Source organism: Curtobacterium sp. PhB128 (assembly GCF_004340725.1).
Classification (GTDB): domain Bacteria; phylum Actinomycetota; class Actinomycetes; order Actinomycetales; family Microbacteriaceae; genus Curtobacterium.
On the sequence record NZ_SLUR01000009.1, the window covers coordinates 113,109 to 160,799 of the forward strand.

Here is a 47,691-nt window from a genome sequence, read left to right on the forward strand (position 1 = left end):
GCCGGCGCCGTTCTCGCCGCAGATCGCGTGGATCTCGCCGGCACGGACGTTGAGGGAGACCTCGGACAGCGCCTTGACACCAGGGAACTCCTTGGTGATCGAGCGCATCTCGAGGATGGTCTCGGGTGCGGTGATCGACCGGGTCTCGAGGCCGGTGTCGATCGGGGTTGACGCCACAGTGCATCTCCTTCTGCCGCTGCGATGCGGCAGTTGTTCGGGTGGTTCTGCTGCGGCAGCGAAAGGGCGCAGGTGGCCTGCGTGGACTTCGTTGTCGCGTCCGGTGCCCCGCTGGTGTGACGCTCATGTGAACGGTCACATCGGCTGGACGGAGGTAATTTACGCACAGCCCCGGTGCGGCTGTCAATTCGGATTGGTCGCGTTTTCGTAACGGCCTGCGTGATCCCGCATGAACGTCCCCCGGACGGGAGGCACGGTGCCGGCCCGCCCCGCGTCCTGCGGATCGACGGTGGGCGCGTCACCGACCGCGCGGGGCCCCCGTGGACGCGCGCACGACGAGCTGCGGGACGATGTCGATCGGCCGCAGGAGCTCGTCGTCGCCGGGCAGGAGCAGGTCGACGCAGCGGCGGCCGAGCTCGGCGAAGTCGACCTGCACCGTGGTGAGGGGCGGCCAGAAGTGCTTCGCCTCGGGGATGTCGTCGTAGCCGACCACCGACAGGTCGCCCGGCACGTCCAGCCCGTAGGAGCGCGCTGCGTGCATGACGCCCAGGGCCATCTGGTCGTTCGAGCAGAACACCGCAGTGCAGTCCCGCCACCGCAGGAGTTCGCGGCCGGCGTGGTAACCGAAGTCCGCCGTCCAGTCGCCCAGGATCGGCGGGACGACGGACATGTCGCGGTCCGACATGGCGCGCAGGAAGCCCTGCATGCGGGCGTCCGCTTCGATCCAGTCCTGCGGGCCGGCGATGTGCCGGATGTACTCGTGGCCCAGGTCGAGCAGGTGCTCGGTCGCGAGTCTCGCCCCCTCCATCTGGTCGACCCACAGGGCCGTCGGGTCCTCGCCGACGCTGGCCCGCATCGTCACGTACGGCGTGCGGATGCCGAGTTCCTCGATCAGGTCGAACACCCGTTGCTGGGGCGCGATGACGACGATGCCCTCGACGTCCAGGTCGAGCAGGTGCCCGAGCCCCTCGCGCACGGCGGTGTCGGTCGCCTCGGCGATGTTCGCCGTCGTCACCGAGTACCCGCGCAGCATCGCCGCGTCCTCGATCGCCTGCAGTGCGACCGCCGGGCCGTAGTGGGCGCGCCGGGCTGTCAGGACACCGATCGTGTGGGTCCGGCTCGTGACGAGGGCCCGCGCCGCACGGTTCGGCCGGTACTGCAGCTGCTCCATCGCCGCCAGCACCTTGTCGCGCGTGGCGTCGCGGATGGCGTCGGAGTTGTTCAGCACCCGCGAGACGGTCTGGTGGGAGACGCCCGCGATCCGTGCGACGTCACGGATGCTGGGCGAACGCGGTTGCTGTGCCCGCGATGACGCCATTGCTGCTCGTTTCCGCCCGGGGCCGTGGCACGTCGATGTGCACGTTCACATTCCGGGCCAGATCATTATGCACGTCCGGCGGATCGACGCCACCTGAACGTCCTCGAGGCTGTGGCCCGGCGGCGTGCCGGGCCGCAGCCTCGCTGCGCCCTCGCGGCGCGTCAGAGCCAGTTGCGCTTGCGGAAGATCGCCCAGAGCACGCCCATCAGGGCGAGCATGCCGAGGATCGCGACCGGGTAGCCGTACCGCCAGTGCAGCTCGGGCATGTGGTCGAAGTTCATCCCGTAGACACCGGCGATCAGCCCGGGGGCGAACAGGATCGCCGCCCACGACGAGATCTTCTTGACCTCCTCGCCCTGTCGGTGCGCGGCGCGGGCGAGCTGCCGGCTCTCCTCGCCCTGCGCCAGGCTCGCGCTGGTCATCCGCCGCATCGCCTCGTTCTGCTCCTGCGACACCAGGGTCGCGTGCAGTGTCAGGGCGTTCTCGAGCAGGGACCGGAACGAGTCCACCCGCTCCGTCACGCGCAGGGCGTGGTCGAGCACGTTGCGCAGTCGGTGCTGCACCTCGTCGTCGACGCCGTACTTGTCGGCCCCGCGGAGCAGGCCCTTCACCATCGCGGGCACCGGCTTCGTGGCGCGCTGGAAGGACAGCACCTCGCTGAGCAGCTGGTAGATGCGCTTCGAGACACCGGGGTCGACCTGCCCGGCGAAGAGCTGGTCCTCGATGGCGTCGATGCCGTCCTGCAGCACCTCGACCACCGGGGCGTAGCCGTCCACGACCTCGTCCAGCACCGCGGCGGTCACGGCCTCCGAACCCAGCGCCAGGAACTCGGGGTCGGCCTCGACCTGGGCGCGGAGTGCCGCGAGGTCGGGGCGCTCGGCGTGCCGGACGCTCACCACGAACCGGTCGCCGACGAACAGGTGCACCTCGCCGAACTCGACCGTGCCCTCGGCGCGGTCGAACCAGGCCGGACGGAGCACCAGGAAGAGCGTGTCGCCGTACCGCTCGAGCTTCGCGCGCTGGTGCCCCTTGCGGGCGTCCTCCACCGCGTTCTCGTGCAGGTCGAACTCGGTCGCGACGGCGTCGAGCTCGTGCGGGTCCGGACGGAGCAGCCCGATCCACGCCAGGTCGCACCGTGCGACCTCGTGGCGTGCCCCGAGCGACAGGGTCGACGGAGACTCGATGCGACGTCCTTCGACGTAGATCGCGTTGTCGATCATTGCCATGCGCGTGCTCCTCGTGGTCGGGAGCAGGCAGGCGCGATGCCGCGGCGGACCGCAGCGGGCGGAGGAGATCTAGGACACGGGCGCGGCGGCGAGGGGGAGGGGCTGCCGGCCCGCGCGAGGATGGTCACCCGACATCGCGCCTCACCTGCCCTTCTCCTGGTCGTGCGGCCGCGGTGCGCAACCTCGTGGCCACAACCGTGGCCGACGTCCGACCCTACTCCGGACGCACGAGGGAGCCAAGCGCTCGTCCGAGACTCGGCCTGGGCGACGGTTCTCGTGCTCGCCGGCACGAGGAGTGTCGCGGAGCGCGAGTCTCGGCCCAGGCGGCCGCCAGGGTCAGCGGGTGATGTGCAGGCCCGCGGCCTCGAGCTCGGTCAGCTGCCAGCCCAGCCAGGGGCTCCAGCCGAACGGCGCACCGGCGACGGCGGCCCGCAGCGAGTCCTCGGAGACCCAGGCGTACTCGGCGACCTCGTCGTCCGCGGGGGCGGGCAGGTCGTCGGTGACGGCGCGGAACACCGGGCAGACCTCGTTCTCGACGATCCCCGAGGCGTCGACCGCGCGGTACCGGAAGTCCGGCAGCACGAGCTCGACGTCGCGCACGGTGATGCCGAGTTCGCGCGATGCCCGGCGGGCGATGGCGTCCTCGAACGACTCGTCGGGGCCGGGGTGCCCGCAGAACGTGTTCGTCCAGACACCGGGCCACGTCTTCTTCGACAGGGCGCGACGGGTCACCAGGACGTCCCCGTCGGTGTTGCGGACGTGGCACGAGAAGGCCAGGTGGAGGGGCGTGTGGTCTGTGTGCACCGTGAACTTGTCCGCTGTGCCGATCGGGGTACGGTCGTCGGCCAGCAGGACCACGGTTTCCGGGAAAGCGCTCATCTGCACCGATAGGTTAGGCCAATGAGCGAGGAAGCGGCCACCGTGGCGCACATCGACCTCGCGCTCGTCGACGACTGTCTCGAGCGCTTCTTCGTCGTGTCCTCGGCTCGTGCCGCGCGTTACGGCCGTCCGTCCGAGGAACTCTGGCGGGTGCTCCGCAAGGCGAGCCTGGGCGGCAAGCGCTTCCGACCGCGCATGGTGCTGACCGCGTACCTCGGCCTCGGCGGGGACGACGTGCACGCTGCCGCGCACGTCGCCGCGGCCTACGAACTCCTGCACACCGCGCTGGTGGTGCACGACGACGTCATCGACCGTGACTGGGCGCGCCGCGGCCAGCCGAACGTCGCGGGCTCCTACCGCGACGCCGGCACCACCGGTGGGCTGCCGCTGCCGACCGCCGAGCACCGCGGGATGAGCGCCGCCGTGATCGCAGGCGACCTCGCACTTTCCGGCGCCCCTCGGTTCATCGAGTCCTCCGGTGTGACGGGCGAGCGTCGTGGGCGTCTGCTCGAACTGCTCGACGAAGCCGTGTTCGCCAGCGCCGCCGGTGAGATGACCGACGTCGACCTGGCCCTGGGCGTGATGCCGACGGTGGACGAGGTCCTGGCGATGGAACGGGCGAAGACGAGCGTGTACTCGTTCGAGGCGCCGCTGCAGTCCGGTGCCGTGCTCGCCGGCGCGCCCGAGACCGTCGTCACCGCGCTCGGCGCCTTCGGCCGCGAGATCGGCATCGCGTACCAGATCGTCGACGACCTGCTCGGGGTGTTCGGCGACGAGACGACCACCGGCAAGAGCGTGCTGGGGGACCTGCGCGAGGGCAAGCGGACCATGCTCATCGCCTACGCGGCCACGACGGACTGCTGGCCGGACATCGCTCCCTACCTGGGTGACCCGGGCCTGACCGAGGAACGCGCGGCCGAACTCCGTGCGACCCTGGTCACCTGCGGCGCCCGTGCCGCAGCCGAGTCCCGGATCGCCGACCACGTCGCACTCGCCCGTGCCGAGCTCTCCGGACTGCCGTACGACCTCGCCGACCGCCTGGAGGGCCTCGTGACCGAACTCGTGGAGCGCGCCCGGTGACGACCGACACCACCCGGGCCGGCAGTGCGCCGTCCGGTCGGCTCCCCCTGTACGACGCCACGGCCGAGGCGGCGTCGAGCGTCGTCATCGACCGCTACTCGACGTCGTTCGGCCTGGCGAGCCGGCTCCTCGCCAAGGACACCCGCGAGCACATCCGCAACGTCTACGCGCTGGTGCGCGTCGCCGACGAGGTCGTCGACGGTCCCGCGACCGAGGCGGGGCTCGACCCCGACCTGGCACGGACGGTCCTCGACGAGCTCGAGGCCGACACCGAGCGCGCGATCGCCCTCGGCTTCTCGGTGAACCCCGTCGTGCACGCGTTCGCCCGGAGTGCACGGGTCACGGGCTTCGGCGCGGAGCTCACCAAGCCGTTCTTCGCGTCGATGCGGATGGACCTGGAGCGCACCGAGCACGACGACGCCTCGTTCGACGCGTACGTGTACGGCTCCGCCGAGGTCGTCGGCCTGATGTGCCTCCGCGCGTTCGTGTACCGCGCGGGCAAGCCGACGTTCGACCAGGCCGAGCTCGTCGCCGGGGCGCGTGCGCTCGGCGCCGCCTTCCAGAAGGTGAACTTCCTGCGCGACCTGCACGCCGACTTCGAGGTGCTCGGCCGCTCGTACTTCCCGGGGGTCGACATCCGCTCGTTCGACGAGGCCACGAAGCAGCGCCTGGTCGCCGACGTGCAGTCCGACCTCGACCACGCGGCCCGGACGATCCGGCTGCTGCCGGCCGACGCCCGGAACGCCGTCGGACTCGCGCACGCCCTGTTCCAGGAACTCAACGACCGCATCGCCCGCACACCGGCGACGCGCCTGGTGACGACGCGCGTGCGCGTCCCGAACCCGGTGAAGGCACGCCTGGCCGCACAGGTGCTCGCCGGACGCGCCCCCGTGCGGTCGAAGGTGGCCACCCGTCGGCCAGGAGGCACGCCATGACCCCGCCCCGCGCCTCCCGTCCGACGGCCGTCGCCGCCACCACCCGGCGCAAGGTGCCCGCCCGACGCGCCGTCGTGATCGGCGGCGGCATCAGCGGACTGGCGTCCGCGGCGCTGCTCGCGCGGGACGGCTTCGCCGTGACCGTGCTCGAGCAGCGGTCGCAGCTCGGCGGCCGTGCCGGTTCGTGGGAGCGCGACGGCTTCCGGTTCGACACCGGGCCGTCGTGGTACCTCATGCCCGAGGTGTTCGACCACTTCTTCCAGCTGCTCGGCACCTCGGCCGACGCCGAACTCGACCTCGTCAAGCTCGACCCCGGGTACCGCGTCTACAGCGAGGGCAACGACGAGCCGATCGACCTGCGCGCCGACGCCGAGGCGAACATCGCGCTGTTCGAGTCCGTCGAGCCCGGAGCCGGCAAGCGGATCCGGAAGTACCTCGCCTCGGCCGAGGACACCTACGCGATGGCGATCCGCCGGTTCCTGTACACGACGTTCCAGGACCTCACGAAGCTCGCCGCCCCCGACGTGCTCCGTCGCCTGCCGAAGCTCGCCCGGCTCCTGCTGCAGCCACTGTCGTCCCGCGCTGCCTCGGCGGTCAAGGACCGGCGGCTCTGGCAGATCCTGGGCTACCCCGCGGTCTTCCTGGGCACGAGCCCGTACGCCGCACCGAGCATGTACCACCTGATGAGCCACCTCGACCTCGCCGACGGAGTGCTCTACCCGAAGGGCGGCATCACCGAGGTGATCGCCGCGGTCGAGCGGGTTGCCCGTGCCGAGGGCGCGAAGATCATCGCCGGTGCGAAGGTCGAACGGATCGTCGTCGAGGACGGCGTCGCCACCGGGGTCGTGCACCGCGACCGCGACGGCGTGCAGCACACCGCCCCGGCCGACCTGGTCGTGAGCGCCGCCGACCTGCAGCACACCGAGATGCAGCTGCTCGACCGCGAGCACCGCACCCACGGTGCTGATCACTGGAAGACCCGCGACCCCGGACCGAGCGCCGTGCTCGTCTACCTCGGCATCGACGGGCCGACGCCCGGCCTGCTGCACCACACCCTGGTGTTCACCGAGGACTGGAAGGCGAACTTCGGCGCGATCTTCGGCAAGGACCGGCACGTCCCCGACCCCGCGTCGATCTACGTCTGCGCGCCGTCGGAGACCGACCCGTCCGTCGCGCCCCGCGGCTCGAGCAACCTCTTCATCCTGGTGCCCCTGCCCGCCGACCTGTCCATCGGCAAGGGCGGGATCGACGGTGCCGGCGACTGGGAGGTCGAGCAGATCGCCGACCGCGCCATCGACGTCGTCGCCGAGCGTTCGGGCGTCCCCGACCTGCGGGACCGCATCCGGGTCCGCCGGACGATCGGCCCGCGCGACTTCGCCGACGACCTCAACGCGTGGAACGGGTCGATGCTCGGTCCCGCGCACACGCTCAAGCAGAGTGCGTTCTTCCGCGAGAAGAACGCGTCGGCCAAGGTCGAGGGCCTGTACTACGCCGGGGCGTCCACGATCCCGGGCATCGGTCTGCCGATGTGCCTGATCAGCGCCGAGGTCCTGCTCAAGCGGATCCACGGCGACACGAGCACCGAACCGCTGCCGACGCCGCTCGGCACCCCGCGGAACCAGGCCGGCACCGTCTGATGCCGGGGCTGTACCTCGCCGGCCTGGTCGTGTCGCTGATCGGCATGACCGTGCTCGACGCCCGCTTCCGGCTGTTCTTCTGGCGAGCACCGTGGCGTGCGGCTGCGGTGATGGTCGTCGGTGTCGCGTTCTTCATGGTGTGGGACGTCGCCGGGGTCGGGTACGGCATCTTCTTCATCGGCCCGCAGCACCTGCTGACCGGGGTGCTCCTCGCCCCCGAGGTCCCGCTCGAGGAGCTCTTCTTCCTGCTGCTGCTCTGCTACTCAACGATGGACCTGGTCGGCTTCGTCCGGCCCGTCGTGCAGCGGTCGCTCGGACGGCGGCGTCCGTGACCGGCTCCGGCGCGTACGCCCTCCTGGCCCTGCCGTTCTTCGCCGTCGTGGCGGTGGTGGCGGTCGTCGCCGGCATCGTGGCCGCGCGCCGTGCACGAGCGGCGGGACGCGCACCGGGGCCCGGGCGTCGGGTCGCACTGGTCACGTCGCTCGTCGCCGGGATCGCGCTGCTCGTGATGACGATCGTGTTCGACAACGTCATCGTGACCCTGCGCATCGTCGCCTACGACCCCTCGCTCATCAGCGGCGCGAAGATCGGGGCGATCCCGGTCGAGGACCTCGCGTACGCGATGGCGGCGATCGTCCTGCTGCCCAGCCTGTGGGTCCTGTTCGACCGGACGGGCCCGCGCGACCCGGCCGCCGCGCGCCCCGCGCCCGACCCGACCACCGCACCACCGGAGGACACCCCGTGAACGCCAGCACCGCCTCCAGGCCGTCGACCCTGCGAGCACTGTTCGTCTCGTCGCGCCCGATCAGCTGGGTGAACACCGCTTACCCGTTCGGTGCCGCGTACCTGCTCGGCAGCGGGGTCGGCGTCAGCGTTGACGACAGCGGCGGCGGCGGCGGGTTCTCGCTCGTCGCGTTCCTGGTCGGCGTCGTGTACTTCCTGGTGCCCTACAACCTGGCGATGTACGGCATCAACGACGTCTTCGACTACGAATCCGACCTGCGCAACCCGCGCAAGGGCGGCGTCGAGGGGGCGCTGCTCGACAAGAGCGTCCACCGCACCACGCTCTGGGCCGTCGTCGCCACGAACGTGCCGTTCCTGGTCGCGCTCGTCGTGCTCGGGGCGGTGAGCGGGAACGGGCCCTGGTCGTGGCTCGTCCTCGCGATCAGCGTCTTCGCCGTCATCGCGTACTCGGCGCCGGGGCTGCGGTTCAAGGAGAAGCCCTTCCTCGACTCCCTGACCTCGTCGACCCACTTCGTCTCGCCCGCGATCTACGGCCTGGCGCTCGCCGGACCGCACTGGACCGGCCAGCTCGTCGCCGTCTGCATCGCGTTCTTCCTGTGGGGGGTCGCCTCGCACGCCTTCGGCGCCGTGCAGGACGTCCTGGCCGACCGGGCCGGCGGCATCGGGTCCGTCGCGACCGTCATCGGTGCGCGGGCGACCGTGCGACTCGCGTTCGTCGCGTACCTGGTCGCCGGCGTCGCGCTGCTCTTCTCGGCGTTCCCCGGGCCGATCGCCGCCGTCGTCGTGATCCCGTACGCGCTCAACGTGTTGCCCTGGTGGAACATCACGGACCAGGGGGCCGAGGCCGCGAACGCGGGGTGGAAGCGGTTCCTCTGGATCAACTACCTGGCGGGGTTCATCGTGACGATGGCGCTCATCGCCTACGCCTTCACGCACTGAGCGCCCGGGTCGCGCTGGTCGCGGTCGGGCTCCGTCGGCGTCCCGTCGAGGTTCCGAAATCTCGGCATCTCGACGTCGCCCGGCGCGATCCGTGGAACCTCGGCGCCGCGCACGCGGCATGTCGTGGAACCTCGGCGCCCGAACCTCGGCGCCCGCCGCGCGCAGCACTGACAGACTGGACGGACGCGTCACGGGAGTCGTGACGCCGCAGCCACGAAGGAGTGCACGCATGACGGTCCGGATCATCCACGTCGGTCTCGGAGGGTGGGGCGGCAACTGGGCCCGCACCGCCATCCCAGAGGTCTCCGAAGTGGAGGTGGTCGGGATCGTCGACCCGGTGCCGGCGACGCTGACCGCCGTGCAGCAGGACCTCGGGCTGCCCGCGTCCGCCGCGTTCGCGTCCCTCACCGAGGCGCTCGCCGGGGTCGAGGCCGACGCCGTCGTCATCACCGCCCCCGCCGTCACCCACGTGCCGCTCGCCCTCGAGGCCCTGGACGCCGGCAAGCACGTCCTGGTCGAGAAGCCGTTCGCCAACACCACGGACGAGGCCGTCACCGCCGTGCGCCGTGCCGAGGAGCTCGGCCTCGTGCTGCAGGTCAGCCAGAACTACCGCTGGTACCCGGCACCGCGCGCCGTGCAGGACCTGCTCGCGGCGAACACCGTGGGCGAGCTCTCCGCGATCAACGTCGACTTCCGGCAGTGGGACAACGACCTGGCGTTCGAGGAACACCCGCACTACAAGTTCCCGCACGCCATGATCAACGACATGGCCATCCACCACTTCGACCTGCTCCGGATGGTCACCGGGCAGGAGGCCGTCCGGGTCTTCGCCAAGGCGACCTTCCCGTCGTACAGCAAGTACCAGGACGAAGCCATCGCCTCGATGCTCATCGAGCTGGACGGTGGGCTGGTCGTCAGCTACCGCGGCAGCTGGCTGAGCCGCGGCCCCCGCACGGCGTGGGCCGGCGAGTGGAGCATCCAGGGCGAGGACGGCGAACTCTGGTTCACCAGCCGCGACGGAGCACCGAACGCGGTCGACGGCGACGTGGTCACCCTCCGCCGCACCCAGGACGACGAGGCCGAGCCCGTCGAGCTGCCCGTGCTCGAGCACACCGACCGCCAGGGCGGGCTGCAGGCCTTCGCCCGCTCGGTCGAGGGCGGTCCGGCACCGGCGACGAGCGGCCGCGACAACCTGCGCAGCCTCGCGCTCATGGAGGCAGCTGGTCGTTCGGCTGCCAGCGGCCAGCCCGAGGACGTCGTCGTCCCGTCCTGAACGCTGTGACCGGCGGACGGGAGGCCCGTGGCGGGCCTGCCACGGGCCTCCCGTCCGCCCTTGGGTCGCGTCCACTGCCGCAGGAGCGACACGGACCGGGCGGCCGCGCCGCGGCCATCTGGGCGCGCCCCCGGCCCCACCGTGTAGAAACTGGGGAATGGCCAAGGACAGTCTCCCCGAGCTCGAACTCGCGAACGTCCGCACGCGTGAGCGCATGACCGACACCGTCATCGAGCTCAAGCGCCGTGCGAACCTCCCGGCGCGGGCACGGCTCGCAGCCGCGAAGACCCGACAGCGCTGGCACCGTGACCCGACCCCGCTCGTGGCGATGGGCATCACCGGACTCACCGGGATCGCGGCGATCATCACCGGCATCGCGATCCGCAACCGTCCCGCCGGCCACCTGGCGACGCCTCCGGCGAGTTCGGCCTTCACCGCGTTGCTGCCGTTCGGCGCGCGCGGCGACGGCCCCTCGGCCAAGGAGCAGGCGCAGTCCGGCCGCAAGGGTCGGAAGGCCCGGGCCAAGGCCGCCGAGCAGGCGCTGGACCGTGACCCGGCCCACAAGGCCCGCGTGAAGCAGCAGACCGGCATCGCCGCGGTGCAGCGACGAGCGAACAAGAACCGCAAGGCCGCCGTGAAGCGGTCGAAGCAAGCCCTGAAGGCGCGGGGGTAGTCCGATGGCGCAGGAGCAGCAGAAGCCGGACCCGGACGACTCCCGGAAGCCGGACAGCCCCACCGACCTCACCAAGCCCACGCTCGTCTACACGCTGAAGAAGACGCTGCGCGAGTTCACCGGCGACCAGTGCACCGACCTCGCGGCGAGCCTGACGTACTACACGGTGCTCGCGCTCTTCCCCGGACTGCTGGCGATCGTCTCGATCCTGGGCCTCGTGTCCGACCCGCAGAAGACCATCGACTCCCTGCTGACGATCATCGGCAACGTCGGGTCGCAGAGCGTCGTCGACCTGCTGAGGGACCCGATCGAGGGTCTCGTCCGGTCGCCCGCCGCCGGCATCACGTTCGTGGTCGGCATCGTCGGCGCGATCTGGTCGGCTTCCGGGTACGTCGGCGCCTTCGGCCGGGCGATGAACCGGATCTACAACGTCCGCGAGGGCCGGCCGATCTGGAAGCTCCGCCCGACCATGCTCGGCGTGACGGTGTTCACCGTCGTCATGCTCGTCGTCGGCCTGCTCGTGCTCGTCTCGGGCCCGCTCGCGCGGAGCTTCGGCGACGTGATCGGACTCGGCGACGCCGCCGCGACGGTCCTGCTGATCGTGCAGTGGCCGATCCTGCTCGTCGTCGCGATCATCGTCGTCGCGGTGCTCTACTACTGGGCGCCGAACGTCAAGCAGCCGAAGTTCCGGTGGGTGAGCGGTGGGTCGATCCTGGCGATCCTCATCCTGATCATCGCGAGCGTCGGCTTCGGGTTCTACGTCGCCAACTTCTCGAACTACAACGCCACGTACGGCTCCCTCGGTGGGGTCATCGTGTTCCTGCTGTGGCTCTGGATCACGAACAACGCGCTGCTCTTCGGTGCCGAGTTCGACGCCGAGCTCGAGCGCGGCCGGCAGCTGCAGGCAGGCATCCGGGCGGAGGAGGACATCCAGCTCCCCGAGCGCGACACCCGCCAGATCGAGAAGCAGGACGAGAAGCGGGCGCAGGACGTGCTCGAGGGGATCAGGATCCGGCAGGGCGCCGACGGCGACTGACCGAATCCGGTAAACTGGTGCAGCGGACCCGCCCCACTCTCGTGGATCAGGCGGGTCTAGCTGTTTCTCCGGGCACGTGCAACGGCGCACCGTTTCGGTCCAGGGGTCGCAGGTGCTGGTCGTACCAATCCCATCCGAACGCGTTGCGTGGGTGCCGGTTGAGGTGGATGTTCACCGTGTACGCCACGAGGTCGGCGATCTGCGCCCACTGCGAACGACGGCTGTCATGTGCCACCGGGTCCTCGAGCACTCGGCGCGTCGCCAGCGGAAGGGCACGATGCGCGGATCGGTAGTTCTCGTCGTCACCGTCCATCGTGATGATCCCGAAGGCGTCCTCGGCGGCCAGCTCGCGATCGATCATCGCCACGAGATCGGCGTACGTCTCGTACTTCGCGGCACCCCAGGCCTTCCCGCCCTCAGGTACCCACCGGAAGACCGATCCCACACGGACACCGGGAAGGAAAGTGAGGGTCCGCAGGCATCGCTCGGCGACTTCGCGCCCGAGGTCCTTCCACAGGACGATTGTCGTTCCGTCTGCGCTCTGCGCAACGTGTCGCGCCGGCGGGTGGTCTGCCACCTTGCCGCGACCCTGGGTGTAGTGCGTGCAGTGCAGTTCCCGCGAGACCGGTATCCCGAAGTCCCGTGCCAGTTCCTTCCGGAGATCGAGCCAGGTGCGGAGGGCGGGCGCCCACGACGTCGGCGACACCTCGACCCAGGCGTACACGATCAGCCCGCCGTGCTCGGCGCTCCCCGAGTCATCGACGTAGAAGAGCCGCATGCGCTCGGTGGCGGCTGTGTGACGTTCCATGTACCAGATACTGACGTACTCCAGGCGTCCGCGGGGGTCGGCGCGCTACGGTGCGACCGTGCCCGCCTTCCTCGACGGGCTGCCGTTCTGGCAGCTCGTCCTCGCGCTCTTCGTGATCGTGTTCTGCCGCGCGCAGGCCACGTACTGGGTCGCGCGTCTCGCGGTGACGGGTGTCTCGCGCTCCCGCTGGGGTCGTTGGTTGCACTCGCCGGCGGTCCGCCGCGGCTCAGTGCTCCTCGAACGATGGGGCCTGCCGGTGGTGACGGTGAGCTTCGTGGTGGTCGGGCTGCAGACGGTGATGAACGCGGCCGCGGGGCTCGCCCGCGTGGCGTGGTGGCGGTACACGATCGCGATGGTGCCGGGGTGCGTTGCGTGGGCCTTCCTCTACGCCACCGTCGGGCTCGCGGTGTTCTGGGCGGTCGTCGCCGCGCTGGCCGGCTCGCCGTGGGGCATCGCAGCGGTGGCCGTCCTGGTCGTCGCGATGGTCGTCGCGGTGACGGTTCTCCACAGATCCCGGACGCGGACGGGAGGCCCGGCCCGGCTTCCGTAGGCTGGCCCACGTGACGACAGAACAGCTCCAGAACCGTCCGGTCGCCCTGGTGACCGGTGCCACCCGCGGCATCGGCCGCGCGATCGCGACCGACCTCGGTCGCACCCACCACGTGTTCGTCGGCGGGCGGAACGCCGAGGCAGTGGACGCCCTCGTCGCCGAGCTGCCGAGCGCCGTGCCGTTCGTCGGTGACCTCGGCGCGGGGGACCTGCCGCCGCTGCCCGACCGGCTCGACGTGCTCGTGCACTCCGCCGGTGTCGAGCAGGGCACGACCATCGCCGACACCGCGCGTGCCGTGTGGGAGCAGGTCTTCGCCACGAACCTGTTCGCGGTCGCCGAGCTCACCCGGGTGGCGCTGCCGGCACTCCGGGCGGCTCGGGGCATCGTCGTGCCGATCAACAGCGGCTCGGGGTTCCACTCCGGCCCCGGCGGTGGTGTGTACGCGGCGTCCAAGTTCGCACTACGGGCCTTCGCCGACGCCCTGCGCGAAGAAGAGCGGGCGAACGGCGTCCGGGTCTCGAGCGTGCACCCGGGCCGGACGGACTCGGACATGCAGCGGGCGCTGACCGAGAAGCTCGGCGAGGACTACGATACCGCGTACTACCTGGCGCCGGAGGACGTGGCCGCCGCCGTCCGGACGGTCGTCGACCTGCCGGAGCGCGGCACCGTCGAGTCGCTCGCGATCCGACCGACCCGACGGCGCTGACAGCGGGCTACGACAGCTCGATGCGCGCGTCGAGCTCGAGCCGGTCGAGGAACGTCTCGTCGTGGCTGACCACGACGAGCGCGCCGCGGTAGGCCCGCAACGCGTCGACGAGCTGGTCGACACTCGTCAGGTCGAGGTCGTTCGTCGGCTCGTCGAGCACCAGCAACTGCGGCGGCGGGTCCGCCAGCACCAGGCTCGCCAACGCCACCCGGAAGCGCTCCCCGCCGGACAGCGCCCCGGCGAGCCGGTCGACGGTGTCGCCGCGCACCAGGAACTTCGCGAGGCGGTTCCGGACCTCGGCGACGGCGACGTGCGGGGCGTCCCGTCGCACGTTGTCGAGCACCGTGGCGGAGTCGTCGAGGGTGTCCTTCCGCTGCGGCAGGTAGGCGATCCGCTCGACGTGGGCGACGGCACCGGTGTCGGGCAGCGGGTGCTCCCGGGCCTCCGGCGAACCGACGAGCTGTTCGAGCAGGGTGGACTTGCCGACGCCGTTGTCCCCGGTGACCGCGATCCGCTCCGGCCCCTGCACGATGACGTCCCGTCCACGCACCGTGACGGTCGCGATCTGCCGTGACGCCGGGACGTCCGGGGCGGGCAGGGTCACGTGGATGGACTCGTCGTCGCGGAGCCGGAGCTGTGCCTCCCGCTTCGTCTCGAGCGCAACGGCCTCGTCGTCCGCGTACCCGACGCGCAGCCGGCCGGCGGTCTGCTCGCCCTTCTTCCGCAGCTCGTTCGCGTAGCCCTTCGGCATGTTCTCGACGGCCTTCACCCCGGCGCGAGCCCGTCGGGCGATCTTCGTCTCGGCCTCGATGCGCTGCCGCTTCTCGGTGCGGTGTCGCTGTTCGGCGACCCGGACCTCCCGTTCGACGGCCGCCTGCTGCACGGCCACGTGCTCCTCGAACGCACTGAACGTCCCGCCGAACACGGTCATCGCACCGGCGCGGAGCTCGCACGTCTCGTCGACGTGCTCGAGGAGTTCCCGGTCGTGACTGACCACCACGAGGGTGCCGCGCCAGTCGTCGACCAGGTCGAGCAGGAGCCCTCGTGCCCGACGGTCCAGGTTGTTCGTCGGCTCGTCGAGGAACGCGATCGGACGGCCGCGCAACCGCACCCCGGCGACGGCCACGAGCACGGACTGCCCGCCGGACAGCGTCGACACCGGGCGTTCCAGGTCGGCGCCGTCGAGTCCGACGCTCGCGATCGCTGCGGCAGCGCGTTCCTCGAGGTCCCAGTCGTCGCCGACCGCCTCGAAGTGCTCGGGGGACGCGTCACCGGACAGGACGGCCCGGAGTGCGGTGAGCGTCGACCGGATGCCGAGCAGGTCGGCGACGGCGTCGTCGGTCCCGGTTGCCAGGCGTTGCGGCAGGTGGTCGACGGGGCCGGACGTCGAGATGGTGCCCGACGTGGGGTGGAGCCGGCCGGTCGCGAGCCGGACCAGCGTGGACTTGCCGGCCCCGTTCCTCCCGACCAGGCCGGTCCGGCCACGCCCGAAGGCGGCGGTGAGGTGGTCGAGCGCGACGGTGCCGTCGGGCCAGGCGAAGGTGACGTCGTGCAGGACGACGGATGGACTGCTGGGCATGGGAATGCCTCCCGGTGTCGATGCTGGGCGCACGACACCGAACCCACCGCTGTGCGGTGGAGCGCCCGACGGGGCGCGCGATCACGGTGTCAGCGCGTGGGCTGAGCAGAACCGGTGATCGACAGCAATCCGTCTTCTTCCGTCGGGGACCCCCGTGTCCGCCATCCGTGCCGCCGGTCGGTCTCCCGCCCCGGGGGCCTCGTGATGACGACGAGGTGCCTCCCACGGTAATCCCGGCCACGGGGACGCGCAAGGGATGACAGGCTGGGGGCATGCCGGAGAACCTGTTGCCGAACCCGTCGACGAACCCCGAGACCCTGCTCCCCGCCGAACCCGAGGTGACCGCGGCACTCGCCGCCGACGCCCCCGTCGCCAGCGTGGTGGTGTCGCACCCGTCGTCGAGCCTGGCGTGGGCCCTGCTCGCCGACGAGGCCTGGGAGCGTGGCGCGGCGCTCGAGTCGTACGCCTACGCCCGTGTCGGGTACCACCGTGGGCTCGACGCCCTGCGCAAGGCCGGGTGGCGCGGTGCCGGTCCGGTGCCGTGGTCGCACGAGCCGAACCGGGGCGTGCTCCGTGCCCTGTTCGCGCTGCGCCGTGCGGCCGAGGCGATCGACGAGCCCGGCGAGCCCGAGCGCCTGACCGACTTCCTGAACGCGAGCGACCCCGAGGCCCTGCGCGCCCTGTCCGCCGACGCGTAGCGCGGCGCGAAACGACGAAACCAGGTTCCGGACACGGAACCACGCCGATGCGCGGTGCTGTGTCCGGAACCTGGTTCCGGAAGACCCGACCCCGCCCTACGCCAGCGCCACGCTCCAACTGAACGCCTGCGGCCAGAGCTGGTGCTCCGGCAGCACGTCGAGGCCGCACGCCCGGCTGCCGAGCCCGTGCTGTGCCGCGTCGAGGTACAGGTACAGGTGGTCCGACGTCGGCAGTTCGTACGGGTGCTCGGCGCGGTCGATCTGCTGCGCGGTCCACGGCGACAGGGTGAAGCCCGCACGGTGCGACCCCACGGTCGACACCGTGAACGGCCCGACGGACAACGAGCGCAGAGCAGGCCGGTGCCCGGTCTCCTGCGGCCGCGAGTACTCGACCCCGAGCGACCGCACCGGAGCGGTGAACCGGCCGACCCGGGCAGCGTGCGACGAGTCGGCGTACGACTCGAGCGGCCCGGTGCCGAACCACGTGGCCGTCTCGTCGGCCAACCCAGCGGGCAGGTCGAACCGCACCCCGATCCGCGGCCAGGTGACGTCCCACGCCCCGAACGGCACCGCGTCGGTCTGCAGCACCAGCCCGTCGGACGTCAGGGTCCAGCGGTGCGTGACGTCGAGGCCCCAGCCGCTGTTCGCCGCCGCCACCCGCACCCGCTGTTCCAGGCCGGAGTCGGTCCGTGCCACTGACACCAGGCGGTGGGTCAGCCGGTCCAGTCCACGGTCCCGCCAGCGCGAGGCCGACGGGGGAGCGTCCGGGTCACCGACACCGTGCGTCAGCACCGGGTCCGCCGTCTCGTAGCCGCCCTGCGACGCCAGCCGGTCGTTGTCGGTCGGGGCGCGCCAGAGCTCCAGGCGGGGTCCTGCGACCTCGTGTCCCTTCCAGGACACCAGGTCGCCGCGGTCCGAGAACGTCCCGTCGCCGAGACGGTCGCCGTCCCACCCCTGCCGGGAGGCCCGTGGTGCGTCCGCCACACGGCTCGCGACGAGCCGCTGGGTGCGTGCGACGACGTGGCCGGTGTCCGCCCACGCGGTCGGGCCCGCCAGTTCGGCGGTCAGGTCGAGCCAGAGTTCGTCGCCGGGTGCGAGTTCGGCGGTGGCCGCGTCGAGCACCTCGGACGGCACCGGGACGGTCGCCGACTCGCGGGCGGCCACCACACCGGCGGCGAACCGACCGGAGGCCTCGACGACGCCGTTCCGCGACAGGGTCCAGCAGAACCGCAGCCCGGCGGTCGAGGCCGAGTGGTACCGGTTCTCGACCAGGATCGTGGTGTCCGACACCGCCAGGCGGATCGGCGCGACCACGGCCGCGAACTCGGCGAGCCCCGGGGTCGGGGAGTCGTCGGGCAGCACCAGGCCGTCCATCACGAAGTTGCCGTCGTGCACGACCTCGTGGAAGTCGCCGCCGTAGGCGTAGTAGTCCTGGCCGGACGCCGTCTGCGCCAGGAGTCCGTGGTCGCGCCACTCCCACACGAACCCGCCGTGCAGGCGCGGGTACCGGTCGACCAGGGCCTCGTACTCGGCGATCTGGCCGGGGCCGTTGCCCATCGCGTGGACGTACTCGCAGTGGATGAACGGCTTCGAGCGCTGCCGTGCGGCCTCGGCCGGGCCGCAGCCGAGCAGGGGCGTCGGGGTGCCGCCACCGATGGACTCGGTCTCCTGCAGCGACGGGTACATCCGCGAGTACACGTCGGTGTACTCGCCCGTGTAGTCGCCCTCGTAGTGCACGGGGCGCTCGGCGTCGCGGTCGTGCACCCACTGCGACATCGCCGCCAGGTTCCGGCCGGTGCCGGACTCGTTGCCGAGCGACCACATCACGATGGACGGGTGGTTCTTGTCCCGCTCGACGGTCCGTGCGACGCGGTCGAGGTAGGCGTTCGCCCAGGCCGGGTCATCGGAGGGGTTGCCGACCCAGCCGGTGAAGATGAACCCGTGGGTCTCGAGGTCGGTCTCCAGGATCACCCAGAAGCCGAGCTCGTCGGCGAGGTCCAGCACGCGGGGGTGCGGCGGGTAGTGCGAGGTGCGGATCGCGTTGACGTTGTTGCGCTTCATGAGCGCCATGTCCGCGCGGGCGTGCTCCTCGTCGAAGACGCGGCCGCGGACGGGGTGGGTCTCGTGTCGGTTCACGCCGTGGAACACCACGCGCTCGCCGTTCACCAGGAACCGGTCGCCCTCGATCGACACGGTGCGGAAGCCGAGCCGCAACGAGACGGTCTCACCACCGGCGGCACCGCTGGCGTCGGTGCCGGTCGACACCGTCGCGTCGTACAGCTTCGGCAGCTCCGCGCTCCACGGCTCGACGCCCTCGACCTCGATCGGCGCGACCTCGTCAGCCGTCGCCCACGTCACGTCGACGCCCAGGTCGGGCACCGCGAACCGCACCGGGAATCCAGCGTCCAGCGTCGGGAACGTGATCGTCCCGCTGCCGGTCGCCGGGCGTCCGGACGCAGCCGTCCCGGCCGTCGCGGCACTGCCCAACGTGGGCGCCCAGGAAGCCCTGACGAACACGTCGTCGATCGGCGCCGTCGGACGGGCGAGCAGCGTGACGTCGCGGAAGATCCCCGGCAGCCACCACTGGTCCTGGTCCTCCAGGTACGAGGCCGCCGACCACTGGTGCACCCGCACGGCCAGGTCGTTCGACCCGGGACGGAGCAGCTGCGTGACGTCGAACTCGGTCGCCAGACGGGACCCGGTCGACCAGCCCACGAGCGTGCCGTTCAGCCACACCCGGAAGTGCGACTCGACCCCGTCGAACCGCAGCAGCACCCGACCGGCCGCCGCGAAGGACGCCGGCAGCTCGAACGTGCGCCGGTGATCGCCGGTGGGGTTCTCGTCCGGCGGGTGCGGCGGGTCGATCGGGAACGGGTACTGCAGGTTCGTGTAGCTCGGCGACCCGTGCCCGTGCAGCACCCAGTGCGACGGCACCGGCAGCTCGCCCCACGCGGGGTCGTCCTCCACGGCAGCGTCGGTCGCGAACGCGTCGGACACCGATGCGACCGGCGACCACCGGAAGCGCCAGTCGCCGTTGAGCGACAGCGAGGGTGCGTCGGTGTGGAGCGCGGCCCGCGGAGGGAGCCGTGATGCCGAACCCGGCGAGGTCGAGTGGAGGTCGTCGAGTGCGGAGTTGGTCAACCCTTGACCGATCCTTCCGTGAGGCCCCCGCGCCAGAAGCGCTGCAGGACGATGATGGCGATGACGAGCGGGATGACCGAGACGAGCACCCCGCCGGTGGTGAGCTGGTAGAACTCCGGCAGGCGGTCGACCTGCGAGCGCCAGTTGTTCAACCCCAGTGTGATCGGGTACAGCTTCTGGTCTGCCAGCATGATGAGCGGCAGGAAGAAGTTGTTCCAGATGCCGACGACCTGGAACAGGAACACGGTCACCAGGGCCGGGGTCATCTGCCGGAGCACGACGGTGTGGAAGATCCGGAGCTCGCTGGCACCGTCGATGCGTGCCTGTTCGAGGAGCGTGGTGTCCACCGACGCCGCTGCGTACACCCGGCACAGGAACAGGCCGAACGGGGAGACGAGGCTCGGGATGAGCACGCTCCAGTACGTGTCGGTCAGGCCCAGCGTCGAGAACAGCAGGAACAGCGGCAGCGCCGTCGCGGTCCCGGGCACGAGCACGCCGCCGAGGATCGTGCCGAACACGAACTGCCGACCCTTGAAGTCGTACTTCGCCAGGGCGTACCCGCCGGCCGCGGCGAAGTAGGTCGCCAGGACCGCACCGACGCCGGAGTACAGGATGCTGTTCGCGATCCACCGGACGAAGATGCCGCCGTCGTAGGTGAACACCTGCTGCAGGTTGCTCCACAGTGCGAACTCGCCGCCGAACCAGAACCCGTTCGTCGAGAACAGCGCGCCGGTCGTCTTCGTCGCGGCGATGACCACCCAGTACAGCGGGACGAGGAAGTACAGCGCGACGATGACGAGGATGCCCGTCACGACGATCTGCGAGCGGGGAGACCGGTCGAGCTTGCGGCGCTGGTGCGCCGAGATCGACGTGGTGTCCACGGGGACGGCGGTCTTCGCCGTGGCCGGCGCTTCGATGGCTTCGCTGGTCATCGGTCAGTCCCTTCGGTGGTCGCGACGCGACCGGACTGGAGGCCCGGGTCGGCTGTGGTGGTGACCGTGCTGCCCGCCGCAGCGCGCGTCTGGAGCGCGGTACGGGCCTCCAGGCCGTCACGCTTGGCGCGCTTGCGCCGGTCGCGTTCGTCCTTCGGCGCGCGGTTCGTCAACGCGAGGAACGCGAACGACAGGATGAACGCGGCCAGCGCGATGATCACCGCCTGCGCACTCGCGACGCCGTACTCGTTGAACGCGAACGCGTTCGTGTACGCGGCGTAGTTCGGCGTGTACTCGGTGTCGATCGCCGGGGCGACCGTGGACAGGATCTGCGGCTCCGCGAAGAGCTGCAGCGTGCCGATGATCGAGAAGACCGTGGTGAGCACCAGTGCCGGCGCGATGAGCGGGATCTGGATCCGCCACGCGACCTGGAAGGGTCCGGCGCCGTCCATCTTGGCGGCCTCGTAGACCTCGCCGGGGATCGACTTGAGCTGCGCCACGATGATGAGCATGTTGTAGCCCGTGTAGGTCCACGTGACGATGTTCGCGATCGACCACAGCACGCTGTTGGCGCCGAGGAAGTCCGGCTGCAGCCCCATCGACTGCAGCAGCGAGACGATCGGCGACAGGCCGGGCACGTACAGGAACGACCACAGGATCGTCGCGATGACGCCGGGGACGCCGTACGGCATGAAGTAGATCGCGCGGAAGAAGCCCGGCCAGCGGGCGCTCGCCGACTCGAGCAGCAGCGCCAGGATCGTGCAGGCGATGATCATCACCGGGACCTGCACGATGCCGAAGAGCAGCATGCGGCCGATCGAGGCGACGAAGCCGGAGTCCTGCAGCGCGATCGCGTAGTTGTCGAAGCCGGCGAACTTGCCGACGACGCCGTCCTCGCCGAACAGGCCCTCACGGTCGACGGTCGTGAACGACTGGAACAGGGCGCTGATGATCGGGATGATGAACGTCAGCAGGAACAGGGCCAGGAACGGCGCGAGCAAGATCCACGGGGCACGCTTCTGCGCACTCGTGGCCTTCGTGCTCGTGCGGAAGGCGGGTCGCGTGCTGGTCTGCTGGCTCATCGTGCCGTCCTGACGCTGAGGCCCTTGTCCTTGAAGGACTGGACGATCTCCCGCTGCGCGAGTTCCACCGCGTCGGAGAGCTTGAGGCCGGAGGTGAGCTTGCGGCGGAACTGGTTCTGCAGACTCGTGAACGCCGACTGGGTCACGGGGGACCACGACCAGTCGATGTTCTGCTCCTTCGAGGCCGGCACGAAGACGTCCTCGTTGTAGTTCTGGCCGGAGAACCACTTCGACGGCTGCTCACGCTGCTTGCCGATGTAGTCGACCGCGGGCGACCAGCCGATGCCGCAGTGCTTGATCATCGCGTCGATGCCCTCCTTCGAGGTGGTCATCCAGGTGATGAACTCGAGCGCTTCCCTCGGGTGCTTCGCGTTCGCCAGGACCGCCGCCGTCGAGCCGCCGATGGCGCTCGAGCCGAAGCCGTCGGCGCCCCACTTCTGCATCGGGGCGACCTTCCACTTGCCCTCGCCGCCCTGCACGGACTCGATCAGGGCGTCACCCCAGCTCGCGCTCGTGACCGCGGCGATCTTGCCGCTCGCGGCCGAGGCGTACCAGCCGGGGGAGTACGCACCGGCACTGGTGTCGACGAGCTCGTCGTCGATGACCCCGTCGAAGAAGTCCGCGACCATCAGGGTCTTGTCGTCGGTCATGTCGACGACCCACTCGTCACCGTCGACCTTGAACCAGCGGGCGCCGGCCTGCTGTGCGTACGCGGCGAACGGTGACGCGTCCGAGACCGGGAACACCTCGAGGTAGTTCTGCTTGCCCGTCTTCCGGACCTTCTCGGCCAGGTCCCGCCACTCGTCCCACGTCGTCGGGGGTTCGCCGCCGGCCTGCTCGAGCAGGGCGGTCTGGTAGTAGAACCCCATGGGGCCGGTGTCCTGCGGGATGCCGTAGATGCCGTCGACGAAGGACACCTGCGCCCACGCCGCCTCGTCGTACTTCGACTCGAAGTCCTTCGCGCCGTAGCGGGCGAGGTCGACGAGACCGTTGGCGAGCATGAACTCGGGGATCTGCCGGAGCTCGACCTGACCGATGTCCGGACCGCCGCCGGCTGCCAGCGCGGAGTACATCTTCTGGTACCCGCCGCTGTTGCCACCGGGGATCCAGTTCGCCGACACCTGGATGTTCGGGTGCGTCTTGTTCCAGACGTCGCAGACCTTCTGCAGGTCCTTCAACCAGGCCCAGTAGGTGAGCTGGACGGTCTCGCCCGACGCGGCGGCCGGCACGAGGGCGGCCTTGTTCACGTTGGTGGAACCGGGGACCGCGCAGCCGGCGAGCAGCCCTGCCGCCGCCGTGCCGATGCCGAAGCCCAGGAGTTGTCGTCTGGAGATGGGTCGTGGTCGTGGCGTCATTGCCGCACTCCGGTTCGTCGTCGATTCGGGGTCCAGGTCAGCCAACCACAAAACCGAGCGTCGTTGCAGATTCGCGCCTGGGTGTTCGCTCCCGACTGTGGACGCCCGGTGGCGGCGAGGTGGAGTGTGGTCGCACGTGAGAGCGCCGGAGCTCATCGGCTCCGGCAACCGTCCGAGAGGAGCTGCCATGACGTCGACCAACGCGACGAGCGAACTGCACCGGATCCTGGGAGAGCGACTGGAGGGCGGCGGCACCTGGGCCTGGGCCTACGCCGACGTCTCCGGCAACGTCGAGGATCCCCGACGACAGGCGGCGCTCAAGCTCCGCGGTGTCGAGGAGGGGCTCCGGGCACAGGGTGCGTCCGACGAGGTCGTCGACGCCGTCGCCACCGAGTTCGAGCAGGAGCCCGGCGTCCCCTCGCCCGTCACCCGGTACGTGCTCGTGCACGACGGCGAGGTCGTGCTGAGCGAGGTCCTGCCCGGGCCGCTGCACGGATCGGAGTCCGTCGGCGTCGGAGCCGTGCCGGACCTCGTGCCGCTCGTCGCCCACCGTCCCGTCGACCTCCCGTTCCTGGTGGTCCACGCCGGCAAGGAGGGCGGGGCCTTCCGTGCCTACCGCCTCGGGCACGCCCCGGTCGCGGCCGACGCGTCCGAGCAGCAGGTGGCGGGCCGGAACGACACCCTGCACTACGCCAAGGCCGGCACCGGGTGGAAGCAGCCGCACTGGCAGCAGCACACCGAGGAGATCTGGAAGCAGAACTCGTCGGAGACCGCTGCCGCCGTCGACGAGGCCGTTCGGACGATCCGCCCCGGACTCGTCGTCGTCGCCGGTGACGTCACCGCCCGCGAGCTGCTGGTGAAGGCACTCTCGTCCGAGACCCGTGCACTCGTCTCGGTGTTCCCGGGCGACCCGCGAGCCGACGCCGGCTCGAAGCAGGCGTTCGTCGAGCACGTCGAGACCGCACTCGCCCGCGTCGTCGCCACCCGCCGCCACGACCTCGAGGACTCGCTCCGCACGCACGTCGGCCGTGGCGACAACCAGGTCGTCACCGGCCTCGGACCCGTCGTCGAGGCGCTGCAGCAGGCCCAGGGCGCGACCGTCGCCCTCGACGCCGTGGCCATCGGCGACCGGACGCTGCTCGCGCTCGCCGGGGCGCCGTGGGTCGCCACCGCACCGGAGCAGGCCGCGGGGACGCCGGTGATCGGGGCGGTGCCGGCGGTGTGCGCGCTCGTGCGGGCCGCGATGCTGACCGACGCCGAGCTCGTGCTCGTCAACGCCGCGTCGCTGCCCGGTGGCGCTCCCGCCGCCGCGCTGCTCCGCTGGCCCGTCGGCCCGGTGGTCCCCGCCTAGCGCTTGTTCTCTCTCCCCCCCCCCCCCCGGGGAGTGCGCGCCCCGAGGTTCCGAAATCTCGGCATCTCGGGGCTCGCGCCGCGGTTCTCCGGAACCTCGGCGAACCGCGTGCGGCGAGTCTTGGAACCTCTGCGGCCCCACTCCGCGCGGGTCAGTCGTGGGACCTCGGCGGCCCCCACACCGCGCGCGGCGAGTCGTGGAACCTCGGCGCCCCCCACTCCGCGCGGTTCAGTCGTGCGACCGGTCCGCGCGCGGGACCAGCGGCAGAGCCAGCAGCGGCAGCACGGCCACGATGCCGAACGACGCCGCGAACCCGAGCGCCGTCACCAACGCGCCGATGCCCGGGCCGACGGCGCTCGCCGCGATGAACTGCCCGGTGTTCTGCGTCCCGAGGGCCCGACCGGACCAGAACGGCCCGGCCGCCTCGGCGACCGACGTGTAGGCCAGCCCGTTGTCCGCCACGGTGACGCTCGTCGCGATCACCAGGAACACGGCTCCAGCGGCCAGGTGCGTGACGTCCACGAGTGCGAGCAGCCCCATCACGACGGCGGCGCTCACGACGACGACCCGCAGCGGCCCGACGCGTGAGCCGGCCCGGTCGCTCCAGACCCCGACCAGAATCCGTCCGATCGCCCCGACGAACTGCGACGCCCCGACGAGCAGCCCTGCCGCGGCCGTCGACCAGCCCAGTCCGACGAGCCACACCAGCCCGTAGGTCGACAGGGTGAACTGCGGCACCACGAGCAGGATCGACACCGCGTGGATCCGCCAGAGGAACCCGCTCGCCCGGTACGGGTTCGCGGTCGCGTCGGCCGGTGCCGTGTGCCGGGCCGGTCGTGGCGGGTTCTGGATGCCGATGGCGCAGAGCACCGCGAGCACGGCGCAGAGGACGATCGGCAGGACGAGGGCCGCGCGGATCCCGGACCCCTCGGCGAGCTGCGGCACGGTGACGGCCGCGAGCGTCACCCCGAGCGGCTGCGACATCTGCCGGATGCCCATCGCGAGCCCGCGCCGCTCCTTCGGGAACCACCCCACGACGACCCGGCCGCTCGCGGCGTTCGTCGACGCGCTCGTCATGCCGCCCAGCAGGAAGGCCAGCCCGAGCAGGACCGGGTCGCCCGCGGCGAGCCATGCCCCGACCACCGCGAGGGTCGTCAGCACGAGTCCGCCGGCGATCACGATCCGCTCGCCGATCCGGTCGGTGATGGCGCCCCAGGCGATGAGCGTCAGGACCATGCCGAACGTCGGTGCAGCGGCGAGCACGCCCGCCACGGTCAGGGACGTGCCGTTCGCGTGCAGGTACGGGATGAGCAGAGCGGGAGCCGTCACCACCAGGGTCCCGGCGGCCTGCGCGGCGACCCCGAGCGCGAGCATCGTCCACGCTCGGCGGCCGATCGTGGTGGGCGTCGGGGGTGCGGCGGTCGCGGTCATCGTGGTGGCTCGCATCGTTTCATATCGGAAGCAATTGGTATACCACAACGGTATACCATTCCGACGGTGTCCCCGCTAGAGTTGTTGGCCGTGACCGACACGACCGATGCAACCCCGGTGTCGCAGACGGCCCAGCTCTACGACAACCTGCGTGCCGCGATCCTGACGCTCGACATCGCGCCGGGCGAGCGTATCTCGGAGCGCGGTCTCGAAGCGCGGTTCCACGCCTCGCGGACCCCCGTCCGTGCCGCACTGTCGCGGCTCGAGCGCGAGGGCCTCATCCTGCACGAGGGGCGCTCGTGGACGGTCACCCCGATCGACCTCGACGAGATCGCCTCGCTCGCCGAACTCCGGGGCGTGCTCGAACCCGCCGCCACCCGACTCGCGGTCGAGCGGGCGAGCGCCGAACAACTCGCCGAGGTCCGCGGGCACCTCGACGCACTGCGCCCGACACCCGACCAGCAGGCCGGCATCCGGATGGGCTCGACGTTCCACCTCGACCTGGCGGCGCTCGGCGGCAACCGGTTCATCACCGACGCGATCGCCGATGCCCTGACCCGTCTCGAGCGCACCCGGTGGATCGAGGTCCGCACGCCCGAGGCACGCGACGCCGCATGGGACGAGCACAGCGCCATCATCGACGCCGTGCGCGACGGCGACGCCGACCGTGCGGCCAGGCTCGTCGCAGCGCACGTCGCCGGGACGAACGACCGGTTGCTCGGCTGGATCGCACAGGAGCGCCGCCGACTGCGCGGCGCGGGCATGACGATCGTCGGGGCCACCGAGCGCTGATGCGAACCGCGTGACCTGACGGGGCGCGAACCGCGTGACCTGACGGAGCACGAACCGCGGGGCCCGGCGGGACGCGCGGCGCGTGACCCGGTCCGCCGTGACGCGAGCAGGGCACTGGACGCGACCGCCCCCGGAGACGCGACCCGACAGCAGCTGCCGGTCCGCGCCTCCTGGCCGTCGCCCGGTCGACGCCGGACGTGACCCGCTACGGGCGGTCCGCGCGCTCCTCTGTCGCGTCGAGCTGGTCGAACGTCGAACCGCCGCCGGCGGTGCGCTCGAGCAGCGCGTCGCGCACCTCGGCCTCGTCGTGGCTCGCGCGGTTCGCCAGCTTGCTTCCGGATCGTGTCGCCTGTGACATGTCGGTGTCCTTCCCCTGCGTGTGGGCATCGTGGTGTGCGCGGGCATCCTGCCCGCCGGTGCGCTTCCTCACGGGACGTACTGAGGTCGTGACAGTGTCGCGCGGTCGCTCCGGCCGCCGCAAGGGCTTTCGTCACATGTGGAGAAGTGCCGTCACGGACCGTGCCTAGGATGGTGCGGCCGCGCCGCCCCGGTGCGCACCAGCGGACGTCGGACGGGAGGCACGGCTTGGCTGCACCACGTACCGCACCTCCCACGGTCTACGACGTGGCCAGTGCCGCGAACGTCTCGATCGCGACCGTCTCGCGCGTGCTCCGCACGCCGGACGCCGTCCGCGAGGGCACCCGCGACCGCGTCCAGGCGGCGATCCGCAGCCTCGGCTACGTGCCCTCCGGCAACGCCCGAGCCCTCGCCGGCAAGCGCACCGGCGTCGTCGGACTGTTGCTGCCCGGGTTCGACGTGGTGCCCGACGAACGGCCGGACCTGGTCACCGACGGGGGCGTCCGCGTGGTCGACGACCGCCGCCACGTGACCCAGCCGTTCTCCTCGAACCTGTACTTCGACGAGGTCCTGCGCGGCGCCGAGACCGAGGCCTGGCAGCGCGGACTCGCGCTCATGGTCGCCGCCGGTCGGGGGTCCTCGCGCGACGTGATCGTCAACGACGTCGCCGGCCGGGTGGACGGCCTCGCGGTGCTCGCACAGACCGTCCCGGACGACCTCCTCGAGCACGTCGCCCGTCGGATCCCGGTCGTGGTGCTCGCCGACGACCGGCGGTCGCACGGGTTCGACTCCGTGAGCGTGGACAACAGCGCCGGCATGCGGACGCTCGCGTCGCACGTGATCGGGCGGCTCGGCATCCGGTCGCTCGCGTACGTCGCGGGCCCGATCGACTCGCCGGACGACATGGAGCGCTCGACCGGCTTCCGGTCGGCGTTGGCGGACCACGGGGTGCCGGCGTCGTCGGTCCGGGTGGTGCACGGCGACTTCGGCCGGGCGCGGGCGCGGGAGCTGGCGGCGACGCTGCTGGCGGACGAGGTGCCCCGGGCCATCGTGTGCTCGAACGACCAGTCGGCGCTCGGGGTGCTCGATGCCGCCACCGCCCGGGGCCTGCGCGTGCCCGAGGACGTCGTCGTCACCGGGTTCGACGGCATCGACGCCGGGCGCTTCTCGTCGCCGCGGCTCACCACCGTGCACCAGCCGATGGGGGAGCTCGGGCGTGCTGCGGTGCGGGCGATCGTCGACCGGCTCGACCGCCGCGAGGGACCGCCGCGCGCCGTCCGCCTGCCGGTCGAGGTGCTGTTGCGCGAGAGCTGCCCGCCGGCGCTGTGACGAGCGGTGCGGCGCGTGGCGCGGCGAGCGAGGCGGCGAGCGGCACGGCGAGCGGCGCGGCGCGGCGAGCGGCGCGGCGAGCGGCGCGGCGGTGCGTCCGCACCGTGCGGCTTTGGTCATCCCGTGCGACGTTGACCGCCCGGTGCGGGCCTGTAACCGCGCACGGAGCGGGCAGCCTCGCACCCGGCGACGGAACGCGCACCGTGCGCAGCGACCCTCGCTCCGACCCTCGCTCCGACCCTCGCTCCGACGCTCGCTGCCGCCGCCCGCCACTGCGTACCACCCCGGCACGGAACCCCGGTGTTGCGCGACGCGATGTAAGCGCATACATTGACCCAGTACCGATTCGACACGGAGGTCGACCGAGCAATGACGCTTCCCCCACAGCGCACGCGCGGCAAGCGCGACCCCGGGACCCGCGCTCCCGGAACGCGCCCCGGCAGCACCCGACGACGCGGCCGCCTCGTCGCGGCGATCGCCGGGCTCGCAGCCGTGGCCCTCATGGCCACCGGCTGCAGCATCCAGGTCCGGTCCGAACCCGATCCCACGATCGGCAAGGACACGATGCTCATCAACGCGGACCACGGCAACCCGCTGTTCGACCGCAACTTCAACCCGTACATCGCGAACGCCCGCACGGCCTCCAAGTGGATGTACGAGCCGCTCATCGAGATCAACCCCCTCGACGGCAAGGGCACCCCGTGGCTCGCCAGCAAGTGGAGCCAGCCGGACGCCAGCACGATCGACATGACGATCCGCCAGGGCGTCGAGTGGTCCGACGGGTCGCCGTTCTCGGCGAAGGACGTCGCCTTCACGTTCGACCTGCTGAAGAAGTTCCCGGCGATGGACGTCAAGGGCGCCTGGCAGCACATCAAGAGCATCGAGGTGGACGGCGACCACGTCGTCTTCCACCTCAAGAGCGACGACGTGCCCAGCCTGAACATCATCGGCGCGACGTACATCCTCGGTGAGCAGCACTGGGGCGGCGTGAAGGACCCGACCACCTGGCGGGACCCGAACCCGGTCGGCACCGGTCCGTTCGTGCTCGGCAACTACACCGACCAGCAGTACTCGATGGACAAGAACCCGACGTACTGGCAGGCCGACAAGATCGCCATCAAGCACCTCATCCTGCCGGCGACGAACACGCAGCTCGACACCGTCACCCGCGGCTACGACTGGGCGTACTCGTTCATCTCGGACGTCAAGGGCACCTGGGGCGCCGCGTCGAAGACCAACCAGTGGTGGTTCCCGGCCGGTGGTGTGATCGGCCTCATCCCGAACCTGACGAAGGCCCCGTACAACGACGTCAACGTCCGCAAGGGCATCTCGCTCGCGCTGAACCGTGACGACATCGCCGAGACCGCGTCCGAGGGCAACCTGGCGGCAGCGGGCCAGACCGGCCTGATCCTGCCGAACCAGGAGAAGTACCTCAACCCGGACATCCCGGACAGGGGCATGATCACGCAGGACGTCGACGCTGCGAAGGCCGCGTTCGCGAAGTCCGGCTGGACTGAGCAGGGCGGGAAGATCATGAAGGACGGCAAGCAGCTGTCCATCACCATCATGACCGCGAACGGCTACTCGGACTGGCTCCGTGCCGCGCAGGAGGTCCGTCGCGACCTGACGGCCATCGGCGTGAAGGTGACGATCCAGGCACCGCAGCCCGCCGGCTACCAGCAGAACATCAACAACGGCACGTTCGACATGGCGATGGGCGGCATGGGCAACGGTGACGTCTACCAGGCGTTCAACTCCCTGCTCAGCAGCGACTTCTACCAGCCGGTCGGCAAGTCGACGGTGAACAACTACGAGCGCTACAAGAACGCCGACACCCAGAAGCTCCTCGACGAGTACAAGGCGACGACGGACACGGCGAAGCAGCAGGAGATCCTCAACCAGCTGCAGGAGATCGTGTACGACGAGCTGCCCGTGATCGGCATGTACTACGGCGGGCTCTGGGGGCTGTTCAACACCGGCAAGTTCGTCGGTTGGCCCAGCGCCGAGGACCCGTACATGGCCCCGCAGAACTACGACTCCGCACCGCTGCTCATCTTCTCGAAGCTCCGGCTCCGGGACAGCGCAGCCGGCCAGGAGATCCTGAAGCAGCAAGAGGACCAGAAGTGAAGTACATCCTCCAGAAACTCGTCCTCTTCGTCCTGACCCTCTGGGCCGCGGTCACGCTGAACTTCGTGCTCCCGCGCCTCATGCCGGGCAGTCCGTCGGACGCCGCGCTGGCGAAGCTCAGCCAGAACGGCCCCGTCACCGAAGCCACCAAGAAGGCCATCGAGGCCCAGCTCGGCGTCCCCACGGGCAACCTGTGGGACCAGTACGTCAACTACCTGCACCAGGTCGTCACGCTCGACTTCGGGGTGAGCTACACGTTCTACCCGCAGCCGGTCGGTGACCTCGTGTCGAAGGCCCTGCCGTACACGCTCATCCTGGTCGGCGTCGTGACGATCCTCGCGTTCGTCCTCGGCACCCTGATCGGCGTCGCGGCGGCGTGGAAGCGCGGCACCTGGCTGGACTCGCTCCCGACGCTGTCGGGGTCGTTCATGTCGACGTTCCCGTACTTCTGGACCGCCCTGCTCCTGCTGTTCTTCCTCGGCTACGTCCTGCACTGGTTCCCGACGACGGGCGCCTACTCGGCGACCACCACCCCGGGGCTCAACGGAGCGTTCGCGGCCGATGCCCTGCAGCACGCGGTGCTGCCCGCGGTGACGATCCTGGTGACGAGCCTCGGCGGCTGGATCATCGGCATGCGCAACGCGATGATCAACACGCTCGGTGACGACTACGTGACCTTCGCCGAGGCGAACGGTCTGCGCGGCCGCACCGTGGCCGTCCGGTACGCGGCGCGGAACGCGATCCTGCCGAACCTGACCGGCTTCGGGCTGGCACTCGGTGGCGTGGTCGGCGGTTCGGTGCTGGTCGAGCAGGTCTTCGGCTACCCCGGCATCGGCTACCTGCTGTTCAACGCCGTCATCGGGCAGGACTACCCGCTGATGCAGGCCCTCTTCCTGATGATCACCGTGTCGGTGCTCATCGCCAACTTCATCGTGGACGTCATGTACGGCGTCCTGGACCCGAGGACGCGCCGATGACCAACAACGCCACTGTCGCTGTCCGGACCCAGGACACCGACGAACAACAGGCTCCTTCCAAGTGGAAGAGCATCGCCCGCCAGTTCGGCGTCGTCTGGTCGAACTCGAAGGCCCGGATCGGCATCATCATCCTCGCGGTGTTCGTGCTGGTCGCGATCTTCGCGCCGCTCCTGGCCCCGTACGGTGCCAGCCAGAACGGCTTCGCCCGGTCCGCCGACGCGACCGCCGACCACTGGATGGGCACCACCGCCGCCGGCGAGGACGTCCTGTCCCAGATCATCTACGGCGCACGGATCTCCGTGATGGTGGGTGCCGTCGCCGGCATCCTGTCGACGCTCGTCGCCGTGGCGATCGGCCTCAGCTGGGGCTACGTCCGCGGGTGGATCGGCGAGGTCATCGGCTTCATCGTGAACCTGTTCCTGGTCATCCCGGGCCTGCCCCTGATGATCGTCATCGCGGCGTACCTGCAGAACGGCGGCATCGCCGTCATCATCGCGGTGATCGTCGTCACCGGCTGGGCCTGGGGCGCTCGCGTCCTGCGCAGCCAGACGCAGTCCCTGCGTGGTCGCGACTTCGTGACGGCCGCGCAGTTCTCCGGTGACGGTGCGACCCGCATCGTGTTCCGCGAGATCCTGCCGAACATGACCTCGCTCATCGTCGGCTCGTTCTTCGGAGCGGCCACGAGCGCGATCCTGGCCGAGGCGGGCCTCGAGTTCCTCGGGCTCGGCGACTCGTCGATCGTCAGCTGGGGCACGATCCTCTACTGGGCGCAGAACTCCAACGCGCTGCTCACCGGCCAGTGGATCCTGCTCTTCGCCCCCGGCCTCTGCATCGCGCTGCTCGCGATGAGCCTCACCCTGATCAACTTCGGCGTCGACGCCGTGTCCAACCCGCGGCTGCGCGAAGGCGCGCGCCCGAAGCGCAAGGAGGCGACCGCATGAGCGGCTCGCGTACGACGCAACCAGCAGACGGCCTGGAGGCGCGGGACGGCGCCGCCACGGGCCTCCCGTCCGACGGTGGTGACGCCCAGAGCGTCCTGCTGGACGTCCGCGACCTGTCGGTCGTGTACGAATCGGCCGGCCAGACGGCCGTCCAGGCGGTCGACCACGTGTCGTTCAGCTTGCGGAAGGGCGAGTTCGTCGGCCTCGTCGGCGAGTCCGGTTCGGGCAAGTCGACGCTCGGCTACGCGCTGACGCGTCTGCAGAAGCCGCCGGCGCGGACGAACGGCGGCAGCATCGTCTTCAACGGTCACGACATCCGTGACCTCGACGAGGAAGCGCTCCGGCAGCAGCGCCAGGGCGGCTTCGCGATGGTGCTGCAGTCCGGCATGAACGCGCTCAACCCGGTGCGCACCGTCCGGAACCACTTCATCGACATCTTCAAGGCGCACGGCCACGTGTCGCGCGACCGGTGGGACGCCCGGATGAAGGAGCTCATCGAGAAGGTGAAGCTGCCGACGTCGATGCTCGCCCGGTTCCCCGGGGAGCTCTCCGGCGGCATGCGGCAGCGTGTCTCGATCGCCCTGGCCCTGTCGCTCGAACCGCAGCTCATGGTGTTCGACGAACCGACCACGGCACTCGACGTGCTCGTGCAGCACGCCGTCATGGACACGATCATCGAGCTGCAGCAGGCCGAGGGCTTCACGGCGATCCTGATCAGCCACGACCTCGGCATCGTGCTCGAGGCCACCGAGCGCGTGCTCGTCATGCACGAGGGCCGCATCGTCGAGGACGGCGGCTCGAAGGAGCTCCTGCGCAACCCGCAGGACGAGTACACGCAGATGCTGCTGTCGCACTACGCCGACCCGCGGGCCGAGATCGTGTCCCTGCCCGGGTTCCCGGACCGGTCGCAGCGTGCGACGTCCGGCGAGAAGCGGCAGGAGGCCACGTCGTCGTTCAGCACCGTCGGGTCGCGTGAGCGCTCGGCGGCGAAGAACCCGATCGTCGTCTCGAACATCGTGAAGACCTACCCGGCTCCGCGCCGCGGCGAGCAGCCCGTGCAGGCGGTGCGCGACGTGTCGTTCACCCTCGAGCCGGGGCAGTCGCTCGCCCTGGTCGGTCAGTCCGGTTCGGGAAAGTCGACCATCGCGAAGCTCCTGACCGGGGTCGAGAAGCCGACGACCGGCACCGTCCGGTTCGGCGACCTCGACGTCGCACGCCTGGGCAAGCGCGGCCTGCGGGACCTCCGCTCCGAGGTGCAGATGGTGTTCCAGGACCCGTACGCGGCGCTCAACCCGCTGCACACCGTGGAGTACACGCTGTCCCGCCCGATCGCGAACTACACGGACCTGACGGGGCAGGACGCCCGGCGCCGCGTGCTCGAGCTCCTCGAGACCGTGGGCCTGACCCCGGTCGAGCAGTTCGCGCAGAAGCTCCCGCACCAGCTCTCCGGTGGGCAGCGGCAGCGCGTCGTCATCGCCCGGGCACTCGCGTCCGACCCGCAGGTGATCATCGCCGACGAGCCGGTCTCGATGCTCGACGTGACGTTGCGCGCCGGCGTGCTCGCCCTGCTCGAGGACCTGCGCGAGCAGTGGGGCGTCTCGCTCCTCTACATCACGCACGACCTGCTCAGCGCGCGGCTCATCACCGACGACATCATGGTGCTCCACGAGGGTGCCGTGGTCGAGCGGGGACGGACGGCCGAGGTGCTGCAGAACCCGCAGGACCCGTACACGATCGCCCTGCTCGACGCCGTGCCGAACCCCCGCCGCACGCTGGAGCTGGGAGCGTCGCGAAGCGGCGCCGCGACGCCAGTGCCGAGCGAGCCTGCGAGCTCGGTCGGTGAGCGGGGCCGGCTGTGACCACGCTGCACGACCTCCCGGCGGTGCCGGCGTTCGGCCACCTGCCGACGCCGGACGGGGTCGACGTCGTCGGCATCGACCTGCCGATCGGCCGCCTCACGGCGTACCGGATCGTGCCGTCCGGGGTGTCGAAGGGCGTCGTGCTCATCGTCCCGGGCTACACCGGCTCCAAGGAGGACTGGCGCACGTTCCTGCCGCTCCTCCGCGACGCCGGGTGGTCGGCGGTGGCGATCAGCCGCCGTGGACAGGCCGACTCGGTCTCGCCCGACGACCGCACGGCGTACACGCTCGAGCAGGAGGCCGCCGACGTCGTCCGTGTCGCCGGACTGCTCGACGACGGCGCTCCGGTCCACCTCGTCGGCCACTCGCTCGGCGGCGTGATCGTCCGCGCCGCAGCGATCGCCTCGCCGACGTCGTTCCGCGACGTGACGATGTTCTGCTCCGGCCCGCACGGCTGGTCGTACCGCAAGGCCGCCGAGAAGACGATCGTCGCCGACACGTGCTCCAACCGTGCGCTGTTCGACGCGCAGAACCCGCTCTGGGCCGGCCGCCCCGACGCCGAACTCCCCGACGACGCCCGGATGGTCCGCGAACGCTTCGACCACACGAGCGTCCTCAGCGTCCTCGGCGGCGCGGCGATCCTCGAGGACCGCGCCGACACCACCGAGGAACTCCGCGCGACCGGACTGCCGGTGCTCGTGGCGCACGGCGTCTGGGACGGCGCCTGGCCGATCCCGTGGCAGGCGGACATGGCGTCGCGTCTCGGTGCGTCGTACGAGGTGATCGCCGAGAGCTACCACGGCCCCCAGATCGAGAACCCGCTCGGCACGGTCGCCGTCTTCGATGCGTTCATGAACGCCCACTGAAAGGACCCCGTCATCAGCACGCTCGACTTCCCGAAGGGCTTCCTCTGGGGCGCCGCCACCGCCGCGCACCAGATCGAGGGCAACAACGTCAACTCGAACTGGTGGGTGCACGAGCACGAGCCGGACACCACCATCGTCGAGCCGTCCGGCGACGCCGCGGACAGCTACCACCGCTACCGCGAGGACATCCGGATCGCCGCCGAGCTCGGCCTGAACTCGTACCGCTTCAGCATCGAGTGGGCGCGCATCGAGCCGGAGCGCGGGTCCGTCAGCCGTGCCGAGGTCGACCACTACCGCCGCATGGTCGACGCCTGCCACGAGTTCGGCATCGAGCCGATCGTCACGCTCATGCACTTCACGGTGCCCCGCTGGTTCGAACGCGACGGCTTCTGGCGCGCACCCGACGCGGCCGACCTGTTCGCCCGCTACACCGAAGCCGCGCTCCCGGTGGTGTCCGACGGTGTCCGGTACGTCTGCACGATCAACGAGCCGAACATCGCGGCGATGCTCGCCGGGGGCGAGGACGCGTCGAACCTGGTGGCCTACGGCTTGCCGAACCCGGACCTGGGTGTCGCCGACGCCCTGCTCGAGTCCCACAAGCGTTCGCGGGAGGTGCTCTCCCAGGTGGATGGCATCCAGAGCGGCTGGACCGTCGCGACCCAGGCGTTCAAGTCGAACGGGGAGCCCGGCGCGGACGCGATGCTCCGCGAGTACGGGTACCCGCGCGACGACTGGTACCTGGAGAACGCCGCAGGCGACGACTTCCTCGGCGTGCAGGCGTACACCCGGACGTTCATCGGCGCTTCCGGTCCGTTGCCCGTGGCGGACGACGTCGAGACGACCCTCACCGGCTGGGAGTTCTACCCGGAGGCCTCGGCCGACGGGCTGCGCAGCGCGTGGGAGCTGTCCGGCGGTGTCCCGCTGATGATCACCGAGAACGGCATCGCCACCGCCGACGACACCCGTCGGCAGGCCTACACGCAGGGCGCCCTCGAGGGGATCCACCGCTGCATCGACGACGGCATCGAGGTCCTCGGCTACCAGCACTGGTCGCTCCTGGACAACTACGAGTGGGCGTCCGGCTTCCGTCCGACCTTCGGCCTGGTGTCGTGGGACCCGGAGACGTTCGAGCGCACGCCGAAGCCGTCCGCGCACTGGTACGGGAAGGTCGCCCAGGCGAACGCCATCGAGACGGCGGAGTAGTCCGCCGGCTCGATCAGCTCCCCGAGTAGTAGTGCGCCAACTGCTCCGCGACCGCTCGGTCGCGGAGCAGTTCTGCGCGAGCGGTGGCGGTCGAGCCCTCGTCGTCCTCGGCGTTCACGTCGACGTCCAGGGCGAGCACGGACCGCACCGTGTCCAGGTCACCGGAGTCGACCGCGGCGATCAGCAGGGACGCGCCCCGTGAGCCGAGCGCCCTGGTGTCCGCACCCGCGGCGGCGAGCGACCGCACGATCGCACCGTGGCCACCCCAGGCGGCGCGGACGATCGGGGTGTTGCCGTCGGTGTCCCGGGCCTCCAGGTCGGCGCCCGCAGCCACGAGCACGTCGATCGCCCGACGTGCATCGCGGTCGATCGCCAGCGTCAGCGGCGTCCGCCCCTCGGTGTCGGTGAGCTGCAGCGACGCACCGCGGCGCAGGAGTTCCTCGAGCATCTCGGGCCGGTCGAACCACGCGGCGGCGTGCAGCGGGGCGACGCCCCAGCGCGGGTCGACGTCGTCGACGTCACTCGCGTCGTCGGCCAGGTGCAGTCCGCCCAGGTCGCCGTACGCGGCGGCACGCACCACCTCGGTGGCGTACTCGACCCAGCCGTCCGGCACCGGACCGTGCCAGCCGCGCGCCGGCCGTGCATCGAGCTCCGTGTAGACGGACTCGGGCACGCTGCGGATCGCGACCCGGACGCCCCGGAAGCGGATCGCGACCTCGCCGAGCGGTGAGACGAGCAGGCGGAGCTCCCACTGGTCGAGCTCGTGCAGGTACTCCAGCTCGCCGCGCACGACGTGGGCGTCCCCGGCGAGCAGTGCTGCGGGGTCGGTGTGGGGTGGGTCCACCACCGCGTCGCGGAGTCGGAGCGTGACCCTGGCGTGGTTCCACCGGCGCCACAGGCCGTCGGGGGTGTCGAGCACCTCGTCGTTGCGGACGATGACCTCGGTGTGCACGACGACCGGGTCGGGGACGCCGTGGCCCGGCAGGTCGACCGTCGTCCCGGTGTCGTCGTCGTCCTCGTCGTCCGGGTGCGCGAGATCCGGGTGCTCGACGTCCCATCGTGCGATGCGGGAGTCCGTCCACTTGACTGTCAGGAGTGCGGCGACGGCCGGGGGAGCGTCCTCGAGCACGCGGGCGACGTGTTCCCGCTGCCCGTCGAAGTCCTCGAGGGAGACGTAGCCCACGGACGGCCAGTTCACTCGACTCCATCGCACGGCCCGAGACTAGTTGACGCCACTTCCGAACTCGGCGTCATTCAACATGTTTGGCGTCGGTACCGGCACCGGGCGAGCGTGGTGGGATGCCATCGACCCACGTCCCGTCCGACTCCCGACCTCCCGCGACCCGTCCCCGCAGGAGAGCCTCCGGCGTCGTCGTCCTCGCCGCGGCGACGACCCTGCTGCTGTTCGCCGAAGCGACTGTGCGGCAGCCGGCCCACGCCGCCGGAGCATCGACGGCGACCGCTCGACCGACGATCCAGCCGATGTCGGCCAACGGTCTCTTCGCACCGGATCAACCGGTCACGTTCGCAGTCGGTGCCGCGGGGACACCGGCGCTCGCGGACGTGGGCTGGCGGATCACCGACGCCAGAGGCGTGCTCGTCGAAGCCGGCGACGCCGTCGTCGGTTCCTCCGGACGAGCGGAGATCCGTCCGACTCGACGTCTCAACGCGGGCACGTACCGCGTGACGGCGCACGGCCCCGCTCTGCCCGAGACGTCCTTCCGGTTCGTCCGGACGCCGGGCGTCGAGCACCGTGACGCCTTCTTCAACGTCACGATGAACGGCTCGCCCGGGCCGGTCGCCGCGGCGCTCCCGACACTCGACGGGCTGGGCGCCGCGGGCTTCCGCCAGGACCTGCAGTGGTCCACCGTCGAGAAGGTGCCGGGCGTGTTCGACTTCCGCAGCACTGATGCGCGAGTGGACCCCATCGTGCGCGACCGTGGCGTCGCTCCGCTGTTCGTCCTCGACTACGGTCACATGGCGTACACCGGCGGCGCGATGACCCCGCCGGACGTCTCGGACCCGGCGCAGACAGCAGCCTGGCGCCGGTTCGTGTCCGAGGCGGTGACGCACGTGCGCGACCGGTACCCGGACGCCGACCGCTCGTTCGAGATCTGGAACGAGTGGACGAACACCCACGGCACCCGTTCCGCCGACCCTGCCGCGTACATCGCGCTGTCACGGGTCACGGCCGCGACGATCAGGAGCGTCGACCCGGAAGCACGGATCGTCGGGCCGGCCGAGGACGCCGTGTCGTCGGGCGAACTCCGCTGGCTCGACGAGTGGTTCCGGCTCGGTGGTGCCGACCACATCGATGCGATCAGCGTGCACCCGTACAACCAGCCGTACGCGCCGGAGCACTGTGTCGCGACGAACCCGTGCATCGAGAACGCGCTTCGTTGGCTCCGGGACAAAGCGGCGAAGTACCCCCGTGCGAACGGCGAACCGTTGCCGATCTGGATCACCGAGGTCGGATGGCCGACCCCGAACGGCAGGCCAGGCTGGGTCTCCGAGGACGACCAGGCGGCGTTCCTGGTCCGGACCCACGTGCTCGCCGCGCAGTACGGCGTCGAGCGGGTGTTCTCGTTCGAGATGGCAGCCCCGGACCAACCTGATCCGGACGGCAGTGCCAGGACCTTCGGGCTCGTCGACGCGCCGAGCCGCGCGTACGAGCCGAAGCCCGCTGCCGCTGCGTACGCGACGATGCAGCGCCAGCTCGCCGGCATGCGGTTCGCCGGCCAGTTCGTGACGGGTGCCGTGCGCGAAGCCCGGTTCGTCTCGGCCGACGGCACACGCTCGGTGCGGGTCGTGTGGCAGACCGCTGACCGCTTCGACGAACTGCCCATCAGTGTGGGTCTGCCCGGCGACGGCACCATCGTCGACGCCTACGGGGGCACGAAAGCCGTCCGGGGAACCGGTGGCAAGCTCGCGATGTCGGCGACGTGGAAGCCCCGGTTCGTGGTCTGGAATGGGTGAACCGGCGGACCGCCTCACGCAACTCGACGGGCTCCGCGGCCTCGCGGTCCTGCTCGTCGTCGCGTCGCACACCGCAGAGTCGGTCGTCCCCTACGGCGGGGTCGTCGGGGTGACGACCTTCTTCGTGCTCTCCGGCTTCGTGATCACCCGGGCGCTCCTCGACGAGGCCGAGCGTGCCGGGCGGATCCACCTCGGCCGGTTCTGGCTCCGCCGCGCGGCACGGCTGCTCCCGGCGTGGACGGCCGTCCTGGTGGTGGTGACCGTCGCGGTGATCGTGCTGGCAGACCCGATCCGCGGTGATCTGCCCCGCGTCCTCGCCACCGTCGGGTCCTACACGGGCAACCACGCCCGGGTGCTCGGCGTCGAGCTCGGACCGTTCGAGCACACCTGGTCGCTCGCCGTCGAAGAGCAGTTCTACCTCGTCTGGCCCCTCGTCCTCATCCTGCTCGGCGTCCTCGCCCGCACTCGGCCCCGCACTGCCGCGGTCGCACTCTGTGGACTCGTCGGTGCTGCGGTCACCTGGCGGGTCGTCGGCACGGTCGTGCTGCCGTACGACCGCCTGGCGTACGGGCTCGACACGAGCGCCGCCGCCCTGCTCGTGGGTGCGCTCGCCGCGTTCGCCGTGCGCACGGGCAGTCTCCGCGGTCTCGGTCAGATCGACTTGCGGACCGGACGTCCGAGCGCCGTCGTGCTCGGGGTCGGCGGCGTGGGCGCGACACTGCTCGTGGTGCTGTCGGTGTGCACGCTGCCGATCACGGTCGGGTCCCTGCCCGGTGCGGCTCGCTGGGTCGAGACGGCAGCGGTGGCGGTCGCAGCGCTCGTCGTCGTCGCAGGGGCGCTCGGTGGTGCTCCCGCGCTCGACCTGGCGATCGCTCGCTGGTTCGGGACCATCTCGTACGGGCTCTACTTGTGGCACTACCCGCTGCTCCGTATCGAGCCCGGGGGCGATCCGTCCACCGGTGTGGTGCGCCTGGGGCTCGCGCTGGTGGGCATCGGTGTGGCCTCGGCATCGTGGTACCTGCTCGAGCGGCCGGTGCTCCGCGCGACACGGTCGTGGGGCAGACACCCCACGACCCGTCCCGCGGCCGGCGCACCTCAGCGCGTGCGTGGGGGCACGGGGTGACGGTGCCCGGCGTCATCGCGGCCGAACCACCCCTGCCACCGCCCGGCGAGCTGGGCGTGCTGTTGCTCGACCGCGGCGGCGTCGCGCCGGACGCGAGCGATCACGAGCGCGACCACCGATCGGCTGACCCAGTAGCTCGCCTGCCCCCAGCAACCGTGCTTCCGGAGCACTCGCCCGAACCCACGGTTGTACCGCCTGACCTTTGCGAGGACCGCGGTGGTGGGTCCGTCGTCGCGGAAGTCGCCGTGGTGCACGTACAGGTCCGCGTCGAAGTCGACCCGCACCCCGGCCTCGACCGCGCGCATGACCAGGTCGTTCTCCTCGCCGGAGCCGAAGGGCTCCACACCCGACCCGAGCGTGTCGTCGAAGTCCCCGATGTCGTCGAGGACCTCTCGCCGGAAGAACACCCCGGAGCAGATGACGGTGCGCGGGACGTCCCGCACCCGGATCCGTCGGGATCGCCCGAGCCACCGGAGCATGGTGCCTCGGCCGGTCGCGTCCTTCGTCGGGATGCACAAACCGCCGAGCCGGGGTTCTTCGTCCACCCTGCTGAACCGGGCATCGATCGCGGACAGCACGCCGGTCGGGTACCAGCAGTCGTCGTCCGGGAACCCGACGAGGTCAGCGCGGAGCGTTCGCATCCCAGCGTTCCGGGCGGTACTCACACCGCTGGCGCCGGGCTGGTGGATGTACTCACCGTCGCCGTCCCGGATCATCGCCGCGAGCCGGTCGGGTACTTCGGGGACCGGGCGCTGCGCGACGACCGAGAGGAAGACCCGGTACGGCTCGGCTTGGATCGACCGGATCGCTCGGTCGAGGTACTCGGGCGGCCGGTTCGTGGCGATGATCAAGTGGAATCGATGGTGCATCGGGCCAGTGTCGTGGCGCATCTCGTCAGGATCCTACTTCTCGGTATGTTGTGGACGAAATACCACGGTTCCACAGGCCGGGTACACCCGGCCCTCGTCGTCCCGGCCCCGCCATCCCTGCAACCGAGCGCTCATCTGCGTGTGCTGGAAGCGCGCTCCGTCGCGGTCGCCACGGACGGTCCGGACGACGGTCCCGACCAGGCCGCGACCGATCCAGTACGCGGCCTGCCCGTACAGACCGTGCTTGCGGAGGACCCGACCGAAGCCGCGGTTGTACCGGCGGACCTTCGCGAGGGTCTCGGTCGTCATACCGGCGTCACGGAAGTCCGGGTGCCGCACCGACAGGTCCGGCATGTAGCGCATCCGCGCACCGGAGGCGAGGGCGCGGAGGACCATGTCGGTCTCCTCGCCGGCCCCGAAGGGCGTTCCGGAGCCCGTACCGAGGTCCTCGTCGAAATCGCCGAGGCGTTCGAGGACGTCGCGACGCATGAAGATACCCGAGCTCACGACGGTCCGCGGCACCCGCCAACTCGTGACGTCACCCGGGCGCCGGCGCCAGCGGAGCATCGTGCCCTGCTCGTCGCTTCCGCGGGAGGGGATCGAGGCCGCGTCGAGCCCCTGCGTCGCGAACCGGTGCGAGATCGTCGCCAGGACGCCGTCGGGGTACCAGCAGTCGTCGTCCGGGAACGCGATCACCTCACCGCGGAGTCGAGTCATCCCGGCGTTCCTGCCCCGGCTGACGCCACGGACGTCCGGCTGGTGCACGTGTTCGGCGTGCCCGGCGTCGATGAGCGGCTGCAGCACGGCCAGTGCATCCGGAGTCGGTCGCTGCTCGACGACGGTGACGAACACCGACACCCCGGCGTGCTCGATCGTCTCGAGGCAGCGGGCGAGGTGGTCCGGCGTCCGGATCGTCGAGACGACGAGGTGGAAGCGGTGGTCGGCGTTCACGCGTGGGCCTTCGTGCGGGCGAAGAGCTCGGCCGTCGGCGAGCCTGCGGTCTGCCAGTCGAGGAGGCGCTGCTGGACGGAGCCCAGCCGCTCCCGGAGCTCGGCCGTCCGGGCGCGGATCCCGTCACGGTGTCGGGTGGCGATCTGCATCTCGTGGACGAGCTCGTCGACGTCGTGGCCCACCGTGAGCGGCGCGGGGCCGTCCGTGACACTGCGCCAGAAGTCGTCACACTTCGACGCGTACGACAGCGGGACAGTGGGCACGTCGAGCGAAACCGCCGCGATGGCGCCGTGGAGTCGTTCGGACACGACCAGGTCGCATCCCGCGATGGCGGCCATCGTCGTCGGGACGTCGACGTACTCGTGCACGACCGCCGGTGTGCGCAGGCGGGCGGCCAGCCCGTGCGCCGCCATGCGGTCGGCCCCGGAGAGCGCGAACGCGACGACCTCGGTGGTGCCGGTCGCGGCCGCGTGACGGTCGACCGCCTCGGCGATCGTGTCGACGTCGAACCTCGTGGTCGGATCAGATCCGATGCTGACGCCGATCCGGCCGTCGGGCCGGACGGTGCGTTGGACGTGGACGAGCTCGGGGTAGAGCAGCGCCGGATCGCCCACGACGTCGACCGGGCACAGGTTCGTGGTGACCTCGTGTTCGGTGAGCGGCCCACGGACACCGTGCAGCGCGAACCGGTCGAGCGAGCGCCAGGCGTCCCACTGCTGCGGTTGTGTCCCGAGCGAGTAGCTGTCGTCGGCGGCAGCTGCCCCGAGACCGAGTCCGATGGTGCCGGTCGCGCCGAAGTACCGGGTCGCACGGTCGACGTGTCCGGCCCAGGACGCGAACCCGACGGTCGTGCCGCCACCGAGCAGCACGAGCCGCTCGCGGCCGACCAGCCGGGCGCGGTCGCGAACGAAGCGCGGTGAGCGGCGAGCGTAGTCCCGCCGGGTCAGGGGCGCCTCGACGTCCAAGGGGTGACGGAGCGCGGCACGCCAGGTCTCGTGCAGGAGGTCGTCGCCGAAGTTGCCGTACCCCTGCCAGCCGAGGTAGACGAACGATCGGGGCGGTGTGCTGCGGGTCATCGGGTTTCCTTCTGTTCGGTGGTGGCGGTCGAGTCGTTGCGTGCGCGTGACGAGCGGCGAGGGCTCTCGCTCACCGGCGCCGAGGGCTCGTAGTTGTAGTAGGTCTTCATGCGTCGCTGGGCTGGGAGGCGGTTCACCACGAGCCCGAGCAGTCGTGCGCCCACCTGCCGCAGGGTCTGCTCGGCCGCGACGAATTCGGCGCGCCGTGTCTGTCCGTTGACGCTCACGACGAGCAGGACCCCGGAGCAGATGGCGCCGAGGACGGCGGGGTCGGTCACCGGGAGGAGCGGCGGGGCGTCGACGATCACGACGTCGTACCGGGATTCGAGTTCGCGGACGAGGTCCGCCATCCGGCTCGAGCTCAGGAGTTCGCTCGGGTTCGGCGGCACCCGCCCCGCAGCGAGGACGTGCAGGGGGTTGTCCCCACCGACCTCCTGGATGGCATCGTCGAGCGCGACCTGTCGGGTGAGCACGGTGGACAGGCCGACGCGGCTCTCGATCCCCAAGTACGTCCCGGTCGTCGGGCGTCGCAGGTCGGCGTCGACGAGCAGGACCCGCGACCCGTTCTGCGCCAGCATGAGCGCGAGGTTCACGGCGGTCGAGGACTTGCCCTCGCCCGGGGTCGCGCTCGTCACGACGATGCTCTGCGGACCGCCGTCGAGGTTCGTGTACGTCAGGTGCGTCCGCAGCTGCCGGAAGCTCTCGGCCCGGGTGCTGTAGCGGTTGTCGACGGCGACGAGGGGGTGTTTCGCGATGGTGTCGTCCACCCCGAACTCGCCGAGCACACTCGCCGTGGTGAGGCGCCGGAGCGCGTCGAACGACCGCAGCCGGGTGTCGAGGACCTCGCGGAGGACTGCCTGCGCAACACCGAGTGCGAGGCCCGCGAGGACGCCGATCGCGAGGTTGACCGGGATCCGCGGAGCGAACGGCATCGTCGGTGCCTTCGCCTGCTGGAACACGCTCAGGTGGACGAGGTCGCTCTGCTGCGATGAGCGCTCGACCTCGTCCACGACGGCGACGAGCTGCGTGGTGACCGCGTTGGCGATCGCCGCCGCACGGGCCGGGGACGTGGACGTCGCGCTGAGCGAGATGATCACGGTCTCGTCGGTGGAGGACGCCGTCACGACCTTCGAGAGGTCGGTGCCGGCCGGGAGTCCGAGATGCTTCGCCGCGGCGCCGAGGACGCGCGGGGTCAGTGCCAGCGCCGTGTACGACTTCACGCGCGCCGCCGAGAAGTTGTTGCCCTGACTGAGGTCGGTGACCGACGAGCCGGCGGCGACCGAGACGAAGACCTCGCTCGAGGCGCGGTACTCCGGCGCCTGCACGAGGGTGACGCCGACGGCAGCCGACGTGGCGAGGAGGACCAGCGCGAGCGCGGAGATCCATCGCCGTCTGATCACTTCGAGGAACTGCGAGAGCGTCACTGGGGGCCTTCCGGGAGGCGATCGGATGTGTGATACTTATCGTAGATGATATGAAATACCACCGCAAGCGACAGTGGAATGGAGGGGGATCATGCCGGTCCTCGGAGCCGTCTTCACGGCTGTGCTCGCCGTTGCGCTGATCGCCCGTCGGACGTGGCTCCCCGCGGTGATCGGCGTCGCCGGCGGCCTGCCGTACACGGCTGCCGTCGTCGCCGGAGGGAACGGCGTGCCCCTGTTCTCGGCTGCGGCGCTCGCGTCGGGCATCGCGCTCCTCGGGACCCGCCCGCTGCGCACCACGCACTGGTCGGCGAACGCGCTCGCAGCCTTCGTCGCGTGGGCGACCATCGCCACCGCCGTCGCCCCCTGGATGTTCGCCGGCGTCCGTGTCCTCGTCCCACGTGGCGGTGTGGACGGTCAGGTGCTGGACCCCGGGTACCTCACCTACTCGATCAGCAACCTCGCGCAGCTCGGGTACCTGTTGCTCGCGGTGTGCGCGTTGCTGTACCTCGTCCGCGTCGGGGCGGCAGAGACCGCGCTCCGGATCGCGCTGGTCGTCGGCACGGTCGTGACCACCGTGCGCGGGGTGCTCGTGCAGGCAGGTGCGGACGTGCTGGCACCCCTGATGGACACGCTGCCGGGGGTCGCCTACGCGTGGGCGCTCCCGGGGGAGCGGTTGCGGGGGGTCTTCAGCGAACCGAGCGAGCTCGCAGCGTTCGCTCTCCCGGCCGCCGCGTACTTCGCCGTCACGGCACTGCGGTCGTCCGGCGGGCAGCGGATGATCTGGGCCGCGGCGAGTGCGTTGTCGTGCGCGAACCTCCTGCAGGCGGCGTCCGGCACCGCTGTCGTCGCCTCCGCCGTCGTGATCGCCGTCGGCCTGCTCGTGGTCGCCGTGCGGTACGTCGTCCGGGGTGGACGCGGCACCGTCTGGTTCGTCCTCGGGGGGCTGACGATCGCGATCGTGCTGCTCGCGGCCGGCCCGCAGCTCGCCGCACCGGTCGAGGCGATCGTGGACGACAAGGTCGGCAGTCAGTCGTACGACTCCCGGACCGGCGCGGACGGCTTCAGCTGGGGGGTCCTCGCCGACACCCTCGGCATCGGCGCCGGGCTCGGCGCGAACCGGCCGTCGTCCTTCGGGATGACGCTGCTGACCTGCGTCGGGATCCCGGGCACGATCGCGTTCGCCGTCTTCGCGCTCGGCGTGCTCGTGCGCGCGGCGCGGTCACCGGCGACCGTCCCGGCCTCGGTCGCGCTCGCCGCGGTGCTCGTCGCGAAGCTCGTCGGCACCCCGGACCTCTCGACGCCGATCCTCTGGCTGCTCCTCGCCGCATGTGCCTCGAGCGTCTGGCGCCCCGTCGCCGAGCCGCCGGAACCGGGACCGGACGCCGCCCGTGCACGACCCGTCACCCTGACAGGAGCCCATCAGTGATCTCGATCCTCATCGTCTGCGAGGGCAACATCTGCCGTTCGCCGTACGTCGAACGTGTCCTCCGGGCGCGCCTCGACGCAGTGCTGCCCGGAGTCTTCCGCGTGGACAGCGCCGGCACCGCTGCGACAGCGGGTACGCCGATGTTCCCGCGTTCCGCCGCCGCTGTCGGACAGGACGGCGGCGACCCGGACGCCTTCGTCTCGACGCCGCTGACCGCCGCGGTGCTGCGCGACAGGGACCTCGTGCTCACGCTCGAGCGCGCGCACCGAGCGCAGGTCCTCGACCTCGCGCCGCACCTCCTGCGGCGGACCTTCACCATTGCGGAGTTCGACCGCCTCGTCCGCCCCCTGCTGGACGCCGATGCCGTCGACGAGCGGTTCTGGGCGGAACTCCCGCGCCTCGTGTCCCGCTTCCGGGTCGCGACGGCCCCGACCGACCCGGCGCTCGACGACGTCGCCGACCCGGTACGCGGCGACGAGCACGACTTCCTGACCATGCGAGAGCGGGCGATCTCCGCCATCGCGACCATCGCGGCGTGCGCGGAACGCGCCGCCACCGACCAGAACGGAGCCGACCGTGCGCGGACTGCTCGTCCATGAGTGGATCGAGGCGGTGGGCGGCGCCGAGCGTGTCGTCGACGCATTCGCCGATGCCTACCCTGCCGCCGACGTGTTCGGGCTGTGGAACGACGCCCCCGGGCGCTACGCGGACCGGCGGGTGGTCGAGAGTGTCCTGGCGCGGTCGCCCCTCCGCGGCAGGAAGGCGCTGTCGATGCCGTTCCTCCCGGCCCTGTGGAGTCACGGCCTGCGCACCGTCGGCGAGTACGACTGGGCGATCGTGAGCTCGCACCTGTTCGCCCACCAGGCCCGTGTGACCGGGGTCGCCCCGGACCGGCAGTTCACCTACGTGCACACGCCGGCCCGGTACCTCTGGAACCCGGAACTCGATGCCCGCGGATCGACCATGCTCGCCCGCGCGGGTTCGCCGGTACTCCGCTCCGTCGACCGCCGTCGCGCCCAGGGGCTCCGTCACGTCGCCGCGAACAGTCGTTTCGTGCAGCAGCGCATCCGCGACACCTGGGGCATCGACGCTCAGGTGATCAACCCGCCGGTCGGCGTGGAGCGGCTCGCTGCGGTCGCCGACTGGGCGTCCGTGCTCGACGAGCGCGACCGCGCTGTCCTCGAGGCGCTGCCTGCCGACTTCGTCCTCGGTGCCTCGCGGTTCGTTCCGTACAAGCGCCTCGACGTCGTCATCGATGCCGGTCGGGCGTCCGGGCGTCCGGTGGTGCTCGCCGGCGACGGTCCGGATGCCGAGCGGCTGCGCGCGCTGGCTGCCGAGTCGAGGGTCGAGGTGCACTTCGTCTGCACGCCCTCCGACGCGATGCTCGCGGCGCTCCTGCAGCGTGCCGCGGTCTACGTGTTCCCTCCCGTCGAGGACTTCGGGATCCTGCCCGTCGAGGCGCTGGCCCTCGGCACGCCGGTGGTCGCGAACGCCGAGGGCGGGGCTCGCGACTCGGTGCAGGAAGGAACGAGCGGCACGCTCCTCCACGACCTCGCGGATTCGACCCTGGCCGCAGCGGTCGACGGTGCCGTGCGACTCGACCCAGCGGCCTGTCGTGCGCGCGCCGCCGCGTTCTCGACCGAGCGGTTCCAGCGCGAGATCGCGGAGTGGACCGGCATCCCGGTGGGGGGCCAGACCGGCTGAGGGTCCGCGGGGGTGGACCGGACCGCCTGGAGGCCCGGTGCCAGCTGTGGACTGGTCCCCGGTTCTTGGACTGATTAGTCGGTTCGAGATCCGGGGATGGTTCGTGTGGGTGGTACCGCGTCGTCGTTGACGAGTGCGCAG

At 71.0% G+C, this 47,691-nt stretch carries 43 protein-coding genes (1 of these 43 cut by a window edge); 26 read left to right on the forward strand and 17 right to left on the reverse strand.

The features are described 5' to 3' along the window. The 4 genes from mmsA to idi all read right to left on the reverse strand — a co-directional run. A protein-coding gene (mmsA, locus tag EDF23_RS15410; RefSeq protein ID WP_123293834.1) for a multiple monosaccharide ABC transporter ATP-binding protein crosses the window boundary here: on the reverse strand, positions 1-108 show its beginning. Its footprint begins 1,416 nt before the window's first position; 108 of the gene's 1,524 nt are visible here — the first part of the coding sequence; it begins with the start codon at positions 106-108; the stop codon falls past the left edge of the window. A gap of 367 nt (positions 109-475) precedes the next feature. Beyond that, positions 476-1,495 (reverse strand): LacI family DNA-binding transcriptional regulator, encoded by a 1,020-nt coding sequence (locus tag EDF23_RS15415; RefSeq protein ID WP_123293492.1) that lies wholly within the window; start codon positions 1,493-1,495, stop codon positions 476-478. 161 nt (positions 1,496-1,656) lie between these two features. Then, positions 1,657-2,721, reverse strand: a complete 1,065-nt coding sequence (locus tag EDF23_RS15420; RefSeq protein ID WP_131922148.1) for a magnesium and cobalt transport protein CorA — start codon at positions 2,719-2,721, stop codon at positions 1,657-1,659. Between the two features lie 336 nt (positions 2,722-3,057). Further along, positions 3,058-3,600, reverse strand: coding sequence for an isopentenyl-diphosphate Delta-isomerase (idi, locus tag EDF23_RS15425; RefSeq protein ID WP_111085474.1), 543 nt, complete (start codon positions 3,598-3,600; stop codon positions 3,058-3,060). 21 nt (positions 3,601-3,621) lie between these two features. Between idi and EDF23_RS15430 the strand changes: the two genes are divergently transcribed. The 9 genes from EDF23_RS15430 to EDF23_RS15465 all read left to right on the forward strand — a co-directional run bounded on the left by EDF23_RS15430 (position 3,622) and on the right by EDF23_RS15465 (position 11,917). Continuing rightward, positions 3,622-4,680, forward strand: a complete 1,059-nt coding sequence (locus EDF23_RS15430) for a polyprenyl synthetase family protein (protein ID WP_131922149.1) — start codon at positions 3,622-3,624, stop codon at positions 4,678-4,680. After that, a complete protein-coding gene (locus tag EDF23_RS19310) occupies positions 4,677-5,615 on the forward strand; it encodes a phytoene/squalene synthase family protein (RefSeq protein WP_243648946.1) in 939 nt (312 codons plus the stop codon). Before EDF23_RS15430 ends, EDF23_RS19310 begins: the two co-directional genes overlap by 4 nt. Continuing rightward, positions 5,612-7,252 (forward strand): phytoene desaturase family protein, encoded by a 1,641-nt coding sequence (gene crtI, locus EDF23_RS19315; RefSeq protein ID WP_243648947.1) that lies wholly within the window; start codon positions 5,612-5,614, stop codon positions 7,250-7,252. Before EDF23_RS19310 ends, crtI begins: the two co-directional genes overlap by 4 nt. Further along, the gene (locus tag EDF23_RS15440) at positions 7,252-7,584 is read left to right on the forward strand and encodes a lycopene cyclase domain-containing protein (RefSeq protein ID WP_131922150.1); all 333 of its coding nucleotides are present in this window, start codon (positions 7,252-7,254) and stop codon (positions 7,582-7,584) included. The genes crtI and EDF23_RS15440 overlap by 1 nt, the downstream gene beginning before the upstream one ends. Then, entirely contained in the window at positions 7,581-7,997 is a 417-nt protein-coding gene (locus EDF23_RS15445; RefSeq protein ID WP_165901151.1) for a lycopene cyclase domain-containing protein, read from the forward strand. Before EDF23_RS15440 ends, EDF23_RS15445 begins: the two co-directional genes overlap by 4 nt. Further along, positions 7,994-8,935, forward strand: a complete 942-nt coding sequence (locus tag EDF23_RS15450; protein ID WP_131922152.1) for a prenyltransferase — start codon at positions 7,994-7,996, stop codon at positions 8,933-8,935. Before EDF23_RS15445 ends, EDF23_RS15450 begins: the two co-directional genes overlap by 4 nt. Before the next feature lie 229 nt (positions 8,936-9,164). Beyond that, positions 9,165-10,208 carry a Gfo/Idh/MocA family oxidoreductase gene (locus EDF23_RS15455; RefSeq protein ID WP_111085419.1) on the forward strand — a complete coding sequence of 348 codons (1,044 nt, stop codon included), beginning with the start codon at positions 9,165-9,167 and terminating at the stop codon, positions 10,206-10,208. Positions 10,209-10,365: 157 nt separating this feature from the next. Further along, positions 10,366-10,881 carry a hypothetical protein gene (locus tag EDF23_RS15460; protein WP_131922153.1) on the forward strand — a complete coding sequence of 172 codons (516 nt, stop codon included), beginning with the start codon at positions 10,366-10,368 and terminating at the stop codon, positions 10,879-10,881. A 4-nt stretch (positions 10,882-10,885) separates the two neighbouring features. Continuing rightward, entirely contained in the window at positions 10,886-11,917 is a 1,032-nt protein-coding gene (locus EDF23_RS15465; RefSeq protein WP_131922154.1) for a YihY/virulence factor BrkB family protein, read from the forward strand. Between the two features lie 46 nt (positions 11,918-11,963). Here EDF23_RS15465 and EDF23_RS19320 read toward each other — a convergent pair whose 3' ends face one another. Further along, positions 11,964-12,725 (reverse strand): DUF3800 domain-containing protein, encoded by a 762-nt coding sequence (locus EDF23_RS19320; protein WP_165901152.1) that lies wholly within the window; start codon positions 12,723-12,725, stop codon positions 11,964-11,966. 58 nt (positions 12,726-12,783) lie between these two features. Between EDF23_RS19320 and EDF23_RS15475 the strand changes: the two genes are divergently transcribed. Continuing rightward, positions 12,784-13,275 carry a VTT domain-containing protein gene (locus tag EDF23_RS15475; RefSeq protein WP_131922155.1) on the forward strand — a complete coding sequence of 164 codons (492 nt, stop codon included), beginning with the start codon at positions 12,784-12,786 and terminating at the stop codon, positions 13,273-13,275. Positions 13,276-13,285: 10 nt separating this feature from the next. Next, positions 13,286-13,981: an SDR family oxidoreductase gene (locus EDF23_RS15480; protein WP_131922156.1), complete on the forward strand. Its 696-nt coding sequence runs from the start codon at positions 13,286-13,288 to the stop codon at positions 13,979-13,981. Between the two features lie 7 nt (positions 13,982-13,988). On the opposite strand, the gene EDF23_RS15485 is transcribed toward EDF23_RS15480, so the two are convergent. Continuing rightward, complete coding sequence (locus EDF23_RS15485; RefSeq protein WP_131922157.1) at positions 13,989-15,560, reverse strand: ABC-F family ATP-binding cassette domain-containing protein; 1,572 nt, start codon at positions 15,558-15,560, stop codon at positions 13,989-13,991. A 272-nt stretch (positions 15,561-15,832) separates the two neighbouring features. On the opposite strand from EDF23_RS15485, the gene EDF23_RS15490 reads away from it, so the two are divergent. Next, positions 15,833-16,258 carry a DUF3151 domain-containing protein gene (locus EDF23_RS15490; RefSeq protein ID WP_131922158.1) on the forward strand — a complete coding sequence of 142 codons (426 nt, stop codon included), beginning with the start codon at positions 15,833-15,835 and terminating at the stop codon, positions 16,256-16,258. A 96-nt stretch (positions 16,259-16,354) separates the two neighbouring features. Here EDF23_RS15490 and EDF23_RS15495 read toward each other — a convergent pair whose 3' ends face one another. The 4 genes from EDF23_RS15495 to EDF23_RS15510 are packed head-to-tail and all read right to left on the reverse strand — an operon-like array spanning position 16,355 to position 22,768. Next, positions 16,355-19,399 carry a glycoside hydrolase family 2 TIM barrel-domain containing protein gene (locus EDF23_RS15495; protein WP_131922159.1) on the reverse strand — a complete coding sequence of 1,015 codons (3,045 nt, stop codon included), beginning with the start codon at positions 19,397-19,399 and terminating at the stop codon, positions 16,355-16,357. Beyond that, positions 19,396-20,331 (reverse strand): carbohydrate ABC transporter permease, encoded by a 936-nt coding sequence (locus tag EDF23_RS15500; RefSeq protein ID WP_111085425.1) that lies wholly within the window; start codon positions 20,329-20,331, stop codon positions 19,396-19,398. The genes EDF23_RS15495 and EDF23_RS15500 overlap by 4 nt, the downstream gene beginning before the upstream one ends. Next, positions 20,328-21,413 carry a sugar ABC transporter permease gene (locus EDF23_RS15505; RefSeq protein WP_131922160.1) on the reverse strand — a complete coding sequence of 362 codons (1,086 nt, stop codon included), beginning with the start codon at positions 21,411-21,413 and terminating at the stop codon, positions 20,328-20,330. The genes EDF23_RS15500 and EDF23_RS15505 overlap by 4 nt, the downstream gene beginning before the upstream one ends. Then, complete coding sequence (locus EDF23_RS15510) at positions 21,410-22,768, reverse strand: sugar ABC transporter substrate-binding protein (RefSeq protein ID WP_131922162.1); 1,359 nt, start codon at positions 22,766-22,768, stop codon at positions 21,410-21,412. The genes EDF23_RS15505 and EDF23_RS15510 overlap by 4 nt, the downstream gene beginning before the upstream one ends. A 187-nt stretch (positions 22,769-22,955) precedes the next feature. On the opposite strand from EDF23_RS15510, the gene EDF23_RS15515 reads away from it, so the two are divergent. After that, on the forward strand, positions 22,956-24,119 hold the full coding sequence (locus EDF23_RS15515) for a hypothetical protein (protein WP_131922164.1): 1,164 nt from the start codon (positions 22,956-22,958) through the stop codon (positions 24,117-24,119). Between the two features lie 228 nt (positions 24,120-24,347). On the opposite strand, the gene EDF23_RS15520 is transcribed toward EDF23_RS15515, so the two are convergent. Then, entirely contained in the window at positions 24,348-25,565 is a 1,218-nt protein-coding gene (locus tag EDF23_RS15520; RefSeq protein ID WP_243648948.1) for an MFS transporter, read from the reverse strand. A 75-nt stretch (positions 25,566-25,640) separates the two neighbouring features. Between EDF23_RS15520 and EDF23_RS15525 the strand changes: the two genes are divergently transcribed. After that, on the forward strand, positions 25,641-26,342 hold the full coding sequence (locus EDF23_RS15525) for a GntR family transcriptional regulator (protein ID WP_243648949.1): 702 nt from the start codon (positions 25,641-25,643) through the stop codon (positions 26,340-26,342). Between the two features lie 205 nt (positions 26,343-26,547). On the opposite strand, the gene EDF23_RS19325 is transcribed toward EDF23_RS15525, so the two are convergent. Further along, positions 26,548-26,700 carry a hypothetical protein gene (locus EDF23_RS19325; protein WP_165901153.1) on the reverse strand — a complete coding sequence of 51 codons (153 nt, stop codon included), beginning with the start codon at positions 26,698-26,700 and terminating at the stop codon, positions 26,548-26,550. Between the two features lie 266 nt (positions 26,701-26,966). Here EDF23_RS19325 and EDF23_RS15530 point away from each other — a divergent pair, with 266 nt between their 5' ends. The 7 genes from EDF23_RS15530 to EDF23_RS15560 all read left to right on the forward strand — a co-directional run bounded on the left by EDF23_RS15530 (position 26,967) and on the right by EDF23_RS15560 (position 36,001). Beyond that, entirely contained in the window at positions 26,967-28,028 is a 1,062-nt protein-coding gene (locus EDF23_RS15530) for a LacI family DNA-binding transcriptional regulator (protein WP_243648950.1), read from the forward strand. A gap of 369 nt (positions 28,029-28,397) precedes the next feature. Beyond that, the gene (locus EDF23_RS15535; RefSeq protein WP_243648951.1) at positions 28,398-30,155 is read left to right on the forward strand and encodes an ABC transporter substrate-binding protein; all 1,758 of its coding nucleotides are present in this window, start codon (positions 28,398-28,400) and stop codon (positions 30,153-30,155) included. Next, positions 30,152-31,132: an ABC transporter permease gene (locus EDF23_RS15540; RefSeq protein ID WP_111085432.1), complete on the forward strand. Its 981-nt coding sequence runs from the start codon at positions 30,152-30,154 to the stop codon at positions 31,130-31,132. The genes EDF23_RS15535 and EDF23_RS15540 overlap by 4 nt, the downstream gene beginning before the upstream one ends. Further along, positions 31,129-32,073, forward strand: a complete 945-nt coding sequence (locus EDF23_RS15545) for an ABC transporter permease (protein WP_123293511.1) — start codon at positions 31,129-31,131, stop codon at positions 32,071-32,073. The genes EDF23_RS15540 and EDF23_RS15545 overlap by 4 nt, the downstream gene beginning before the upstream one ends. Continuing rightward, a complete protein-coding gene (locus EDF23_RS15550; protein WP_243648952.1) occupies positions 32,070-33,932 on the forward strand; it encodes an ABC transporter ATP-binding protein in 1,863 nt (620 codons plus the stop codon). The genes EDF23_RS15545 and EDF23_RS15550 overlap by 4 nt, the downstream gene beginning before the upstream one ends. Continuing rightward, entirely contained in the window at positions 33,929-34,798 is an 870-nt protein-coding gene (locus EDF23_RS15555) for an alpha/beta fold hydrolase (protein ID WP_131922166.1), read from the forward strand. The genes EDF23_RS15550 and EDF23_RS15555 overlap by 4 nt, the downstream gene beginning before the upstream one ends. Before the next feature lie 12 nt (positions 34,799-34,810). Continuing rightward, positions 34,811-36,001, forward strand: coding sequence for a family 1 glycosylhydrolase (locus EDF23_RS15560; RefSeq protein ID WP_131922168.1), 1,191 nt, complete (start codon positions 34,811-34,813; stop codon positions 35,999-36,001). Between the two features lie 13 nt (positions 36,002-36,014). Here the strand turns inward: EDF23_RS15560 and EDF23_RS15565 are convergent, their stop codons facing one another. Then, positions 36,015-37,214: an ankyrin repeat domain-containing protein gene (locus EDF23_RS15565; protein ID WP_131922170.1), complete on the reverse strand. Its 1,200-nt coding sequence runs from the start codon at positions 37,212-37,214 to the stop codon at positions 36,015-36,017. Between the two features lie 86 nt (positions 37,215-37,300). Between EDF23_RS15565 and EDF23_RS15570 the strand changes: the two genes are divergently transcribed. Both EDF23_RS15570 and EDF23_RS15575 read left to right on the forward strand, forming a co-directional pair. Next, positions 37,301-38,977 (forward strand): glycosyl hydrolase, encoded by a 1,677-nt coding sequence (locus EDF23_RS15570; protein WP_131922172.1) that lies wholly within the window; start codon positions 37,301-37,303, stop codon positions 38,975-38,977. After that, positions 38,970-40,100, forward strand: a complete 1,131-nt coding sequence (locus EDF23_RS15575) for an acyltransferase (RefSeq protein ID WP_131922174.1) — start codon at positions 38,970-38,972, stop codon at positions 40,098-40,100. The genes EDF23_RS15570 and EDF23_RS15575 overlap by 8 nt, the downstream gene beginning before the upstream one ends. On the opposite strand, the gene EDF23_RS15580 is transcribed toward EDF23_RS15575, so the two are convergent. The 4 genes from EDF23_RS15580 to EDF23_RS15595 are packed head-to-tail and all read right to left on the reverse strand — an operon-like array spanning position 40,073 to position 44,420. Next, positions 40,073-40,969 (reverse strand): glycosyltransferase, encoded by an 897-nt coding sequence (locus EDF23_RS15580; RefSeq protein WP_165901154.1) that lies wholly within the window; start codon positions 40,967-40,969, stop codon positions 40,073-40,075. The genes EDF23_RS15575 and EDF23_RS15580 overlap by 28 nt on opposite strands. 33 nt (positions 40,970-41,002) lie before the next feature. Beyond that, positions 41,003-41,920 (reverse strand): glycosyltransferase, encoded by a 918-nt coding sequence (locus EDF23_RS15585; RefSeq protein WP_165901155.1) that lies wholly within the window; start codon positions 41,918-41,920, stop codon positions 41,003-41,005. Beyond that, complete coding sequence (locus tag EDF23_RS15590; RefSeq protein ID WP_131847617.1) at positions 41,917-42,996, reverse strand: polysaccharide pyruvyl transferase family protein; 1,080 nt, start codon at positions 42,994-42,996, stop codon at positions 41,917-41,919. Before EDF23_RS15590 ends, EDF23_RS15585 begins: the two co-directional genes overlap by 4 nt. Further along, positions 42,993-44,420, reverse strand: coding sequence for a polysaccharide biosynthesis tyrosine autokinase (locus EDF23_RS15595; protein ID WP_131922178.1), 1,428 nt, complete (start codon positions 44,418-44,420; stop codon positions 42,993-42,995). The genes EDF23_RS15590 and EDF23_RS15595 overlap by 4 nt, the downstream gene beginning before the upstream one ends. Positions 44,421-44,511: 91 nt before the next feature. Here EDF23_RS15595 and EDF23_RS15600 point away from each other — a divergent pair, with 91 nt between their 5' ends. From EDF23_RS15600 to EDF23_RS15605, 3 genes are read left to right on the forward strand one after another with little or no spacing between them, the layout of a single operon-like run. After that, positions 44,512-45,846 (forward strand): hypothetical protein, encoded by a 1,335-nt coding sequence (locus EDF23_RS15600; protein WP_165901156.1) that lies wholly within the window; start codon positions 44,512-44,514, stop codon positions 45,844-45,846. Further along, entirely contained in the window at positions 45,843-46,445 is a 603-nt protein-coding gene (locus tag EDF23_RS19330; protein ID WP_165901157.1) for a low molecular weight phosphatase family protein, read from the forward strand. Before EDF23_RS15600 ends, EDF23_RS19330 begins: the two co-directional genes overlap by 4 nt. Beyond that, complete coding sequence (locus EDF23_RS15605) at positions 46,423-47,550, forward strand: glycosyltransferase (protein ID WP_131922180.1); 1,128 nt, start codon at positions 46,423-46,425, stop codon at positions 47,548-47,550. Before EDF23_RS19330 ends, EDF23_RS15605 begins: the two co-directional genes overlap by 23 nt. Positions 47,551-47,691: the final 141 nt, after the last annotated feature.

Coding starts and splice junctions, on each gene's coding strand:
- EDF23_RS15415 (WP_123293492.1), bottom strand. CDS start 1,495: ATGGCGTCATCGCGGGCACAGCAACCGCGTTCGCCCAGCATCCGTGAC.
- EDF23_RS15420 (WP_131922148.1), bottom strand. CDS start 2,721: ATGGCAATGATCGACAACGCGATCTACGTCGAAGGACGTCGCATCGAG.
- idi (WP_111085474.1), bottom strand. CDS start 3,600: ATGAGCGCTTTCCCGGAAACCGTGGTCCTGCTGGCCGACGACCGTACC.
- EDF23_RS15430 (WP_131922149.1), top strand. CDS start 3,622: ATGAGCGAGGAAGCGGCCACCGTGGCGCACATCGACCTCGCGCTCGTC.
- crtI (WP_243648947.1), top strand. CDS start 5,612: ATGACCCCGCCCCGCGCCTCCCGTCCGACGGCCGTCGCCGCCACCACC.
- EDF23_RS15440 (WP_131922150.1), top strand. CDS start 7,252: ATGCCGGGGCTGTACCTCGCCGGCCTGGTCGTGTCGCTGATCGGCATG.
- EDF23_RS15455 (WP_111085419.1), top strand. CDS start 9,165: ATGACGGTCCGGATCATCCACGTCGGTCTCGGAGGGTGGGGCGGCAAC.
- EDF23_RS15460 (WP_131922153.1), top strand. CDS start 10,366: ATGGCCAAGGACAGTCTCCCCGAGCTCGAACTCGCGAACGTCCGCACG.
- EDF23_RS15465 (WP_131922154.1), top strand. CDS start 10,886: ATGGCGCAGGAGCAGCAGAAGCCGGACCCGGACGACTCCCGGAAGCCG.
- EDF23_RS19320 (WP_165901152.1), bottom strand. CDS start 12,725: ATGGAACGTCACACAGCCGCCACCGAGCGCATGCGGCTCTTCTACGTC.
- EDF23_RS15485 (WP_131922157.1), bottom strand. CDS start 15,560: ATGCCCAGCAGTCCATCCGTCGTCCTGCACGACGTCACCTTCGCCTGG.
- EDF23_RS15490 (WP_131922158.1), top strand. CDS start 15,833: ATGCCGGAGAACCTGTTGCCGAACCCGTCGACGAACCCCGAGACCCTG.
- EDF23_RS15500 (WP_111085425.1), bottom strand. CDS start 20,331: ATGACCAGCGAAGCCATCGAAGCGCCGGCCACGGCGAAGACCGCCGTC.
- EDF23_RS15505 (WP_131922160.1), bottom strand. CDS start 21,413: ATGAGCCAGCAGACCAGCACGCGACCCGCCTTCCGCACGAGCACGAAG.
- EDF23_RS15510 (WP_131922162.1), bottom strand. CDS start 22,768: ATGACGCCACGACCACGACCCATCTCCAGACGACAACTCCTGGGCTTC.
- EDF23_RS15515 (WP_131922164.1), top strand. CDS start 22,956: ATGACGTCGACCAACGCGACGAGCGAACTGCACCGGATCCTGGGAGAG.
- EDF23_RS15520 (WP_243648948.1), bottom strand. CDS start 25,565: ATGCGAGCCACCACGATGACCGCGACCGCCGCACCCCCGACGCCCACC.
- EDF23_RS19325 (WP_165901153.1), bottom strand. CDS start 26,700: ATGTCACAGGCGACACGATCCGGAAGCAAGCTGGCGAACCGCGCGAGC.
- EDF23_RS15535 (WP_243648951.1), top strand. CDS start 28,398: ATGACGCTTCCCCCACAGCGCACGCGCGGCAAGCGCGACCCCGGGACC.
- EDF23_RS15545 (WP_123293511.1), top strand. CDS start 31,129: ATGACCAACAACGCCACTGTCGCTGTCCGGACCCAGGACACCGACGAA.
- EDF23_RS15550 (WP_243648952.1), top strand. CDS start 32,070: ATGAGCGGCTCGCGTACGACGCAACCAGCAGACGGCCTGGAGGCGCGG.
- EDF23_RS15570 (WP_131922172.1), top strand. CDS start 37,301: ATGCCATCGACCCACGTCCCGTCCGACTCCCGACCTCCCGCGACCCGT.
- EDF23_RS15575 (WP_131922174.1), top strand. CDS start 38,970: ATGGGTGAACCGGCGGACCGCCTCACGCAACTCGACGGGCTCCGCGGC.
- EDF23_RS15580 (WP_165901154.1), bottom strand. CDS start 40,969: ATGCACCATCGATTCCACTTGATCATCGCCACGAACCGGCCGCCCGAG.
- EDF23_RS15590 (WP_131847617.1), bottom strand. CDS start 42,996: ATGACCCGCAGCACACCGCCCCGATCGTTCGTCTACCTCGGCTGGCAG.
- EDF23_RS15600 (WP_165901156.1), top strand. CDS start 44,512: ATGCCGGTCCTCGGAGCCGTCTTCACGGCTGTGCTCGCCGTTGCGCTG.